Consider the following 57,413-nt stretch of genomic DNA (forward strand, 5'->3'; position numbering starts at 1 on the left):
TGGGCCTGACCAACTTCATCTGGCTGCCGATCGGCGGCGCGATTTCCGACCGCATCGGCCGTCGTCCGCTGCTGCTGGGTATCTCGTTGCTGTGCATCCTCACCGCCTACCCAGCGATGCACTGGCTGGCTCAGGCGGCGAGTTTCGAGCGCCTGTTGGTTGTATTGCTGTATTTCTCGTTTTTCTTCGGGATGTACAACGGCGCGATGGTTGCGGCGCTGACGGAAGTCATGCCGCAGAACGTGCGGGTGGTGGGGTTCTCGTTGGCGTTCAGCCTGGCAACGGCCATTTTCGGCGGCTTCACCCCGGCGATGTCGACCTGGCTGTTGCAGGCCACCGGCGACAAGGCATCGCCCGCGTTCTGGCTGATGTTCGCGGCGGTGTGCGGGCTGTCGGCGACGTTGGTGTTGTACCGTCGGCAGAAGGTGTGGGTGGCGAAACCTGTCTGACGTCGTGAGTCTCCTGTAGCAGCACGGCTTGCCTGCAGTAGCGTCCTCACAACCGCTGCCGCCGGCAAGCCGGACTGCTACAGGGTTCGTGTTGCCCCGCCCAATTGGAGTCGTTGCGTGGCGACAAAAACGGCGGAGTTACCGCGCCAGCAGCTTCGCGTAAGTATTCAAATCAATATTCCCGCCACTGATGATCACCCCCACGCGCTGCCCCTCCAACTGCGCGGCCATTTCCCGCGCAGCGGCGAAGCCCAGGCAGCCAGTCGGCTCGACCACCATCTTCATGCGCTCGGCGAAAAAACGCATCGCGTCCACCAACTGCGCATCGCTGGCCACCAGAATATCGTCAACGTCACGCTGAATGATGCCAAAGGTGTAGTTGCCCAGGTATTGCGTCTGCGCGCCATCAGCGATGGTTTTTGGGGTGTCGATCTTGACGATGCGCCCCGCACGCAACGACTGCTGACCGTCATTGCCTGCTTCCGGCTCGACGCCATACAGTTTGCAATTCGGCGCCAGTGCTCGGGTCGACAATGCCGATCCGCTGAGCAATCCACCGCCGCCCAGACAGACGAACAGCGCATCCAGCGGGCCGACCTCCTCGAACAGCTCTTTGGCCGCCGTGCCCTGCCCCGCGAGGATATCCGGGTGATCGTACGGCGGAATCAACGTCAGCCCATGCTCCTCGGCAAGTTTGCGGCCAATCGCCTCACGGTCTTCCTTGTAACGGTCATAAACCACCACCGTTGCACCGTATTCCTTCGTCGCTGCCACTTTGGCGGCCGGTGCATCGTGGGGCATGACGATGGTCGCGGGAATGCCCAGCAATTGCGCCGACAACGCAATGCCTTGCGCATGATTGCCCGAGGAAAACGCCACCACCCCGTGCTTGCGCTGGGTCGCGTCGAACCTGGACAACGCATTGAACGCGCCGCGAAACTTGAACGCCCCCATGCGCTGATAGTTTTCACACTTGAAGAACACCTGAGCGCCCAGTTCGCGATCCACCGTGCGCGAGGTCAGGACCGGCGTCTTGTGCGCATGGCCTTCGATACGCCGGGCCGCCGCGAGCACATCGTCATAGGTCGGGAGTACGAGCGTTTGCATGATCATCCTCAAAGGTTCGGTTAAACAAAGCCCTCATCAATCGAGGGCCAGACACAGGCAGCGTCGATCACTCAGGCCGCAACGCCATGGCTTCGACTTCCACCGCAAGCCCGTAATGCAACTGGGCGACACCCGCTACCGCCCGCGCCGGGCGATGATCCCCAAGCCACTGGGCATAGAGCCTGTCGAACAGCGGCCAATGCTGCATATCGGTCACGTAGACCCGCACCTGCACCAGCCGCGATTTGTCAGTCCCACCCTGCGCCAGACAGGCATCAAGGTTCGCAAACACTTGTAGCGCCTGAGTCTCGAATGGCGCATCGGTCAGCGGTCGACCTTCCCGACTCACAGGTAATTGCCCGGAAATCATCAGCAGGTTGCCCGCCGCGCAGACGTGGGTGTAATGCCCGACGGGCGTCGGCAAGTCCGGGCTGTTGCTGCATACCTTCGAATTCATCACCACAATCACCTCATCGCTCATTTGATGTAGCTGTACGCCGCCGCCCGCGATACGCCCAGATGTTGCGCCACCACTTCCATGGATTTGCGAATGTCCAGATAACCCGCCTCTTTTAGCTCCTGGAGCAATTGCCGACGTTCGGGAGCCTTGAGGGCGCGGGGTGTGCTGGCCAGTCGGGCCGCAAATTGATCGATGCGCTCGCGAATGCTGTCGGCGCTGCCGGTCTCCAGCGTCTCGCTGACCTTGGCTTCGACACGGGTGAATTGCGCCATCGCCGATTGCAGGCTTTGAAACAGGGTCAGGTCGATATTCAGGCACAGCGCGGCAACGTACTGGCCGTCCTCTCCCTTGATGCCAATGGACGTGCTTTTCGCCTGACGTCCATCAGGGAAACGGTTGGCGTAGTTGGCGATGATTTCCGGGTATTCCGGGTCGGCGATGCGAGCCAGCCCCAACTCAGTGGTCGGATCCCCCGGCTGACGCCCGGAAAGATTGTTGTGAATCGCTTGAATCGAATGCTCAGTGTCCTTGAGGTCATGAACCACCACCTCGCAGAACGGCGCGAAGGTTTCGGCCAGCCCTTCGGCGACCCGTTTGATCTGCTGCAACAAATGTTGATCGCCTTCGCGAGACGTTTTCATGGGCTGTGGTGACCTGTGATTCAGTGATTCAGTGATTCAGTGATTCAGTGATTCAGTGATTCAGTGATTCAGTGATTCAGTGATTCAGTTCAGGACACATTATCCAGATATTGTCATTTAGTCTACATCTGGACATTTTGACAGACGAGTGACGTAAGCCGGTGTATTCCGCACGCAGATCCATAGTCCGAGCGGCCATCACGTTGTTTTGTGAACGTCTACCTGGCGCCAAAGGCCCGATTTCACTGACTTTGTAGTCACGAACGGACCTTTGTGTATTGGAACTACAGAAAATGTAGTTCTTGAAAATATTCACTACAAAACGGTTGACGAAGTCTTTTCGCGATTGCATAGTGAGGCCGTCTCCCCGATCGGGAGAGCTGGCAAAAGTATTCCGGGACCGTTCGACATAGCCGTCGAACAACCTCTGGATGTGTGCTGCCCACAAGGCAGATTGATGAAGCTGAACCGGCATGATCGACCCATAGGCCGAGCGCTGGCGAAACGTCCTCATGACACTTGTGGCCGACCACGATACGTCGCCAGTGTCCGCTGACGTCCGCTGTTTCTCCCCTGCGTTTCGCCTCATCCCGTAGCAGCCCTCCATCATCACTACATCCAGTGCGCCCGGCTCTGATTCCGGCTCTGTTTACCGATGTATTCGTGCATCAAGGAGTCCAGTTGTCAGCGTGTGGAATGACTGCGGATCGACGGACGATTCGCCGCTATGTATACGAACCGTGTGTGAACTAACCAGATAGCTAACAAATGGGCAAAAAGGGGTATCCAATCATGAATCTGAACAATCAACCCACCATTGATCAATTGGCTCGACTGTTCGCGGCGCAGAAGGACTCCCTCGATAGCCACATTCTCTGGGTCTGCGAAAAGGGTGATGTCCACATGGACGGCCTGGGCGCCTGCACCGAGGAACAAGAGTTCGTTGATCAGCACCCGCACATGCGTGCGCGGCTGAAGATGTACCGCAAAGGCCAGGGCTACGTCGGCAAGAAAGCGGCGGCCGACAAGCAATTCCTGGGGCAAGTGCTCGACACCCTCAGCAGTGAGTGGGGCAACGCGCGACATCAGGATGGCGTTCGCGTGATTGACCGGCTCTGCTAAGCAAAAACACCACGGCCCGCCTGAAGATTCAGGCGGGCCGTGGTGTTTGACGGGATCTGGGTACGCATCAAGGGCAGCGCATACAGTGTCCTGCTAGTCCCGCCCCACCAGCGCCAGACGGCACGCCAGACCCAGAAACACCGTCCCCAGAATCTTCTGCATCCAACGCGCCGCACGCTCGCTGCTGCCAATGCGCTGCCCCAGTCGGCTGGCCATGAGGATCACCGCGCCGTTGGCGATGACGCCGACGACGTTGAGCACAGTGGCCAGCACCAGCATTTGAACCACGATGGACCCGGCATTCGGGTCGATGAACAGGGGAAACAGTGCGAGCACGAACAGCGCCATTTTCGGGTTAAGTACGTTGGTCAACAGGCCCTGCCGAAAGATTTGCAGCCGCGAGTAGCGTGGCAGTGATGCGTTGGCCGACAGTGCAGTGCCGGTGGAGCGGAAGGTTTTGAACGCCAGGTACAGCAAATACGCTGCGCCGATGAAACGCACCGCGTCGTAGGCGACCGGTACCGTGACGAACAATTGCGACAGCCCCAGCGCGGCGGCCAGAGCGTGGCAATAAGTGCCCAGTTGAATCCCTGCAAGGGACGCGAATCCCGCTGCCTTGCCTTGGCTGGCGCTGCGCGAGGCGATCAGCAGCATGTCCGGGCCTGGGGTGATGGCCAGTGCGAGGCAGGCACCGGAAAACAGCGCGAGGGTCGAGAGCGCGAGCATGGGACGTCCGTTCGAGGTCGGGCAGAAAGAGCGTCAGTTTAAGCGGCACGCCATGGATTGACGAGCCGCGTATCGCTTGTGAATCAGAACGCCAGCTTGTAGCCGATGGCGATCAGCATCATCGCCAGACACGGGCGTAGCACGGCATCAGGCACGCGCCCCGTCAATTGACTGCCCATGTAGATGCCGGGAAGTGAACCCATCAGCAGAAAACCCAACATCGCCCAACTCATGTTGCCCATGCTCGCATGGCCCAACCCTGCGATCAGGGTCAGCGGCACGGCATGGGCGATCTCGGTGCCTACCAGCCGGCGAGTGTCGAGGAACGGATACAGGATGAACAAGGCCACAGTGCCTAGCGCGCCTGCACCGATAGAGGTCAGGGCGACCATGACACCGAGCACCACGCCCGTGACCACGGTCAGCACATTCAGGCTGCGGTCGCGCAGGCGATAGTGATCACCGGCATGCCGTTGGGCGAACGCCAGCAGGCGCTTCTTGAAGAAAATGGCCAGAGCCGTCAGCAACAGGACAATACCCAGCCCCTGCTTGATCACGGCATTCATCGCATCAGGCGCCGTGTGCAGGGTGCTGAGGAACCAGAGGGTCAAGCCCGCCGCAGGCACGCTGCCCAGGGTCAGCCAGCCCGTAATGCCCCAATCGATGTTGTCGTTCTTCTTGTGCACCAGCACACCACCACTTTTGGTGATGGCGGCGTACAGCAGGTCGGTGCCGACGGCGGTCGCCGGGTTGATGCCGAACCACAACAGGATCGGGGTCATCAGCGACCCGCCACCCACACCGGTCATGCCGACGACGAAACCAACGGCCAGACCTGCCACGACGAAACCGATATTGCCAAAATCCATTGTTCTGCCTGATGCGCACGAAAAAACTGGCGCGCAGGATAGCGATATTTCGTCTAAAGCCCTCACTTTTTCTTATATAGGTCGTAGACCGAATGGATCTATGGTTATAACCAAAACCACATCACCAGGATGACTGGGCCGATCAAGGCTCGCCGTCCCAGTAATCCAGCGAGACGTCCGTGCGCTGCACCGCCGTGAAGGCCCGGGCGCCGTTGATCGTGACCATCGCCTGATACTTGCCCGAATCCGGGTACTCGCAGACCTCCGGCGTTTCACGGGTGCTGATTGACAGGTATTTGAGTGGCGCCTCGGAGGTGTTGATGATCTGGTGAGGGTATTCAGGGCCTGGGGGGATGAAGATCACGTCGCCAGTCTTGATCGGCAGAAGCTCACCGGCCACCCGCAGGCTGCCCTGCCCTTCGATGACCACGAACATTTCTTCCTGCGTATGGTGAAAATGGTAAGGGCACGAGCGCTTGCCCGGCGCGACGATGTCCACCGACGCGCCCAGTTTCCGCGCCGCGGTGCCTGTCCCCAACCTGGCCGCCTGGCTCTGGTACAGCGGGTCACGGCGCTCGTCCTGCAAAGGTATTTCTTTGAAGTTGCGGATCAGACGCTCAGCCAGCGTCGCTTCATTTTTGTTCATTTGTCACCCCGGTTTTAACCCATCGGACGCCACGCTTGTGGAAGCTTCCATGTTGGCTCCCACAAGGATCGTGCCATTTCCAAATGTCGTGCTCGACGCCAAACCTGCGAAAGCCAACTGGACGGCGAACCCTGACGCTCAGCGCCTGGCCACAATGAACAGGCGCGGAAATGGCAACAGCACCGAGCCATCGGCCAATGCGGGGTAAGCCTGTGAAATCGCCTTGAGATAGGCGTCAAGAAACGCGGCCTGCTCGCCGTCATCCAGCTTTTGCAGATACGGTCGCAACGCCGAGCCCTTGAACCACTCGACCACAGCCCCGTGACCGCCCGCCAGCGGGTGATGATAGGTCGTGCGCCAGACATCGACTTGCGTGCAATGAGGTTGCAGCAGTTCGAAGTAATAGGCCGCCGGATGACGATCCGGGTGTTTCACCGAGCCAATCTTGCTCGACCAGGGACCACTCGCGGCGATCTCTCTGGCCAGACGGTGTGCCGGCTCTTCCAGATTGTCGGGGGTCTGCACCGCCAGACTACCGCCGGGGTTGAGCAGACTGACCAGACGCGGGTACAGCTCGGCGTGATCCGGCACCCATTGCAGCGACGCGTTGGCGAGGATCACGTCGTAGGTTTTCGCAGGCTTCCATAAACCGATATCGGCGAGTTCAAACGAGATATTCGGCAAGCGCTGTCGAGCATCGCCCAGCATGTCTTCGGAGCTGTCCAGCCCTGTGATCACGGCGTCTGGAAAGCGCTCGATCAGCACCTCGGTGGAGTTACCCGGCCCGCAGCCCAGGTCAATGGCCGTGTTCACCTGCTCGGTGGGAATCGCGGCGACCAGATCACGGACCGGGCGCGTGCGTTGCTGTTCGAACATTGAATACTGCTTGGCAGACCAACTCATCAGGCATTCCTTTTGTCGTGAAAGGCATGCCGTGGAGCGTAAGGCCTGAACGAGCCGAGTACAAATGAAGGTCGTGCATGCTCAACGCGCCACGCGACGGGTCAAATGTCCGCCCGGAATGGAATACGACACGTACAGCCCCGAATCGACCTGCGCTTTCGAGGCCCGCGCGGCCCCCCGCACTTTTTCGGCAGCCGCGAGCAGCTGAGCCTCGGCGAGCTGACCGTTCTCAACCGCCTGAACGATGGACTGTGCCAGCGCGTCCAGCCCCGACTCGCTGGACACCAGCAGCAGATGAGCCCCCGCTCGCAACGCGTTGACCGCCGTCACCGCCAGGCTGTCGCCGCGTAGAATCGATACAGCATCCAGGTCATCGGACACAATCAAACCCTCGAAACCCAGACGCCCACGCAACAGACCGATGACCTTCTCCGAGGTACTGGCCGAACGTTCCGGATCCAGCGCCGGAAACACCGCAGGACCCGGCATGATGGCCTGAACCCCTGCCGCAATGACTTCACGAAACACCTTCAGGCCCTGCGCAAAGTCTTCAGCCGAATCGGGCACGCTGGCGAGCGCCTCTGTCGGATCATGCTCGGTCTGGTGGTGACCGGGAAAGTGCTTGGCAGTGGCGATCACGCCAGCCCTTTGCACGCCACGAATGAAGGCGCAGGCGATGCGCGAGACCTCAGCCGGGTCGGGCCCCAGGTTGCGCTGGTACAACCAGGGGTTGCTCCCCGTGACGACGTCGACGATGGGAGCAAGAAACAGATTCACCCCCATGACCCGGGCCGCACTGGCCATTTCGTAGCTGCGCGCCTCGATCTCCTCAGCACTCAGGTGTGTCAACGCCTGCGCCGAGGGCAACCCCGGAACCAGCCGATGCAGGCGCTGTATGCCGCCCAGTTCCTGATCCACCGCCACCAGAATCGGCGCGCCGGCACACACGGCAGCAGCATCGGCAATGCCGGTGAAGTGCGCGTGGGTTTCCGTGCGCCGACGTTCGAAACTCATGTTCCGCGCCAGGTATTCCTCGCGGGTCTCGCCCAACAGGATCGAAACCCCACCTCGATTGAGATAACGGCGCACCGTCTCATCCAGTTCCAACCCGGCAAAGGCTGGCAGCAGGACTGCATAAGCAGCCCGTTGCAGTTCGCTCGACATTTCTCACCCTGCGATCGATTGACTGGAGCAATGCTCGCTAATGAACGATTAGCGATCATAATTGCTCGATTTAGCTCACTCTATGCTTATAACGAGCAAAGTCAACGAAATAAATGGCTTTAACTGCGCGACAACCGAGCAATCTGCTTCAGTAACGAGCATTGGCAGTCAGCGTGTGCCATGACGCGCAAGCCTGAGGGCCGCATCCACCGGATGGCCTGCCTACATCTGGTGCCCTTCATGCCCGGCGTGCACGTCGTGCCCCGCATGAGGATCTTCACCCGCCATGTGAATGTGCGCGTGCGGTTGCTGCCGGTCGGTCTCGTCCTGCAAGTAACGCAGCACTTCGGCGATGTCGTTGTCGGCCATGCGCAGGTTGGGCATCGCGACCTTGTTGTAGGCCTCGTACAAACTCGCCGCCAGCGGGTCTTTCTCGGCCAGCATCACGTCCGGTTCCTTCAGCCAGCGCCCCAACCACAGGCCATCGCGCTGGCGCGTCACGCCCAGCAGATCAGGCCCGACGCCGCGCAAACCGGTCGCTTCTTCACCTTCATGCCCAAGGGTGTGACAAGCGCTGCAACGGGTGCGGAAAATCTGCTCGCCCAGGCTCGGCGCACGCACTTCAGGCGCGTTGGCGTAACTGTCCTGTTGAGCGCTGGCGACTTTCCAGTTCTGCAGGCTGTTGCCCAACTGGTCGGCCAGGATGTAGGGATTCTCGAACGGCGAGGCCTTCATCCAGCGACCGGTGCTCTGGTTGCCGACGATCAGGCTCAGGTTGTGATCCGTCGTGCGGCCGTTGTCGACGCCCTCGATGAACAGCCCCAGCTTGCGCCGTAACTGATCGATGTCGTCCTTTTTGCCGGTCAGGAACTGCCAGCCCGGCGCCACCTTGAACTTGGCCGCGTACTGTTTCAGGACCGCCGGGGTATCGGTGTCCGGGTCGATGCTGATGGAGTAGAAAAACACGTCACGACCGACCCGATCCCCCAATAGGCGCTGCACCTGCCGCAGCCGCGCAGTCTCCAATGGGCAGGAATCCGTGCAGGAGGTAAAGATGAAGTTGATCACTACCACCTTGCCTTTGATCAGGTCGTCGTAGAAATGCACCGGTTGTTCATCCTGATTGACCAGCGCCGTATTGGGGAAGAAATCCTCCCCCCACGGGGTGGCCGACGAGGCGTCGGCGGCCACCCCGGGGAGGCTGCCCCAGACCATGGCGATCATCGACGCGGCCCCTGCAATGACCGCCTTGCGAAGCATCTGGAACATGACAGCACCCTCCGCGATTCTTCAGATCGCTATTTGCCTTTGCCCGAACCCGACGAACCTGAACCACCCGACGAGCCGGACCCGCCAGAGGAACCCGAGCCGCCTGAAGAGCCAGACCCCGAACTCGATGTGGACGTGGCGGCGGTCAACTTGACCGTAGGGCCTGCGCCGTCACCGTCGTGGTAGGTAGGCAGTGCGGCGGAGCTGACGTAAGTGACACCGTCCCAGCTCGGCATCGGCGTTGGCATCAACTGGAATTGCCCCGGATGCTCGATGTCCCAGCGCAGCAGCATGGAGTTGTCTTCATGTTGCGTGTTGTGACAGTGTTCCATGTAGGTCCCGGCAAATTCGCGGAAGTGAATGGCCATTTCCACGTTGTCGCCGCTGTCGGTGCCGATGCGATAGACGTCCTTGCGCGCCCATTTTTCCCACTCAGGCGGTGCCTTGCCGCCACGACTGAGGATGATCCCTTCCTCGAAATGGACGTGCACCGGGTGGGTCCAGCCATTACCACCGTTCTGAATTTTCCAGACTTCCAGGGTGCCCGTGCCTTGATAGCCCGCAGGTTCAGGACCGTTGGCCAGGTGCATGCCCGCCGACAGCCTGCGAGGGTCCATGTTGAAGCCCAGGCCACCGTCGGTCTTGATCGTCCAGGGCACCGAGTCCGTACCGTCGGAACGACCGAAGATGAAGGTGCGGTGGCGTGCCTGATTCAGCAACGCGATGTCGCTGGCGTTGTCGCGGTGCAGGGTCAGCGGAATCATCACCTTGCCTTCTGCCTTGCCGGGTTTGGCCGGTTCATACAGCGACGGATCCATGGCCAAATCCTGGCCGGAGTAAGGCTTGACGTTGATCTGCATGAACAGGCCGACCACCGGGTCTCCCCTGTCCCACTGCGGCCCTTTGCTGCCCTGTTTGATCACTGCCTGATACTTGCCGGATAGCACATCGGCCAGCGGCACTTCGCCTTTCGGTCCTTTGCCGGTTTCGTGTTCCATCACGTTGACGAAATACAACTTGTCGCCGACCTTGATGCCGTTTTTCGCGAAGTTGACGATGATGTCGTAGCGTTCGGCGATGCCTTGGGTCGGCAGGATGCCGAAGTTGTTTTTCAGATCCCCGTCACCGTCCAGGTCCATGGTGCCGTCGAACGGTACGGCATGTTCCATGATGTTGCCGTCGTTACCGATCATGTGGAACGGCACGCGGGCATAGGACACGCCCGAGCCTTGCGGGCCGGGGAACTCGCCGCTGTTGCCCTTGATTTCACGCACGATGGCGATCTTCACGTAGCGCGACACCGAACCGTTGAGAATGCGGAACCGATAGCTGCGGGCACGGACGTCAAGGAATGGTTTGTAGCCCCAGTTGACGACCATTTCGTCGCCCAGGAAGCCGTCGGTGTTGAACGGGTTGAACCACAGTTGGCCGTTCTGATCCCAGGCCTTGTCGGCGACGGTCAGGTTGACGTCGTAGTCGCGGTTGCCCCAGGCCAGGTACGAGCCGCTGGGGAAGCGCAGGTTGACGCCATCGTCGATGGCCTCATTGCCGCGATCCAGCGCGCTGTAGTAGTTCATCATCGCCGCGTTGCCCTTGTAGACGTTTTGCGCGGTGAAATCCATCATGTGGTCGTGGAACCAGTGAGTGCTCATGGTTTCGCGCCAGTCGCCACGAATCTTGATAGTGCCGTGATCGCAGGTTTTGAGGCTTGGCGAGTCGTCGTTCACCCACAGGGTTTCACCCGGCGCGCAGGGGAATGCGGCGCGAGGATCCTTGGCGTTGGTGTTGATGGTGTCGTAACCGGCCAGTTGCATTGGCCAGCGATAGTCGTAGTACTGCCCCGGAAAGAAGAACGCGTTGGCATAACCGTCGCTTTCGGCGGGGTTATGACCGTTGTGTTCGTGGGTGGAAATGGTATGCAGACCAAAGCCCTTGTTGGCCGACGGGTCGATGGGCAGGCCGTTGTAGTGACGCATCAACACCGGCTGGCCGTAACGCACCATCAGCAATTTGGGCGGCAGCGTGCCGTCGAAGGTCCAGATCGAATTGTGGTCCTGCACCGGCATCAACGGGTGAATACGCACGCCGATGCCTGACGCGGTTCCGCCATGGTTGGTGCTGCCATCGGGGTAGTAATTCAGCCCGCCCGGCCCCCACTCCCCACCTTTGTAATCGTGCAATTGCAGGTGATCACGAAAGCCGCTGTTGCTGTGGGCGCCGGTCTGCACGGTCTTGTAGGCGATCTGTGGGTAGAACTCGTTCCAGCGCTGGTGCGACCAGCCTTTTCCCGGCGGACGCCCTTCAGCGGGCGCATCGATGTGGCGGTTAAGGAAGCCTTCGATCTGCGACTGCCAAGGGTTGCGGTCCAACGAGTTGGCGAACTGCGTAGGAAATGGCGTCAACCCTGGTTGAGCGAGGAAGGCGGCCAGCGCATCCGGTGAAGGACCGCTGCGGGCGACGTTGGTCGGATCCTGCGCCGGGCCAGGGCCGAGCGTGGGTGCCGGGAACGGAATCAGCGAAGGAGACTGGGTCGGGTCCAGTTTGGTCGGCCCGAACTCCTCGAACAACAGCACCGGCTGGGTGAACGGTTGAGCGCCGAACAGCGGGCTGGGTTTACCGTTGGTGGGAAAGTTGAAACTGGTTTGCGCCGACGGCGGCAAGACGTTTTCCACCCGGGTGCTCGCACGATCGCCTTGAACGCCGTTGGGCAGATCGAGCGCGCCTTCGTTGGCTTCAGGCAACGTCAGCAAGTTATTGAGCGCCGCGGCCGGGTCGGCAGGCGGATCGTTATAGGCCGACGGGTCAGTGGGCGGTGGTTGATCCTCGTTGTCGACCGGTGCGGCACTGACACACGCAAAGCCCAGACTCAGGGCAATCAATACGGCGGAGGATCCGCGCAAAAGCTGAAACCCGTGGATGGGGGGAAACTTTAAACGCGCAGGTTGTTTCATGGTGGTTCACCTTCAACTCATGCACAGGGGCATTTGTGTTTCATCCGACTGCCCTGGTGAAGCGTCGCGCGTCAGGGGTATTTGGGGCCGCACATCGCGCGAAACGCCTGCAGGTGATGGGTGAAGGGGCAAATCCCTTGCCAGAGTCAAAACACGGGAACCGTAGAAGCAAAACAGTGGCGCGCCACGCCAGATAACTCGCGGCTTTCAGTGAAAGATGCCGTAACAATTCAGCAAGAAAAGTTGGCACGCTAAGTGATAGGGCCGGGGATTGGCCCCCGCTGCCGGTGGGGAAATTTACAAGATATTGGGGATTGAACTGAAGGTGAGATCCCGTGAATGAAGCCGCTTTGCGCGGCTTCCTCCACCGGTTGAAAGGCTGTCAGACGCGGCTGTCGTCACCTGCCTCGGCGTGTACGCCACGACGCCCGCCATGGTCATCACCACGGTCATGATTACCGCGGTCCCGGCCATGATCATCGCCCGCACGAGCCTGATCGCCCGCGTGAACACCGTGATCATCACCCGGTTCGGCGTGTGCACCGCGACGCCCGCCATGGTCGTCTCCGCGATCATGATTGCCGCGATCCCGGCCATGATCGTCGCCCGCGCGAGCCTGATCGTTGCCGCGATCATCCCCTATCTGGGTGTGATCGGCCGCGTGGTTACCGTGATCATCGCCAACATCGTGATTGCCCCGGTCATTACCATGGTCATCGCCTCGGTCGTGATTGGCGCCGTCATGGTTGCCATGGTCATTGCCATGATCGTTGCCAGCATGGCCGCCACCGCCAGAACCTCCGGAGCCACCACCGCCCGAACCGCCACTGCCGCTACTGCCGCCACCGCCGCCGGAGCCACCGCCGCCATGGCCACCTCCACCGCCGCCGCTACCGCCACCGCCGCCTCCTCCACCACCCGAACCGCCACCGCCACCGCCACCATCTTTGGCGTACGCGCTGGAATGGGAAAACGTGTCAGGAATCAGCACGGTGGATGCCGACAGCACCCCACCGATGGCCAGGGCCAGAATCGCTTGTTTGAATTGCATCACTACCTCCACCTTCTTGTTCTGGTTATCGAACCGCAAACAGAGCCGGTGCAAAACGAAGGCCATTGCCCAGGGCAATCGAAGCTTCAGCACATCTCGAAAAAGCACACAAAACACGGCAGGCACACAGCCCGTATCCGCATGTACCGCGAGACCCAGCCACCGATGTAGCGTTGGCACACCCGGGGCCGGACGGGGTTCATCAGGTGAACACGTCAATGAGAATTAATATTCGTTTTTGCCTACCAACGGTCATCGAAGATATTTCACGGGATGCTCTTTTCATTTGCGCCCCGTCTCGTCAACATACGCACCAACTCATGAAGTGCTAACGCTTCATTAATGCAAATGATGGTAGCTCCCAACACTGCTCGTTATTTAACCCTTATAAAACAATCGCTTCTGAACGCCTGCTGAACACGTCTTCAATGATATTGAATTGATATGGCGTATGATCCTGCCGCCTTCTAAAGTGACCCCCATTCTTTTTTCAGGACGAAAGAGATGCGTCTTTTACTGCTGACCAGCGCACTCGCGCTGACCCTCGCTGGCTGTGGCTCGACCCCGAACAATCCTTCGGTGGATCTGGAATCGCCTAAAACGGCGAGTGACTATGTGCAATGCGTACTGCCCAAATGGCAGGCGCTCAAACCCTCGACCACGATGACCGAAAGCAAAGGGCACTATAAATTGCTGGTCACGGGCAAAGTGTCGCAAGACGACATTCTCGAAGTGTTCAAAGGCAACCCCAATACCCGAGTGTTCCTGTATCAGCGCGCTCCACTGGCCTCGGCCTTCGGCAAAAGTGCGCTGGAGAAAGCCGCTCGCGAATGTCTGTAAGCGCTTCGCTGCCCTGCCTCGCATGACCGGATTCAACGCCGGTCATCCCCTCTGAAAATATCCGCAACCCTCCTCCGTTTCTTCGGTCGATAACCTCAGGCCTGCGTGATCGCAGAAATATCGATACCGCGCTAAATTCATTGGCGACTCGAACGTCTTTTGGCTAACCCTGAATACGCCCGAAAAGCCTCACCAGAGCGGGAACACGCGCAATGCAACCGATCAAGAACCGGGCCGAACCCGGTGACGACACACTGGGCGGCGGTATGCCCAGTGCCAGCGTCGCCCTGCCTCAGACGGGCCACTGGCTCAAGCGGTTGCTGGCATTCACCGGCCCCGGCTACATGGTCGCCGTCGGCTACATGGATCCTGGCAACTGGGCGACCGACCTGGCCGGTGGTTCGCAGTTCGGCTACCTGCTGCTGTCAGTGATCCTGCTGTCGAACCTCATGGCCATCGTGTTGCAGGCGCTGTCTGCCCGACTGGGCATCGTCACCGGCTGGGACTTGGCCCGAGCCTGTCGCGAACGCTATAGCCGCCCCATCTGCATCGCACTGTGGCTGGCCTGCGAAATCGCGATCATCGCCTGCGACCTTGCCGAAGTGATCGGCACTGCCATCGCCTTGAACCTGTTGTTCGGTATCCCGCTGGTGTGGGGCGCGGTGATTTCAGCGGTGGACGTCTTTCTGATTTTCCTGCTGATGGGCAAGGGTTTCCGTGCGTTGGAAGCATTCGTCATCGCCTTGCTGCTGATCATCTTTGGCTGCTTCGCGATCCAGATGGTCCTGGCACGGCCGGACATGGCCGAGCTATTCGCTGGTTTCATTCCCAAGGCTGAAATCGTCACCAACCCGGCGGCGTTATACCTGGCCATCGGCATCATCGGCGCGACGGTCATGCCCCATAACCTCTATTTGCACTCGTCCATCGTCCAGACCCGCGCCTACCCTCGCACCGAAGAAGGCCGCCGCGTTGGCCTGCGCTGGTCTGTGACGGACAGCACCATTGCCCTGACGCTGGCGCTGTTCGTCAACGCTGCGATACTGATCACCGCCGCCACGGTATTCCACAAGGCCGGTCGGACCGACGTGGTGGAGATCGAACAGGCTTATCACTTGCTCTCTCCGATGCTGGGCGTGGGGGTTGCGTCGGCACTGTTTGCCGTGGCGTTGCTGGCGTCCGGCATCAATTCCACCGTCACGGCGACCCTGACCGGGCAAATCGTCATGGAGGGGTTTCTCCGGCTGAAACTGCCCGGCTGGGTGAGACGGCTACTGACTCGGGGGCTGGCGATCATTCCCGTGATCGTGATCACCAGCCTGTACGGCGCCGAGGGTACTGCGAAACTGCTGGTGCTCAGTCAAGTGATCCTGTCGATGCAACTGCCGTTCGCGATCGTGCCGTTGGTGAGCTTCGTGTCGGATCGCAAATTGATGGGCAACCTGGTGACCGGCCCCGTATTGACCGCGCTGGCATGGGTCATCGCCCTGTTGATCATCGGCTTGAATGGGGTGTTGCTGGCGGGGATGTTTGGGGATTGACGCCCTGCGGTTACGGAAAATTCCAGGTTGGCAGGTCAATCGCCTTCGCCACCAGAGGCGGCTTCCACAGGCGCGGTATCGAACACAAGGAATGGATCCGACGCGATCACAGTGGGAGCCGGCTTGCTGGCAAATTCGTCGGATCAGTCACATCGACGTTGAATGAGAACATACTCTCGACAGCAAGCTGGCGCCCACAATAGCTGCGGTACTCAGAAGAAATCGTCCGTTATGGACAATCTCTCACTCACCTCAACTCCCGGCGCCGTGATCGTGCCCCATGTCCATCGATGCTTTCATCGAGCGCGCCGGGGCCGTGACGTGCAGTGTCTCTCGCACGCCCTTGTCGTTCTCGACCGTCAGGGTCAGCGGCACCTGATCGCCGTCCTTGATCTGCCCTTTCAAGCCCATGAGCATGACGTGATAACCGTCCGGGTCCAGCGAGACGGTCTTGCCCGCAGGCAATGCCACCGAGTCGACCGGCCCCATGCGCATGACGTCGTTGGTCATGCTCATCTCATGAATCTGCACGTCGCTGGCCACAGGCGAACCGACACTCAGCAGCTTGCTGTCGGTGTCTGCCGTGATGCGCATGAACGCACCTGAAGACGGCTGGCCCGGCACCGTGGTGCGCACCCAGGCGTCGTCGACCCTGGTTTGAGCCATGGCAGATGCACTCACGCCCGCCAGTAGCGACACCGCCAGAAAACGGCGCAACGCCGAACGGGAAACGACAGATGAAAACAGACCGGTCATCAGCAGACCTCCATGACAGTGAGCAAATCTTCCGCGCATTGCTTGGCGGACAGCGACGGCGACAGCCCCAGACGCAGATTGCCGCGCGAGTCGAAGACAAAACTGGTGGCCGTATGGGACATGGTGTACGTGTTGCCAATCGGTTCTTTTTGATAGAACACGCCGAACTCCTTGGCCACCTGTTGCGTTTGCTCCAGCGTGCCGCGCAGGGCAACGAAGCTCGGATCGAACTGTTTGACGTAGGCGTCGAGGATCTGCGGCGTGTCACGCTCAGGGTCGACGGTGATGAAGATCACCTGAAGGGTCTTGCCATCCTCGCCCATGATTTTCTTGATCTGGGCCGCACGCGCCAATGCGGTTGGGCACACCGAAGGGCACTGGGTGAAACCGAAGAACACCATCGGCATCAGGCCACGGTAACTGGACAGGGTTTTCACCTCGCCGTCAGTGTCCGTGAGTTTGAAGGTACGGCCACGGATCTCGTTGCTCAAATCCTTGCCGTATTTGAAATTCAGCGCGGTGGTGGAACCGTCGCAACCGGTGAGCAGGCCGAGGCCCAGAATGCCCATGCCGCCCAGCAACTGGCGACGGGTCAGTAAATCATTCATGTGACGAACTCTCTGAAGCGGTCAGCGTTGACGCCGACCTTTGACCATCCCGGCACCCTACTCAAAAGGCGGCTGCGGGATGACGCTAAACAGTGTGCGAGTGTTACAAGGACAAATCAGGGCGCCTGGGGCGATAGCCCGGGAAAGGCCTGCCGGGGCGGTTTACGCAACCCGTCATCCGAACGCGTCAGCAACCTGCGCAGGCGACGTGCCAACCAGCCCAGCCCGATGAAAAACACCAACGCCAGCGCCAGCGTGCCCGCAAAGGCACAATCGGTCATCGACAGCTTCATCAACTGGGCGTGGTCGCTCATCTGCGCCATGTCCGGATGCCCGGCCAGGTCGTGATGCTCACTGCACGCCACGCCGGGCGCCATCTGGTTGAACGCCCGCAACATCTGTCCGTGGCTGAGGCTGCACACCAGCCCGCTGAACAAGATGAAGCCGTACAACATCCAGGCGATGAGCGATTGATGGGTTCGGACGAATTTCATGGGGCGCCATTCTACATCGTTGCGTCACGGCCCATGGACAGGGTCCGGATTGCCGGGTGCGACAAAACCGCGCAGGTCGACACTTCAGTGAAGACGCTGACGCTCTTGCACGAACAGGCGGGCCTGGCGGGTCAACTGGTCCAGGTGCCGGTCACGCTGTTTCTCGGCATCGGTCATCGCCCGCTTGCCATGCTGATTCAACAGATAAGCGTGAATCTGCCGCACTTCCACCGAGCTGTAGATCGGCGCGATATCCAGCACCGCCAGTAAGCCCTCGGTCTGATAATCGCGGGTATTCATCAGCACCTGCGGGCCTCGCGCACTCAACACTTGAAAGCCCATGGCCGCAAAATACGGCACTTTGCTGACGAAGCAGGCCAGCTCGGCGTGGGGGTAGCGTTCAAGCATGTTGCCCACCATGGCCCGAGCGATACCCTGACGACGCCGATCAGCCTTCACCGCCATGTACGCAACCGAACAGGCCTGGAGGTCTCCTTGCACCGGCAGGTACAGCAGAAAGCCGGAAACGATCGAGGGATCTTCGGCATCCAGCGCCACGATCAGTTCCACCGCGAAGCCCCGCGAACCGTCCATGGCCTGCACATACTGGTGCACCTCATGCCCGACGCCGTATTGATACAGCGGGTACAGCGGATTGCTCGGCGCGATGCCGACCCTACTGATGTCGGTCACATAATCGACCACCATCTGCATGATCTGGCTGTCGATGGATTCGGGCGGCGCGGAGTCGAGGCGGGTGATGGTGAACATGGCATTCCTGATTCGCTGAAGGCAGCCCGGCGTCGCACGCTCGGAGGCCAGGCCGGCGCATCATACCCTGTTCCGGCGATCCACTGAGCACGCCATCGACAAGGCGCGCAGATTCAACGATTCGGGTATCGTGGCGCCTTGTTCACCTCTCCCTTTTTCCAAGGACGTCAGCCGCCATGTTCGACTGGGACGATCTGCGCTTCTTTTCGACGTTCGTGCGCGAAGGCAGCCTTGCCGCCGCGGCCCGAAGCCTTGCAGTGGAACACGCCACCGTGGCGCGCCGCATTGCGTCGCTGGAAGCGGCCCTGGACCTAAAACTGGTGGACCGCCGGGGCCGGGTCTACGAGCTGACCACCGACGGTGTGCGAGTGGGCGAGTTTGCCGAGCACATGTCCAGCACCTCTTTTGCCCTGCAACGTTTTGCCGGGGGCGAACATGACCGCATCGAAGGCGAAGTGGTGATTTCCTCCCCGCCCGCGTTCCTCGCCACCCTGGTCGCGCCGCATATCGGTACCCTGCGCGAGCGCTACCCGGGGTTGCAGGTGCGGCTGGTCGGTTCCAAATCCATCGCCTCGTTGACGCGCAAGGAAACCGACCTTGCCCTGCTCTACGCCCGACCTGAAGAGGCGCAAGTGGTGGCCAGGCACCTCGCGGACCTGCCGCTGGCGCTGTACGCCAGCGAGGACTATCTGGCCAGCCATGAGCGCGAGGCCTACGTCTACATCGGCTACGACCAGAGCATGGAGCAGTCGCCCCATCAGCAATGGTTGAGACAGTATCTGGCAGGCCGCAAACTGACGATCACCAGCAATGACCTGCGCGTGCAAGCCTCTGCGGCGGCAGGTGATGGCGGGGTCGTGTTGCTGCCCGCGTTTCTCGCCCGCGAATATCGACTCAAGCGCCTTCAGGGCTGCGAGGTGGCGCTGACGTTGCCGGTCTGGCTGGCCTACCACGAGGACCTGCGCAGCGCCGCGAAAATCCGCGCCGTGCTGGACGTCCTCATCGAGTGCCTGACGTCGCCCGACGCACTGTGAATTTTTTCACATGCCGTATGCGTCGCCCGCCAATTCTCGCCCTCCTCTCGGCTCTCTATCCTCGGCAGCAATAGAGACATTGCCAAGAGGATTCGTCCATGAGCCAACCATCGCAAGCCAGCGGGACACTGCCCATTCTTCGGGCCGCCTGGATCGTCACCGCCGTTTTCATCCTGTCCAACGCCGCCACGCCGCTGTACGCCCATTGGCAGCAGGCGCTGGGTTTCGCTTCGGGCACCCTGACCGTAATTTTCGGTTTGTACATTCTGGGCCTTCTGCTGACGCTGGCCGTGGCCGGACAACTGGCTGACCACTACGGACGCAAGGCCTTGCTGGTGCCCGGCGTGGTCATTGCGATCATCGCCGCCGTGCTGTTCGAACACGCCAACAGCGTGGCAATGCTGATGCTGGCGCGCCTGCTGAGCGGCATATCCGTCGGCATCGTGGTGTCGGCGGGTATGGCCAACGTGGTCGAGCACGCCAGCGAATCGCGCAAGTCCTTCGCCTCACTGATCGCTTCGGTGTCGATGGTGCTGGGCGCAGGCACGGGGCCGGTGCTGGCCGGGGTCATCGCCCAATATGTCGCCGACCCGATCGACTGGGTCTTCAATGCCGAAATCGTACTGCTGGCCCTCGCGCTGGTGGTGGTATTGCGCCAGCCGAACCGTAAACTCGGCAATGGACGCTTTCGCCCGAAACTGCCTTCGGTGGCTCGCCAACATCTGGCGGTGGTCGCACGAGGCGTGTCGTTCTTCGGACCGGGCCTGACCTCCACCTGTTTCGTGCTGGCGTTGGGTCCGAAACTGCTGGCGACCCTGCTCCACGCCAACAGCCCATTGATTGCGGGCGCCATGGCCTTCGTGATGTTCCTGACGGCCGTGGGTGTGCAGTTTGCCGCGAAAAAACGCCCCATGACCCAGTTGTTCGTGCTCAGCGGAATCTCGACCATGCTGGCAATGGCCGGTCTGTGGCTCGCCTTGCACGTGGGTTCTGTGGTGTGGCTGGTGGTCGCAGCCCTGCTCGCAGGTGCCGGACAAGGCCTGGGACAACTGGGTGGTCTGACGCTGATCGCGCGGCACATTGCTCCGCAGCGTCGCGCCGAAGCCAACGCCATCTTCAACATGGGCGGCTATGTGCCCGCAGGCATCCTGCCGGTAGCGACCGGCTACCTGATCGACCTGTTCGGGGTTCACATCGCGATCAGCGTACTGGCCGGGGTGATTGCGCTGCTGGCACTGGCAGCGTTGACCGCGTTGCAGCGCAACGGGACGGGTCAGGCATGTGACGCCGGGCAACCCGCGTGACAAAACAAGGGCGGAGTCCTGAACAAAAAGCCCGCCCTTGAATTGCCCTGCCTGTCACTAGGTTCTGTGCGAAAAGTCTTGGTACTCGGTCATGCTGCGTTGAAAACAGCCTCGGAATGCTCATTTAGGCCCCTAAAGTCGCCCGCGACCCCGGCCGTTCCTCGGCTGTTTTATTCGCTGGCGCTCTCCCTGCGGGCCAGCCTGCGGCTGTTACTCGCGAAGCTCGTTTCGCCTTGCCTTACCTTCGTCCCAAAACATTTCGTACGGAACCTAGGCGGCAGCGTCTTTACTTCGGTGCAATCGCGGCATCCACCAACACCTGAGCCTCGGCCACCAGACGCTTGAGGTGATCCTCGCCCTTGAAGCTTTCGGCGTAGATCTTGTAGATGTCCTCAGTGCCCGATGGACGTGCAGCGAACCAGCCGTTTTCGGTCATGACCTTCAGACCACCGATGGCCTGATCGTTGCCCGGCGCCTTGCTCAGAATCTGCTCGATCTTCTCGCCAGCCAGTTCGGTCGACGTGACCTGCTCCGGCGACAGCTTGCTCAGCAACGCCTTCTGCTCGAAGTTGGCCTTGGCCTCGACACGGGTCGAAACCGGCTCACCCAGTGCGTCGGTCAGTGCCTTGTACATCTCACTCGGATCGCGGCCTTTACGCGCACGAATCTCCGCAGCCAGCAGTGACGGAATCAGGCCGTCCTTGTCGGTGGTCCAGACCGAGCCATCGCGACGCAGGAACGACGCTCCCGCACTCTCCTCGCCGCCAAAGCCCAGCGAGCCTTCGAACAGACCCTCGGCGAAGAACTTGAAGCCCACCGGCACTTCATACAGGCGGCGGCCCAGACGCTGAGTCACGCGGTCGATCATGCCGCTGCTCACCACCGTTTTGCCGACGGCCGCATCAGCCCGCCACTCAGGACGATTCTGGAACAGATAATCGATGGCCACCGCCAGGTAGTTGTTCGGCGCCAGCAGGCCACCTGTCGGGGTGACGATGCCATGGCGGTCGTGGTCAGGGTCACAGGCGAAGGCCACCTGGAAGCGGTCTTTGAGACCGATAAGCCCCTGCATGGCGAAATTCGACGACGGGTCCATGCGGATCTTGCCGTCCCAGTCGACGCTCATGAAACGGAACGTCGGGTCGACGTGCTTGTTCACCACGTCCAGATTCAGGCCGTAATGCTCACCAATCGCCGACCAGTAGCGCACGCCCGCGCCGCCCAACGGGTCGACACCCAGACGCAGGCTGGCGCCACGGATGGCGTCCATGTCGATGACGTTTTTCAGGTCCGCCACGTAAGTGTTGACGTAGTCATGGCGGTGAGTGGTTTCGGCGCGCAAGGCCTTTTCATGGCTGACGCGGCTGACGCCGACGATCTTCTCGGCGAGCAGTTCGTTGGCCTTGTTCTCGATCCACTTGGTGATATGAGAATCGGCCGGGCCACCGTTGGGCGGGTTGTATTTGAAGCCGCCGCTTTCCGGCGGGTTGTGCGAGGGGGTGATGACAATGCCGTCAGCCAGGCCAGAGGTGCGGCCCTTGTTGTAGCAAATGATCGCGTGGGACACCGCCGGGGTCGGCGTGTACTCGTCACCCTCAGAGATCATCACGTTGACACCGTTGGCCGCCAGCACTTCCAGCGCCGACGCCGCGGCCGGGGTTGACAGCGCGTGCGTGTCGGCGCCGAGGAACAGCGGGCCGTCGATGCCGTGAGCCTGACGGTAGAGGCAGATCGCCTGACTGATCGCCAGTACGTGCCACTCGTTGAAACTCAGGTCGAACGAGCTGCCACGGTGACCGGAGGTGCCAAAGGAAACTCGCTGGGTGGCAACCGAAGCATCAGGCTGCCCGGTGTAATACGCCGTGACCAGACGAGGAAGATCGACCAGCAATTCTGCAGGCGCCAGTTTGCCCGCGAATGGACTGATACTCATGCGAAACCTCCGTGGATGGAAAAACGTAAAAAAGACATTCGATGAAATAAAAAACGGCTGCGCGGCAGTTTACTGGCAGTTGGACCGTCCTGCTCGGGTATTGATCCGTAAACCCTTGAGACAATTATCGGCCAGGGCATGATCGAACGACGCCCCCCTCTATGGAGTTTCATGGCCCCATGCCGAAACGGGCGTCTCGACCCCGGCGGTAACGCGGTCAAAGCTGCCACCACGTTGGCAACAGCCGCTGAATCCGACTCTCGGCAAAACGATCGTCGATCAACATCACCACGCCGCGATCATCCTGCCCGCGTATCACTCGCCCGGCCGCCTGCACCACTTTCTGCATGCCCGGATAAAGATAGGTGTAATCGTAACCGGCGCCAAACAGCTGGCCCATGCGCTGCTTGAACTGCTCGTTGACCGGGTTGAGCTGCGGCAACCCCAGGGTCGCGACGAACGCCCCGATCAATCGAGCGCCCGGCAAATCGATGCCCTCCCCAAACGCACCGCCCAGCACCGCGAAACCGATACCGCGGCTGTCGGGCGTGAAACGGTCGATGAACTGCTGACGGTCAGACTCGGCCATGCCACGAGACTGCAGCCACAATGGGACGTCCGGGTAATCCGACTGCATCCTCTCGGCAACCTGTTGCAAGTAGTCGAAGCTGCTGAAGAAGGCCAGGTAATTCCCGGGTCTGGAATGAAACTGCTCAGCCATCAACGCCGCGATGGGTTGCAGCGACGCCTGTCGGTGGTTGAACCGAGTAGAGATTCGGCTGACGATGCGCACCTCCAGTTGCTCACGCTGAAACGGAGATTCGACGTCCACCCAGGCGGTGTTGTCTGGCAACCCCAGCAGATCACGATAGAAATGCCGAGGATTGAGCGTGGCCGAAAACAGGACCGTGCTGCGGGCCGCACTCAATCGGGGGCGCAGAAAACCGGCAGGCACCACATTACGCAAGGTCAGTCGTGACAGTGTTTTAGCGCTGCCCCACTCACGTTTGCCGATATCGAACAAAAACGAATCATCGAACAGCTCGGCAATGCGAACGAACTGAATCGCCTCGAAGTAGAAGCGTTGCAGCTCGCCGAGGGCCGCCTGCGGGTGATCATTGAAATAGTCACCGAACGCAGCGATGCACAGGTTCAGGCTGTTGAGGAATTTGCCCGGCGCGGCGGCGTAGGCCTGATACGGCGGAACCTGGGCCTTGTTGAGCACGTTCCACTCGCGGTTGAGCCGTTGAAGCGGTTTTTTCAAGGTATCGGGGGCACTCGCCCGGACCTGATTGAAGGTGTACTGATCCAGCCCCGCGCTGTACATCGATCGCGCTCGCTCGACCATGTTGTGCGCTTCGTCCACCAGCACGGCCACGCGCCACTGGTTGAGCTGACACAGGCCGAACAGCAACGCGCTCAAATCGAAGTAGTAGTTGTAGTCGGCGATCACCACGTCAGACCAGCGCGCCAGTTCCTGGCTCAGATAGTACGGGCAGACCTGATGCTGCAAGGCGATCTCACGCAACCCCGCCTGATCGAGCCAGCGCTGCGTCAATGCCGCGCTGCGGGCCGCGTGCAGTCGGTCGTAAAACCCTTTGGCCAATGGGCACGAATCGCCATTGCAGGCGTTGTTCGGGTATTCACAGGCCTTGTCCCGCGCCACCATCTCCAACACCCGCAGTCGCACCTCTGGCGCGCTGTCCCCGATCACCCGCAAGGCGTCCAGTGCCAGGTTGCGGCCGGGGGTCTTGGCGGTCAGAAAGAACACCTTGTCCAGCGCCTGGCCAGGTGTCGCCTTGAGCATCGGGAACACCGTTCCGATGGTCTTGCCGATCCCGGTGGGCGCCTGAGCCATCAGGCAACGCCCTGTGCTGACGGCCTTGTACACCGACTCGGCCAGGGTTCGCTGGCCGGATCGAAAATCAGCGTGCGGAAACGTCAGCCCGGTCAATGCCCGATTGCGCTCCTGCACATGGGCCATTTCCTGACGCGCCCACGCCAGAAAACGCTCGCACTGCGCTTCAAAAAAAGCGCGTAACCGCCCGGCACTGCAACGCTCGGTGATCAGGCTTTCCTGTTCGGAAACGATGTCGAAATAAACCAGCGCGACATCGATTTCCGTCAGTTCCAACTGCTGGCAAAGCAACCAGGCGTAGACCTTGGCCTGTGCCCAATGCAGTTGCCGGTGGTTGTCAGGCAATTTACCGAGATCGCCACGGTAGGTTTTCACCTCTTCCAGACGATTGAGCACCGAATCGTAACCATCTGCCCGCCCCCGTACGTTCAGTTCGTGATACTGCCCGGACAACGACACTTCGGCCTGATACCCCTGGCCTCGCCGTGCCGCCACCGTCCGGTGCCCTGCCATGCCTTCTTGCGCCGTGGGCGACGGTGTGAAACGCAGGTCGAGATCGCCGACCTTGGCCGTGAACTCGCACAGTGCGCGCACGGCAATGGAATATCCGGCGGGCGGAGTGGCCCGCGCAGGTGCATGGGAAGGGTCGCCGGATGAAACGGGAAGAATGGAGGTCACTGCTGAGACGTGCCAATGGGCTGAAATACTGGACAGGCATACAGATACCAGCCGTATGCCGTGTCTGGCAAATGGAATTGGATCGACGGTGCTCGACCCGGCTCAGCTCAGCCGTTCCTGCAACAGCGCATTGCGGATGATCACCAGCGTGGATTCGATGTCCTGACCCCAGTCTGCGGCCACACTCAGGCACAGACTCTGCTGGTGCAGCCCACGAACGCTGAACAGCTCTCCTGGCGCAATGACGATGCGCTGCTCCAGCAGCCGTTCGAACACCCGCCCCATGTCAACCCGGAACTGGCAATCCAGCCACAGCGTCGCTCCACCGTGAGGGTGCAGAAAACGGACGTCTTCACCGAGGAAACTGTCCACCATGTGCGTCAGATGGCTCATTCGCTCGTAAAGCGCTCCACGTAGCCGGTGCAGGTGACGATCCAGTTGCCCGGAACCGTACAGGCGCGCGATGGCCTTCTGGCGGATCGGCGGCAGACGGAAAGAGCGCAGCAACATCTGCTGATGCCACAGCGACCGCGAATGACGGCTCAGCAGATAGCCAAACGGTGCCTCCAGACCGATGGTCTTGTCGAATGCCCCCAGAATCAGCAGCCGCTCCGGGTCGATCAGATCACGCAAGGGCACCGACAGCCCGTCGGCGCATAGCCCGCCGTGACTGTCGTCCTCCAACACCCACAGCGCGTGCCTGTTCAGCACCTCGGCCAGTTGCTCGCGTTGTACCTGATCCCTGATACGCCCGTGCAGCGGCGTCAGGCGTGACGACAGAACCGCCAGTTTCACGTCATTGCGCTGCAGCACGGCTTCCAGCTCGGCCGTATCCATTTCGCCGTCGGCGGCAGCGCTCCATTCAATCACCCGGATACCGAACGATTGCAGCGTGCGCAACACACTCCAGCCACAGGGCGTCTCCACCAGCACGGCACAGTCACGCAATTGCAGGGTCTTGAGCACGGTTTTCAGCACCCCGGTCTTGTCCGGGCCGACAAACACGTTGTCCGGGTGCCAACAGCATGCCGTGGAGGTGGTGTAGTAGGCCGCCAGCGCCGTACGCAACTCGATATCGCCGAACGGCTGGAATCGGGGGTCAGGCTGACAGGGATAGTGACGCATGAGGTCGCGCTCGATACTCAACAGTGTGCTGTCCAGCGACTGCAGCAACGTCGGCTCGTCGGCACCGAACACGAACATGTCAGCACGTCGCGTGCTGGCCTGGTAACGCTCCAGCAATCCCTCGCCCTCGCAGTGAACGTCATTGCACGGCTGCGGCAGTGCGTAATACCCGGACTTGGGCACGGCGCAGATGCGGCCTTCTTTTTCCAGCAACGAGTAGGCGTTCTGCACCGTCGAAATGGACACTCGCAGACGCCGCGCCAACAGCCGTAACGACGGCAGTTTGACCGCCGGTCCCTGGGGCAACTCATTGGTCAGCCTCGACAGGTAGCGGTACACCATCTGGTAAGCGAAATCGGTCTTGTTGTTTTGCATCGGACACACCCCATCCATGCGCAAATCGCAGGGTCATTGAAAGGAATCACGGGTGACCGCCAAAGTCGCACACGCAATAGGCGTCACCTTGAACGGTAGAACGGTCAGCGACCGGAGATCACCTCGGACACCGGCTGACCGGTGTGCGGATCAACGGTCGTCACTCGCCCTTTGTCCGGGTCGCTGGCGCGCACGCGTGCAATGATTGAATGCTCGTCATTGAAATCCACCCGAGACCTGACGTAGAGATTCTGCAATCCTTTGAGACTCAGGCCGCTCACGTCCACCAACCACTGGATGACCTGATCCGGTGCAGGCTCTCCGGACAACGCTTTGTGCAGTTCCACCAACGCAATCAGCATGCCGGGGTGGCATCGACGTAAAAAGCCCTCAAGCCGCAAACCGCCGTCGACGAAAGGCGCGAACATCAGGCACACCAATTGGGCTTCGCTCAGTCCGAATGCTTCCTGCGCATACCCCGCCGCGAGCACTCGACGCGCCTCAAGCCGCTCAGGCCCGTCGTAAGCGGCCATGGCCTGGTTGATCAACCGCTTGGGCATGCGTTTGCGCCGCATCATCCCCACCGCCAGTTCGAGGTATTCGGCAATGCCATCGGCGTACTCACGGCCCTGCACGAACTCCGCCTTAAGCCCGCGCATGTGGGCCATCAGCAAGGGATTGGCACAATCGGACTCACTGAAGCTGAAGGCCAGGTCGTCGAAGCGAAAACCCAGGAAATCAGTCAACAGCGCCCATCGCTCTTCCAGACGGAAACCGATGAGATCGGCCACCGTCAGAAATGTCGGCGCCAGTCGTAGGTTCGCATACAGCGGCGGCCGTGATATGAACTCACTCGCTGTGGGTTCTTCGCCGTACAGCTCTTGGTAGTAACTGCGTCCTATGGTATCGATGGTGCTCAGCGCCGCGCTGAAACTGAGGGTGTGCCAATGCTCGATCAACAACCCATTGTTTTTGGCCAAGCGCATCACCCAGGTGGCGTACTGCTTTTGCTCTCTCAATGAATCGCCGCTGAGCACTGCATCGACACCGTCTCCCCACGACACCGCACGCCCGAGAAAATCGGCGACGCCCAGGTAGCAGCTGTTACAGAACGTGGTACGGGCGTCCCCTTCGGTCAGATGTCCACCCAGGAGCATGTCAGAACGATTCTGTTCCCGCCCGGCGGTGGAGAACGGCAGATCCGGATCGAACCCCAGAACAGACTCATGATCCACCACTAGCAGTTCCACTCTGGGGTCGTCGTGCAGGAACAGCGCCGAGTAACAGCGATGAATGTTCGCCATGACCGCCGATGTCATCCCGGCATGGCGCATGCTGGCAACGCGCAGATGGAACGTCGTCGGCGCCCGCGCCGCAATGCTCAGTTGGGCGGCCCGCAACAACGCCACCGTATACGCGCTGTCCTTACCGCCACTGAATGCTACGAGTACGCGATAGTCGCCAATACGGTCAATACCCCCTGCCGCAACAACCAGACGTTGTATCAACAACTGCAACGCTGTTCGCTCCGCGCGGTTCAAGTAACTTAGCAGCCGCTGTAATACTTGCTGATAGACATAGTTCATAGCCTGTTCGTGTAGAGAACCCATAACCACACACCTGAATAATATTCGATCCTGCGAAAACCTGAGCCCGACACACGAATGAGCATTCGCGCACACTCACAGTTATCGTTTGTTTGAACACCGCCGGGACGCCCGAGAGGCGTCAACAACTGTCGGGCATGCAAGCGGTTCGCCACGAAGTTGCTGAATGTCTCGCCGCGTGCGGCGTCAAGGGGCGCGAAGGGTGTGTTTCAAGCCGAAGATCGGGTATGAGACGGCGTGCGGCGCCGCAAGTTGAATAACCGGCGGAGACGAACGGCGAGCGCCGTATAAAAGTCGGCCACAATAAAGAAGGGGGCATGACTCGTTCCTTGAGTATGAAGTACCCCGCCATTATCAAGAGCCATGAGTGGAATTACAAGACACAGATATTCAACGCTTTGCCCGTCAGCAACGCCCTAAAATGAGCACATGATTAAACAACGCTGTTTATAGTTGCTCGACCCCTATTAGTTAATCGCTCTGGCGCGCCACTTCAATAACGGTCACCCGCGTTTAATCAACTTCGCGCCATAAACAAAAAAGCCTTCCAGAATCCTCGGGAAGGCTTTGTCGGGCGTTGCGTGGCCGATGAATGACGGGACGGACACCTGAACCGGTGAACGTTTCCTCTACGTCGACGCCTGGCCAGAGGCGCCGCACAGTCTACGAAGCGCGGTGAATTGCGCTCAAGCGGGTTCGACCTCAACCACCACGCGACCACCCACCGGGCAGCCATCCATCACGCGGTGCGCGTCCACGATCTGCTCGAACGGGAACACTTTGGTCAGTTGCGGCAACAACAGCTTGTCACGGGTCAGCTCGTTGATCTTGAGCAGTGCGCGTTCGACGGCTTCTTTGTCTTGCGGAATGCCCAGCTCCGGCTTGCCGGTAAAATTGCCCACACAGTGTACAAAGAACTGAATGTTTTTCTGGAACGCAGCACAGGCCGGGAACTGAACCTGATTGCCACCTTGCAGACCATAAAGAATCAGGCTGCCACGCGGTGCGAGCACGTCGCCGAGAATCGACATCTGTGGGCCGCCCAACCCATCGAGCACCACGTCCACACCGCGCTTGTCGGTGTATTTGTTGACCGCCATCAGCAGGTCCTGCTCTTCGGTAACCACCACCTTGTCGGCGCCCAGCGAAGTCAGGTACTTGCGAGACGTCCCCTCTTCGTCGTCGGTCTTGATGGCCGCGATGACCTTCAAGCCCAGTGCCTTGCCCAGTTGCAAAAACGCCGGACCTGCACAATGACCGGCATCGGTGACCAATGCCACCTGACCCTCTTTGACCCGCGCCAGCTCAACGTACGCAAAGTACGCCACCAGCATGGGGGTGTAGTGAACGGCCGCCTGATTGGGCGTCAGAATGTCCGGATATTTAGTGACCGAGGTGCGCGGCAACACGATCTGCTCGCCGTAGACCGGGTGCACGTTCGGGTTGGCAGACGGGAAGCTGGCAACCTTGTCGCCCACTTTCAGATCGCTCACGCCTTCGCCGACGGCGGTGATCACGCCGGCCATTTCAGAACCCAGACCCGCAGGAAGCTGCGCCTGGGAAGAAGCCAGATTTTGACGCCACAGCACGTCGTACCAGGTGACACCGATTGCCTGGACGCGCACTTGCACCTCGTCGGGTGCGGGCTGCGCTACTGGCAGCTCTTCTACTTTGAGCACCTCGGCCGGGCCGAACTGATGAAAACGGATCGTGCGGGACATTTCGAACCTCGCCTTATGAACCTTGATGCCATGAACTCTATCCGGGCGCTGCCGGTAACACTATCAGTGGCTATTAATAGTCGACATGCCTGTCATCGATTCTGTTGTTGAAAGGCGTTCATTAGATAACCATCGAATGCTCACGTATTCAAGGCGGTCATTGTTCTTTTCTCACCCGGACATTGCAACCCGACGGGCGATTTCCGGATGAACGTACAGGCTCCGGGCGCGACAGATGCCAACGCTGTTGCGGGTTTCGGCGCTCGGTCCTGCTCAGGATTGGGTCACTGCCCGACGCTCGAGGTTCAGCGCACATTATCAACGGTCGTGATGACCAACACGTTTGTATGCTTGCACATGCATTTAACGGTGTGGAGAATCGCCGTTTACCCTACTATGCGTTTCCGAGCTGAACACAGGCCGTCGCTCTGACGGTCAACGTATCGACCCATGTCTCCGAGACCCCCGTCATGAATCGCAACGACCTGCGTCGCGTCGACCTCAACCTGCTCATCGTGTTCGAGACCCTCATGCATGAACGCAGCGTCACGCGCGCGGCGGAAAAGCTGTTTCTCGGCCAGCCTGCCATCAGTGCGGCACTTTCCCGCCTGCGCGGGCTGTTCGACGACCCTCTGTTCGTGCGCACCGGGCGCAGCATGGAACCGACCGCTCGTGCGGTCGAAATCTTCGGCCTGCTCTCCCCTGCGCTGGATTCCATTTCCACTGCCGTGAGCCGCGCTGCCGACTTCGATCCTGCCACGAGCACGGCCGTGTTCCGCATCGGCCTGTCCGACGACGCCGAGTTCGCCCTGCTGCCGTCCCTGCTCAAACGCCTGCGCTCCGAAGCACCGGGCATCGTGCTGGTGGTGCGTCGGACCAACTACATCCTGATGCCATCGCTGCTGTCCTCGGGCGAGATTTCCATCGGCGTCAGCTACACCGACGATCTGCCCGCCAACGCCAAGCGCAAGGTCCTGCGTCGCAGCAAGCCCAAGCTGCTGCGCGCCGACTCAATGCCTGGCCCCATCACCCTCGATGACTTCTGCGCACGCCCCCATGCGCTGGTGTCGTTCGCAGGCGACCTGGGTGGTTTCATCGACGAATACCTCGAAAAGCTGGGACGCAAGCGTCACGTGGTCCTCGCCGTGCCGCAATTCAACGGGCTGGCGACACTGATCTCCGGTACCGACATCGTCGCCACAGTGCCGGACTACACTGCTGACGTGCTTACCGCCGCAGGTGGCGTTCGCGCCGAAGAACTGCCGCTGGACGCACGCACCTTCGAACTGCACATGGCTTGGCGCGGCTCGCAGGACAACGACCCGGGCGAGCGCTGGTTGCGGTCACGGATTCAGATGTTTTTCGGGGATCCAGACAGTCTGTAATGAGCGCCTTCTCGACTGAAGAAAAGGCCGCCATTGCGCCCTTTTTGACGCCTGCCCCGGCCCGATGCGGCTTGCGCCTCGTCAGGCCCCGTCCCAGAGCGTTTGTAACTGGAAATATCATTCCCACTGATATTTACCTTCGCCGTATTCGATTCGTGCAATAGAACCCCCGGGAACAGAATCCGCCAATCTCAATAAACATCGGCGGATTTTCCCATGGTTCAGTCACTTACTCCTCTGCGCTACCCCCTTGCCGCGCTGGCACTGGTGGTGCTCAGTGCGTGCGGTAAAGGCCCTGAAACGGCAGCGCAAGCCCCGGCGGCGGCCAAGGTCAATGTGGCTAAGGTGCTTGAGCAGCCCGTCAACGAATGGGACGAGGTCACGGCACGCCTGGAAGCGCCGGAAACCGTGCAGGTTCGCCCTCGCGTTTCCGGCCAGATCGACGCAGTGGCCTTCACCGATGGCGATCTGGTGAAAAAAGGCGATCTGCTGTTCCAGATCGACCCGCGCCCGTTCGAAGCCGAAGTGCATCGCCTCGAAGCCCAACTGCAACAGGCCAAAGCGGCATCGGTGCGCAGCAATAATGAAGCCCAGCGTGGCGAGCGCCTGCGCACCAACAACGCGATCTCCGCCGAACTGGCTGACTCGCGGACCACCACCGCGCAAGAGTCCAAGGCTGCTGTCGCTGCCATTCAGGCGCAGCTGGATCTGGCGAAACTGAACCTGAGCTTTACCCGCGTCACCGCACCGATCACCGGCCGCGTCAGCCGTGCGGAAATCACGGCTGGCAACATCGTCACCGCTGACCAGTCGATCCTCACCAGCCTGGTGTCCACCGACAAGGTCTACGCCTACTTCGACGCCGATGAACGTGTGTTCCTGAAATACAACCAACTGGCCCGCGACGGCAAACGCGGCTCGACCACCCCGGTGTACATGGGCTTGTCCAATGAAGTCGAAAACCCGCACCTGGGGCAGATGAACTTCGTCGACAACCAGGTCAACCCACGCACTGGCACCATCCGGGGCCGTGCGGTATTCGACAACAGCAAGGGCGAATACACCCCTGGCCTCTACGCCCGTTTGAAACTGGTCGGCAGCGGCACCTACAACGCCACGCTGATCAAAGACGAAGCGGTCGGCACCGACCTGGGCAAGAAATTCGTGCTGGTGGTCGACAAGGACAACAAGGCGACCTATCGCAACGTTGACCTGGGACCAAAACTGGAAGGCTTGCGCATCGTGCGTAGCGGCTTGCAGAAAGACGACCGTATCGTCGTCAGCGGCCTGCAACGCGTACGTCCAGGCTCTCCCATCGACCCGCAAGATACGCCGATGGCCAGCCCAGAGACCCTCACGGCCTTGCAGCAACAACGCCAAGCCCTTGAAGCCAGCAACCAACCTCAGGCCCAGAAAAAACTGGACGCCAAGGTGGCTGCTGCCGCTACGCCACGCGGTTAAGGAACACACCCAATGAATTTTTCCAAATTCTTCATTACGCGACCGATCTTCGCAGCGGTGCTGTCGCTGCTGATTCTGATCGGCGGCGCGATCTCGCTGTTCCAGCTACCGATCAGTGAATACCCGGAAGTGGTTCCGCCGACCGTCGTGGTGCGCGCCAACTTCCCCGGCGCCAACCCGAAAGTCATCGGCGAAACCGTAGCGGCTCCACTGGAGCAGGCCATCACCGGCGTCGAGAACATGCTGTACATGTCCTCGCAGGCCACCGCCGACGGCAAGCTGACCCTGACCATCACCTTCGCGCTGGGTACCAACCTGGACACCGCGCAAGTGCAGGTGCAGAACCGCGTCACGCGGACCGAACCGAAGCTGCCTGAAGAGGTGACGCGCATCGGTATTACCGTGGACAAGGCCTCTCCCGACCTGACCATGGTGGTCCACCTGACTTCGCCGGATCAGCGTTACGACATGCTGTACCTGTCCAACTACGCCGTGCTCAACATCAAGGATGAGCTGGCGCGTCTGAACGGTGTCGGTGACGTGCAACTGTTCGGTATGGGCGATTACTCGCTGCGTGTCTGGCTCGACCCGAACAAGACCGCGTCGCGCAACATCACGGCCACCGACGTGGTCAACGCCATTCGCGAGCAGAACCGCCAAGTGGCCGCCGGTCAACTGGGCGCCCCGCCCTCGCCGAGCGCCACCAGCTTCCAGATGTCGATCAACACTCAAGGTCGCCTGGTCACCGAGGAAGAGTTCGAGAACATCATTGTCCGCGCAGGCGACAACGGTGAAATCACTCGTGTCAAAGACATCGCTCGCGTTGAGCTCGGCTCTAGCCAGTACGCCCTGCGCTCGCTGCTCAACAACCAGCCCGCAGTAGCAATCCCGATCTTCCAGCGCCCTGGTTCCAACGCCATCGACATTTCCAACGAAGTGCGCGATGAAATGGAACTGCTGAAGAAGAACTTCCCGGAAGGCATGGACTACAGCATCGTCTATGACCCGACCATCTTTGTACGCGGCTCCATCGAGGCGGTGATTCACACCCTGTTCGAAGCGCTGATTCTGGTCGTGCTGGTGGTGATTCTGTTCCTGCAAACCTGGCGTGCGTCGATCATCCCGCTGGCCGCTGTGCCGGTGTCGCTGATCGGTACGTTTGCGGTGATGCACCTGTTTGGCTTCTCGCTCAACGCGCTGTCGCTGTTCGGCCTGGTACTGGCCATCGGTATCGTGGTGGACGACGCCATCGTGGTGGTGGAGAACGTCGAGCGGAACATCGAACTCGGCCATCCGCCGATGGAAGCCACGCAGATCGCCATGCGCGAAGTGACAGGTCCTATCATCGCGACGGCGCTGGTGCTGTGTGCGGTGTTCGTACCCGCAGCGTTCATCTCGGGCCTCACCGGGCAGTTCTATAAACAGTTCGCGTTGACGATCGCTATTTCAACGGTGATCTCGGCCTTCAACTCCCTGACCCTGTCGCCAGCGCTGGCGGCGGTATTGCTCAAGGGTCACGACACGCCAAAAGACGGGTTCTCGCGCTTCCTCGACAAACTGCTGGGTGGCTGGCTGTTCCGTCCGTTCAACCGTTTCTTCGTCAAGGCCAGTAACAAGTATGTCGGCACCGTGGGCCGCGTCATCCGCATCAGCGGCGTGGCACTGGTGGTGTATGCCGGTCTGATCGTACTGACCTGGCTGGGCTTCTCCACCACCCCGACCGGTTTCGTGCCGCAGCAGGACAAGCAATACCTGGTTGCGTTCGCGCAACTACCGGACGCCGCCAGCCTTGACCGCACTGAAGCGGTCATCAAGGAAATGTCCGACATCGCCTTGAAACAACCGGGTGTAGCCAACTCGGTGGCCTTCCCTGGCCTGTCGATCAACGGATTCACCAATAGCCCGAACTCCGGCATCGTGTTCACCCCGCTCAAACCGTTCGATGAGCGCAAGGACCCGAGCGAATCCGCCGGTGCCATCGCTGCTGCGCTGAACCAGAAGTTTGCCGGTATTCAGGACGCCTACATCGCGATCTTCCCACCGCCGCCGGTACAGGGCCTGGGCACCATTGGCGGTTTCCGCCTGCAAATCGAAGACCGTGGCAACCTGGGCTATGACGAGCTCTATAAAGAGACGATGAACATCATCGTCAAGAGCCACAACGTGCCACAACTGGCGGCTCTGTTCACCAGCTACACCGTGAACGTGCCGCAAGTGGACGCCGCCATTGACCGTGAAAAGGCCAAGACCCACGGCGTGGCCATCAGCGACATCTTCGACACCCTGCAGGTGTACCTGGGTTCGCTGTACGCCAACGACTTCAACCGTTTCGGTCGCACCTATCAGGTCAACGTTCAGGCTGAACAGCAGTTCCGTCAGGACGCCGAACAGATCGGTCAGTTGAAAGTGCGCAACAACCTGGGCGAGATGATTCCGCTGGCGACGCTGATCAAGGTCACCGACACCTCGGGTCCGGACCGCGTGATGCACTACAACGGTTTTATCACCGCTGAAATCAACGGTGCCGCAGGCCCAGGCTACAGCTCGGGTCAGGCACAGGCGGCGATGGAAAAACTGCTGAAAGAGGAACTGCCCAACGGCATGACCTACGAGTGGACCGACCTGACCTACCAACAGATCTTGTCGGGCAATACCGCACTGCTGGTCTTCCCGCTCTGCGTACTGCTGGCGTTCCTGGTGCTGGCCGCCCTGTATGAAAGCTGGAGCCTGCCGCTGGCGGTCATCCTGATCGTTCCGATGACCCTGCTGTCGGCCATTGCCGGTGTGATCATCGCGGGGAGCGACAACAACATCTTCACCCAGATCGGCCTGATCGTACTGGTGGGCCTGGCGTGTAAAAACGCGATCCTCATCGTCGAGTTCGCCAAGGACGAACAGGACAAGGGCAAGACCCCGCTGGAGGCCGTACTGGAAGCCTGCCGTCTGCGTCTGCGTCCGATCCTGATGACCTCGGTGGCGTTCATCATGGGCGTGGTGCCGCTGGTGCTGTCCAGCGGTGCCGGTGCCGAGATGCGTCATGCGATGGGTGTGGCGGTGTTCTCCGGGATGCTTGGCGTGACCTTCTTCGGTCTGCTGTTGACCCCTGTGTTCTATGTGCTGATTCGTAACTATGTGGGGCGTAAAGAGGCGCGCAAGGCAGCCAAAGCGGCTCGCGTTCAAAACATCGCTCCGGAGGCTCATTGATGAAGGCTGCAAAACTCTTTCTGCCGAGCCTGCTGGTCCTGGCGCTGGCGGCCTGTGCCGTCGGCCCGGACTACAAGAAGCCGGACACTGCGGCGGCCAACATTCCGGCCGCCGTTCAGGGCAACTATGACCGCAGCCGCACGGAAACCATCTGGTGGCAGCAGTTCGAAGACCCGACCCTGAACAAGCTGGTCGCCCAATCGCTGCAAGGCAACCGTGAGCTGCGCGTGGCGTTCGCCCGCCTGAAGGCCGCGCGCGCCATTCGTGACGACATCAGCAACGACGCGATGCCGGTGGTGACCAGTCGCGCCAGCAGCCAGGTCGGCCGCGCTCAGGTGCCGGGTGAAACCGAGCACCGCGTCAATCAGGAACGTTACGACCTGGGCCTGGACATGGCGTGGGAGATCGACCTGTTTGGCCGTATTCAGCGCGAACTGGAAGCCAGCGAAGCCGATCAGCAAGTGGCCGAAGCCAACCTCTACCAATTGCAGGTGACCATGATCGCCGAATTGGTGGATGCCTATGGTCAGTTGCGCGGCGCACAACTGCGCGAAGACATCGCCCGGGCCAACCTGAAAAACCAGCAGGAATCCCGTGGTGTAACCGTGCAATTGCGTGACGAAGGCGTGGGCAACGAAATCGACGTGGTACGTGCCGATGCGCGCCTGGCGGCGGTAGAAGCGACCATCCCGCAACTGCAAGCCGAGCAGGTCCGCGAGCGCAACCGCATCGCCACCCTGCTGGGCGAACGCCCGGACGCCATGACCGTGGATTTGAGCCCGGCCAAACTGCCTGCGATCTCCAAGGCGCTGCCGATTGGCGACCCGGCGAAATTGCTGGAAAACCGCCCGGACGTGCGCAGTGCCGAGCGTCAACTGGCCGCGCAAACCGCACGAATTGGCGTGCAGACTGCCGACCTGTTCCCTCGTGTCAGCCTCAGCGGCTTCTTGGGCTGGACCGCCAGCCGAGGTTCGCAGATCGGTTCAGGCGCGGCTCAAGCGTGGGGCCTTGGCCCGAGCATCACCTGGGCCGCGTTTGACTTGGGCAGTGTGAAGGCGCGGATTCGCGGCGCCAACGCCGACGCCGAAGGTGCACTGGCCAACTACGAGCAGCAGGTATTGCTGGCGCTGGAAGAAACCAACAACGCCTTCAGCGATTACGACAAGCGCCAACAACGCCTTGTGTCGCTGGTGCGCCAAAGTGAATCCAGCCGCAAGGCCGCGGACCTGGCGAATATCCAGTACCGCGAAGGCACCGCTGACTTCCTTGTGCTGCTGGACGCCGAGCGCGAGCGCCTGGCCGCCGAAGACAGCCAGGCCCAGGCCGAGATCGACCTGTATCGCGGCATCGTGGCCATCTACAAAGCGCTGGGCGGTGGCTGGCAACCCAACGCCTGACCCAGCGGTGTCCTGAGTGGGGTAGCGTTATCCCCTACCTTACTCAAGCCCCGAACTCACAAGGTTCGGGGCTTTTTATTTACGGCCAGCGTTTGACACTCGCCAATGACTCCTCGAAGCTGCTCCTTCGCAGAAACGGAATCCGGTATGCCCAACGCGCCTGTTCAGCCCTCACCCGCCCACTCCAAAGCACGTCGCCGCTGGCGGATCGTGATCGCGACGGCCGCAGGACTGCTGATCGTCGGACTGGCACTGCTGGTGCGTCACTGGAACGCCCCGCCCGCCCCGCCCGTGGTCAACCACAGTTACGCAGAAGCGCTGGAGCAGGCGCACAACGGCAAGCCCGGCGCTGCCCGCGTGCTCTATCAGCAATTGAGCCGCACGGATCTTTCAGACATTCGCCGCGCCGGGCTGCTTGCCGAGCTGGTCAACTACCCCAGCGCGCAGGCATTGAAAATCCTCGACGGCGACCTCAAACGCCCCGTGCCACTGGTCCAGCAAGCGGCAATCGATGCCGTGGTCGCTCTGGTGCCCGAAGCACAGCGCAGCGTATTGATCGGCCCGCTGCTGGACGATGCCGATCAAAGCGTTCGATATGGTGCGGTGCGCGCTCTGCTGGGACTGACGCCCGATGACGTCGGCCTGTATTACGGTGCACTGCAAGACACCGCAGCCGACTATGAAAACTCACTGGCTTCGCAGCCGCCCAGCGGACAGAGCCAGTTGCAACTGGCCAGACTGTTCGTCAATCGGGGCGACATTCATAAAGCCTTCGACGCGCTGGATCTGGCGCTGAAGCTGGAGCCCAATAACGTTCAGATCGAGCTGGCACTCATCGACTTGCTGGACCGGCAAGGCCAGACCGACCGCTCGCGCCAGCAACTGGCTCAATGGCTGGAAAAACACCCTCAGTCATCCCTGTTGCAACATGCTTTGGGGCAATGGCTGTTGCGCCATCAACAGCACGAATACGCGCTGCTGGCCTTGGCCAAGGCCGTGGAACTGGAACCTGAAAACACTGCGTACCGCTACGACCTGGCGGTCGCCTTGCACGATTTGCAGCAACTTGAACCGGCGCAACGCCAGTTGGAGGACATCCTGCAGCGACAACCGGCCAATCGCAGTGCGCGGATTCTGCTTGTTCGTTATTGGAAAGAATCGGGCCAACTGCAGAAAGTGCAAGTGCTGCTGGCCGAGCTTGAACAATTGAATCCAGATGATCCGGCCCTGCAACAGGGCCTGTAATCGTCTGCAGGCAAGAAAATCCGGGGAGTTTGGATATTTTCCGCTCACGACATAATTTAGGAAATTACTTACAAGGTCGTTCTCCTGTGTCGTAATCTTTTTTGAGGCCGATTATCTTTCCCGGCAAGTTTCATATAACAAATGTGCTCTACCTGTTTTCCAACTCGAAAAAAACGTGCATTATTTGCCCGTAGTGACTCACAACTCCCCCGCGACCGATGAGCCGTTGACAACACGTGTTAGTTTATCCACGGGTGACACCGCCAGGCGCCGGGTAGTGAATAAATGAGCACAGGACCTGAATCGCATTCCCGAACCACGTCCATGTTGCTTGCGTTGGGCTGACAACAGCCAAATACCGCCGGAGTATTATTTTGTCCAGACTTGCCGAGTTTCGCGCCGCAGAAAAAGCCCTTCAGGAACAGCTGGCCCAGCTGGAGAACCTGAAGAATGATGCCGGACTGAAGAAGGAGATCGAATTCGAGCAGAAGCTCCAGGCGCTCATGAGCACCTATGACAAGAGCCTGCGTGACATCATCGCCATCCTCGACCCCAACCCTTCGGCTGCGCTGGCCGCCCCTGCGGGTCCAAAGCGCCGTCGCGCACGAGTGGTCAAGGTTTACCACAATCCGCACACAGGTGAACTGATCGAAACCAAAGGTGGCAATCACCGTGGCCTGAAAGCCTGGAAAGAGCAATACGGGGTCGAAGCCGTCGAATCCTGGCTGCGCGGTTGATCCGGATTCGCCGTTCTTCCCGTGTGTTATAAAAAATGCCCCGATCTTCGGGGCTTTTTTATAAGCGTAATAAGCGCGCCGCGAAAGATCAAATACGCGTTTGATTACGCGACCGAGTTTCCTGCCCCGCGCCACAGGTGCCGAGAATGAACTTCGTTTTCGCCACGCTCTTTCTTCGGCGTGCACGCAATACCGTGGCAGCGCCTCAATATCTCTACAAAGCAATAATCCATTGGTGTTATTAGTCGCGCCGAGACTCAAACAGTCCCGCGCGCCCTCCTCGCCAAAATGAAGATAGACGACCGGTCAGTCAAATGGCCTCGGCGGCGATCAGAGGAAAGGCCCGTTCACGATTTTTTCACAGGGTGTTCTACAGGATGAAGACTGCTAATGGATGAGCACCCCATGCCCGCTTCGGCGGGCTTCTTTATGCCTGAAGATCCCTGATCACGGAGATACGTTAAGGCGCAGGCTGTCCCGAATCCTTAACACTTCATCCTTGTTTGCGGCGTACCCGTCCTTCGAGCCTGCGTAGGACAACGACCAGGCCAGTTCCTTGTTGGCCGCCGCCACCAAAGTCTGCGTCATCACGTGAGCGCCATTCTGGGTGATCGTGCAGGTGGTCTCCATCGCCGGAACGTCACTGAGGGTGCTCGCCTTCATCTGCGTGCACACGCTCTGAAAACCGCTGTGCACGAAATTCAACTGAATGGCCTTGCGCATCTCCAGCAGCACGCCCTGCACATTGACCTCATGCCCCGGCTGAAGGCGAGTCTGGGTCAACTCCACGACCATCGCCGGATCGCCACTGGCATCATGCTTGACTGCACGTTGGCGAATCTGGACCGACGTATCCGCCTGAGGCAGCGCCTCAACTTCCCAGTCGCTGGGCCAGATGATCATCGAATCGGCCGACCAGGCATTGCCTAGACACAGCGGGAGAAGAAGACCTGCAAGACGGTAAATGCGCAACCTGAACACCCTGACCGATGACCTGACGATAGAGCGCAAAGTGTGGGCCACAGCGCGCGCCCTCACAAGGCCTGCGACAAGTGAGCAGCACTTTCGGGTTTGGCTCGGGCGCTGTGTCCCGTATCATTGCGCAACATTTACAGGACCCACCCGGAGTCATCATGAGCCTGAACGAACTGAACACTTTCCCCGGCGTCACCGCCCAGCCTGACGCGGCCACCGCGCAATTCGTGTTCAACCACACCATGTTGCGGGTCAAGGACATCACCGCATCGCTGGATTTCTACACCCGCGTACTGGGCTTTAGCTTGGTCGAGAAGCGTGATTTCCCCGAAGCGGAATTCAGCCTGTATTTCCTTGCGCTGGTGGACAAGGCACAGATCCCGGCAGACGCCGAGGCGCGCACGGTCTGGATGAAAGGCATTCCCGGCATCCTGGAACTGACCCACAACCACGGCACCGAGAACGATCCTGCGTTCAGCTATCACAACGGCAACACCGACCCGCGCGGTTTCGGCCATATCTGCATTTCGGTGCCTGACGTGCATGTCGCCTGTGCGCGTTTCGAAGCGCTGGGTGTCGATTTCCAGAAACGCCTGACCGATGGCCGCATGAAAAGCCTGGCCTTCGTGAAGGATCCGGACGGTTACTGGGTTGAGATCATTCAGCCAACGCCGGTCTGATCACCACCAGGAACGACTGCTGATCACCTTGTGGGAGCGAATTCATTCGCGATTCGGTATTTTGGGCCGTACATGTGCATCGACTTGGCCGACGTCTCGCGAATGAATTCGCTCCCACAGGAAACACGTGATAGCCGCCGGGTTACGGCGACAACTCCGCGAACGCAATAGCCCCACTCATCCAACAAAAAAACCTCATGATCGCTCATGAGGTTTTTTTGTTTTTCAGCGACAGATCAAGCAGCAATCACGCCGGGGCGCTGGTGCGGATCAAGTGATCGAACGCACTGAGCGATGCTTTGGCGCCCTCACCCACGGCGATCACGATCTGCTTGTACGGCACAGTGGTCACATCGCCCGCAGCGAATACACCAGGGATCGAAGTCTCACCGCGGTTATCGACCACGATCTCGCCCCGTGGCGACAGCTCGACAGTGCCCTTGAGCCATTCAGTGTTTGGCAGCAGGCCGATCTGCACGAAGATACCTTCCAGCTCGACAGTGATTGCTTCGCCAGTGGTGCGGTTCTTGTAGCGCAGGCCATTGACCTTCTGACCATCACCGGTCACTTCAGTGGTCAACGCACTGGTCAGCACGGTCACGTTCGGCAGGCTGTGCAGCTTGCGTTGCAGCACGGCATCCGCACGCAGCGAACTGTCGAACTCCAGCAGGGTGACATGGGACACGATGCCGGCCAGGTCAATGGCCGCTTCAACGCCCGAGTTACCCCCGCCGATCACCGCAACGCGCTTGCCCTTGAACAGCGGGCCGTCGCAGTGCGGGCAATACGCCACACCCTTGTTGCGGTATTGCTGCTCGCCCGGCACGTTCATTTCGCGCCAGCGAGCACCGGTCGCCAGAATCACGGTCTTGCCCTTGAGCACGCCACCGCTGGCGAATTTGACCTGATGCAGCGCGCCATCCTTGCCAGGGATCAACTGATCGCCACGTTGCAGATTCATGATGTCGACTTCGTATTCCTTGACGTGCTCTTCAAGGGCAACGGCCAGTTTCGGGCCTTCGGTGTGTTGCACCGAGATGAAGTTCTCGATGGCCATGGTGTCCAGCACCTGACCGCCGAAGCGCTCAGCCGCGACGCCGGTGCGAATACCCTTGCGTGCTGCATAAATGGCCGCTGCAGAACCTGCCGGGCCGCCACCGACGACGAGGACATCAAAGGCTTCTTTGGCGTTCAGCTTCTCGGCTTGGCGATCACCTGCACTGGTGTCGATCTTCGCCAGGATTTCTTCCAGGCCCATGCGGCCCTGGCCAAACAGTTCGCCGTTCAGGTAGATGCTCGGCACCGACATGATCTGGCGGTCGGTGACTTCTTGCTGGAACAGACTGCCTTCGATAGCCACGTGCTGCACGTTGGGGTTGAGCACGGCCAGCAGGTTCAGCGCCTGAACCACGTCAGGGCAGTTCTGGCAGGTCAGCGAGAAGTAGGTTTCAAACTTGAACTCACCGGTCAGGCTACGGGCCTGCTCGATGGTTTCCTCGGTGGCTTTGGACGGGTAGCCGCCCACTTGCAGCAGCGCCAGCACCAGCGAGGTGAATTCGTGACCCATTGGCAGACCGGCAAAACGCAACTTGATGTCCTGACCCGGGCTGTTCAGGGCAAAGGATGGCGTGCGTGCATCGGTGCCATTGGTATTCAGGGTGATTTGATTGGAGCTGCTGACGATGTCGTTGAGCAGGGCCAGCATTTCCTGAGATTTCGCGCCGTCATCAAGGGACGCGACGATCTCGATCGGGCGAGTGATTCGCTCCAGGTACGATTTCAACTGAGCTTTAAGATTGGCGTCCAACATGATTCGGCTTCCTTTTCTTCACTTGCAGAGTCTAGAAAAAACAACGCCCAGGCGATGACCGCCCGGGCGTTTTGTGGGGGCGATGCGGTTTACGTGCTTATGGGCTCAGCGCCCCCGATCCGGTCATGAAGACTTAGATCTTGCCGACCAGGTCCAGGGACGGAGCCAGAGTGGCCTCGCCTTCTTTCCACTTGGCTGGGCAAACTTCACCTGGGTGAGCTGCGACGTACTGAGCGGCCTTGATTTTGCGCAGCAGCTCGGAAGCGTCACGGCCAACGCCGCCATCGTTCAGTTCAACAATTTTGATCTGGCCTTCAGGGTTGATCACGAAAGTACCGCGGTCCGCCAGACCGGCTTCTTCAATCAGCACGTCGAAGTTGCGGGAGATGGTCAGGGTTGGGTCGCCGATCATGGTGTACTGGATTTTGCCGATGGCTGGCGAGGTGTTGTGCCAGGCAGCGTGAGCAAAGTGGGTGTCGGTCGAAACGGAGTAGATTTCAACGCCCAGTTTCTGGAAGGCGTCGTAGTTGTCAGCCAGGTCTTCCAGTTCGGTTGGGCAGACGAAGGTGAAGTCGGCTGGGTAGAAGAACACCACAGACCATTTGCCTTTCAGGTCAGCATCCGAAACGTCAACGAAAGAGCCGTTTTTGAAAGCGGTAGCTTTGAACGGTTTTACTTGGCTGTTAATGATAGGCATCGGGTGGATCTCCTTAGGGTTGAATAGAACGTGTTTGATTCGATGGGGAGGAGCTTACGCACAATCCCCGGTAAGGTCTCATTGGCAAACCTGATGCCGGTGATTGGTTTTCGCTATAAAAGAACTCTTATATAGAAGAATTCGGTGACACCTTCGCGAACATCGCCTGCCCTCCCCGGCGTCAGGCAACACTGAAGCACCGTCAGCCTAACGAGTTCGTCCTGCTCAATTCAACCGCCCCGAGGCAGCCGGACGAGCAGACAGAAGCGAAAAAATGACGCACAATGCACACTTTTCATGGTACGTAACATCGCATACGTATTCGGTATCGAATAACAGGAATCCGCATGTCCCGCAGCGGCATCACCAAGACAGACGTGCAGACTGCACGCCTTTCACTCATCGCACGGGGCGAAAACCCCAGTATTGATGCAGTACGAATAGAACTGGGCAATACAGGTTCGAAAAGCACGATTCATCGTCTGATGCGCGAGCTGGATGCGACCGAAGGTGAGCGATCCGACACCCTGATCGACGAAGAGTTGAACAGCTTGGTGGCACGCCTTGCCCACCGACTCAAAGGCCAGGCGCAGGAGCACATCGACGCTGCCCAGGCCCGGCTCGACGCCGAAAAGAAAGAACTGCAAGACGCGCTTCAGGCGACACAACGCCAGCTTGCCGACCTGATCGAGCGCCATGCCGCGCAAACCACCAAACTGGGCACTCAGACGGCCACGCTGCTTGGTACTCAGCAAGACCTCCAAAAAGAACAGAAGGACAATGCGCGACTGAGCCAGGCGGCGCTGGATACGGCCTCACGACTGCACGACAAGGACCGGCAAATCGACGCCCTCAAAGCTCAGCATTTGCAGGCCCACACTCAATGCGCCCTGTTGGAGGAGCGTCTGCACAACGCCCAACACGAGAGTCAAAAGCTTCAGGAGCGCCTGACCGAGCGGGAACAGCAGAACCGCGTGCTGGAGTTGATTCTGATCAAGACCGAGGTCGCGCTGGAGCATGCGCGCTCCGGCCAGCCTGCCCCCGCACCCGATCAGGACTGAGCGGACGGCCTCTCGATCAGCCCTCGCACGCGCTGCGCCAGGTCGTCGATGCTGAAGGGCTTGGTCAGCATGTCCATGCCACTTTCCAGGAAGTCCCCTCGCACCTGCGCGTTGCGGGCATAACCGGTCATGAACAGCACTGGCAGACCAGGTCGATGCTGCCGCGCGATGTCTGCCAATTGCCGCCCATTCATGCCCGGAAGCCCGACATCGGTGACCAACAGATCCATACGTCCGGTGTCCTGGATGAACGGCAGCGCTGCTGCACCGTCCGATGCCACCTCCACCGAGTAACCCAATTCACGCAACACATCGACCACCAACATGCGCACTTCCGGCTCATCCTCCACCACTAGCACCCGCTCACCCTGACTGGCCCGAGGAGGTGCCGAATCCGAGGCCGTTGTCGTGTCCGGCTCGATCACTTCAAAATGGCAGGGCAGGTACAGGTCGATACGCGTCCCTCGCCCCTCGACGCTGTCGATCAGCACCTGCCCACCGGTCTGATTGATGAACCCGTAGACCATCGACAAGCCCAGGCCTGTGCCCTGCCCGATCGGCTTGGTGGTGAAAAACGGGTCGAAAGCCCGGGCGATCACCTCGCTGGACATGCCACTGCCGGTGTCCTGCACGCTGAGCCGCACGTAATCCCCCGGCACCAGCGAGTCGTGCAGCACGGCGATGTGCACCACTTCGGTCTGAATCAATAGCCGCCCGCCGTCAGGCATGGCGTCCCGCGCATTAATGACCAGGTTCAGTAACGCATTTTCCAGTTGATGCTCGTCGGTGTTGGTCAGCCGCAGCGCGGTGTTCAAGTCGACTTCCAGCTCGATACTTTCACCGATGGTGCGCCGCACCAGTTCATCCATCGAGGCCACCATCCGGTTGACGTCCACCGGCTGCGGGTTCAACGACTGGCGACGGGCAAACGCCAGCAAGCGATGGGTCAACGACGCCGCACGATTGGCCGAGCTCATGGCCGCATCGATGTATCGATCGATCTCCGAAACACGCCCGGCCGCGACACGCCGCTGAATCAGGTCCAGCGCACCCAGCACGCCCGTCAGCATATTGTTGAAGTCATGGGCGATCCCGCCGGTCAATTGGCCTATGGCGTCCATCTTCTGGGCGTGACGCAGCACCTCTTCCGCCTGCGCACGCTCGCTGATTTCGACCTGCAAACGCTCGTTGATCTCTGCCAGCTCGCGGGTCCGCTCGGCCACCCGCCGCTCCAGGCTCTCGTTGAGCTCCCGCAACGCGTCCTCGGCCTTCACTTGCGCCGTGATGTCCGTGCTGGTGCCCAGCCAGTAGGTGATATTGCCCTGTGGGTCGCGAATGGGCAGCGCACGGGACAGGAACCAGCGATAGAGGCCGTCCTTGCCTCGCAGCGGAAAGGTGTCTTCCCAGATCGAGCCGGTCGCAAAGCAGCGCTGCATGCGCGTATTGACGCGCTCCAGATGATCAGGATGGTGCAACGACCGCCATCCCAGCGCCAGCATGGCTTCCAGCGATGTGCCGGTGTAGCTGTACCATCGCGCGTTGTACCAGTGAATCTTGCCCGTCGGGTCGGCGATCCAGGCCAACTGGCTCATGTTGTCGGCCAGCGTCCGAAACTGCCGCTCACTGTCGTGAAGGGCTTCGCTGCGCAAAGGATCCTGAGCGCCGGGCTGCCGATCTTCAGGTGCAATGGGATTGAGGGGCATGTCTGCCGAAAAGCTCTTGCTGGTCAAAAAAGGGTCCTTCCCTTGAATACGATGGCAAACCGCCCCCTTCCGTGGGGGCGGTATCAATGGTCAGCGCGTCACGGTACGCATCGTGACGAACTCTTCCGCCGCGGTCGGGTGTACACCGATGGTGTCGTCGAATACGCGCTTGGTAGCGCCCGCCTTGATCGCGATGGCCATGCTCTGAATGATTTCCCCCGCGTCAGGCCCCACCATGTGACAGCCCAGCACACGGTCGGTCTTGCCGTCGACCACCAGCTTCATCAAGGTGCGCTCCTGATTGTCGGTCAGGGTCAGTTTCATTGGGCGGAAGCGACTTTCGAAGATTTGCACCTCGTAACCGCCCTTCTTCGCCTCTTCCTCCGTCAACCCCACCGTGCCGATATTGGGCAGGCTGAACACCGCCGTCGGAATATGGTTGTAATCCACCGGGCGATACTCTTCGGGCTTGAACAACCGCCGCGCCACAGCCATGCCCTCTGCCAGCGCGACAGGCGTCAGCTGTACACGCCCGATGACATCGCCGATGGCGATGATCGACGGTTCGCTGGTCTGGTAGTTACCATCGACCTTGATGAACCCCTTGTCGTCGAGGTCGACACTGACCGTTTCCATGCCCAGGTTGTCGAGCATGGGGCGACGCCCGGTCGCATAGAACACGCAATCAGTGTTGAACGCACTGCCGTCGTTGAGGGTCAGGTCGAGGGTGCCGTCGGCGCGCTTTTCGATCTTCTCGATCTGCGCGTTGAACTGCAGTTTCAGGCCGTGCTTGGTCAGTTCGTCACGCAAATGTTCGCGCACGGTGCCGTCGAACCCGCGAAGGAACAGCTCGCCGCGGTACATCAAGGTAACGTCGCTGCCCATGCCGTTGAAGATCGAGGCGAATTCGACCGCGATGTAGCCACCGCCCACCACCACGACCCGCTTGGGCAGTGTCTTGAGGAAAAACGCTTCGTTGGACGTGATCGCGTGCTCACGACCAGGGATGTCCGGAATCTGTGGCCACCCACCGGTGGCGATCATGATGTGCTCGGCGGTATGCACCTGGCCGTTGATTTCCACTTCATGAGGGCCGCGCAATTTCGCATGCCCTTCCATCAGGGTCACACCGCTGTTGTTCAGCAGGTTGCGGTAGATGCCGTTCAGGCGACTGATTTCCTGATTCTTGTTGGCGATCAGGCGTGACCAGTCGAATTCCGTCTCTCCCACCGTCCAGCCGAACGACCGGGCATTTTCGAAATCCTCGGAGAAATGCGCACCGTAGACCAGCAGCTTCTTGGGCACACAGCCAACGTTGACACAGGTGCCTCCCAGATAGCGGCTTTCGGCGACGGCAACACGGGCGCCAAAGCCCGCTGAAAATCGAGCGGCGCGCACACCACCGGATCCGGCACCAATGACGAAAAGGTCGTAGTCGTAGGTCATGTCTGTCTCCTTGGCAGGAGGGCTAGCATAACCGCTTCAGCGCGCCGGGCAAGGGCTTGCCCCCAGAAACGACAAGCCACCCGAGGGTGGCTTTGTGCTGCGATGCAGTTACTTGGCTTTGTGCGGTGCAGACACCGGATCCAGCGATGTACCTGTTTTGTAAAAATGCTCGAAACAAAAATTGGTCGCCTCGACGTAACCTTCGGCGCTACCGCAGTCAAACCGCTGCCCCTTGAACTTGTAGGCCAACACGTCACCCTTGGCCGCTTGTTTCATGAGGGCGTCAGTGATCTGAATCTCGCCGCCCTTGCCTGGCTCGGTCTCTTCGATCAACTTGAAGATGTCTGGCGTCAGGATGTAACGACCGATGATCGCAAGGTTAGAGGGCGCATTCTCAGGCTTCGGCTTCTCGACCATGTGAGAAACACGGATCAGCCCTGGCTTGATTTCTTCACCGGCAATGACACCGTACTTGTTGGTTTCATTCGGGTCGACTTCTTGAATCGCCACGATCGAGCATTTGTACTTTTTGTACAACTCAACCATCTGCGCCAGAACGCCATCACCCTCGAGGTTCACACACAGGTCGTCCGCCAATACAACCGCGAACGGCTCGTCGCCGATCAGAGGGCGACCGCTGAGAATGGCATGCCCCAGACCTTTCATTTCGGTCTGACGGGTATAGGAAAAGCTGCACTCATCGATCAGTTGACGAATGCCGACCAGGTATTTCTCCTTGTCGGTACCCTTGATCTGATGCTCCAGCTCGTAGCTGATGTCGAAATGGTCTTCCAGTGCACGTTTGCCACGACCCGTCACGATGGAGATTTCGTTCAGACCCGCAGTCAGCGCTTCTTCCACGCCGTACTGGATCAGCGGCTTGTTGACAACTGCCAGCATCTCTTTGGGCATGGCTTTGGTCGCTGGCAAGAAGCGAGTGCCGTAACCGGCTGCAGGGAACAAGCATTTCTTGATCATATAAGTCCTTGATGGGGCTTGGGGTGTTGCGGCGCAGTCTAATCAGGAGGCGATCACCTTACAATGCCCCCCGCCACTGGCCGTTCGCTGAGTGGGTAGAGGAATAGTTACACAGATAGTTCCGCACGATTTCCGACATTGCGACCACTGAACATTCCCACGTGGCCCTCCGGACACGCGCAAATGGTTGTAAGACTGGTATCCGCTAGCTGCCAGAAGCATCACTCGTGAGGGGTCATCCCATTCCCCAAAACGTCCGCGCAATGACAGAACCAAGCGTAGTCGCGTTCATTCGTTTGCGGGCCTTTGCGTGGAAAAATAATACGCACACCCCGTATCATGCTGACTTGAATCAATAATCGAGACAGGTCGATGGCGGAAGTCAAAGTTGTAAACGGGTATCAGATCAAGAAATTGCAGGATGGCCAGTGGTGGCTGGTGGGCCATGACAGCGAAGCGGTCGCAGGTCCCTTCCCGAGTGAAAGCCTGGCCTGTGAAGTGGCAGCCGTGTTCGAAGACACACCGGCGCCCCGTGGACGCAGCGACAAAAAATCCTGACGGATCTCTGTTCAAGCGCCGGGCCACCGGAGCTTGAACGCTTCACCGCATGAAAAATGTTTCAATGATGCCGGAACGATGGCACAGCCGCTCAGTCTGAGAAGGGCTGATTAATCAACCCGGCCCCTCACCGCGAAGCATCCGAAAATGACCAAGATTTTGTCCATCATCGCCGTACTGGGCCTGACTGGCTGCGCCACCGCACAAAACACTTATCTGAAAAACGGCCAACAGGCGCTGAGCATCGACTGCTCGGGCGAAGCCATGTCCTGGGCGGCCTGTTACGAGAAAGCCGATGCCTCCTGCGCCGGCACCGGCTACAACATCGTCAGCACCAACGGCACCCCGCAACCCAAGGAGTCGGACAAAACCCTGGGCGTGGACGTGGGCAATTACAAGACGCGCAGCGTGCTGGTTGTGTGCAAATAGTCGTTGACTCACTCACCGGAAATGCACGCGGTCACCGCGTGCTGAATGTCCTTGGGCCGCAAAGGATTGTTACCGCCACTCTCGAACAGCCGGATTGAACTGCCGCCTGAGCGCTTCTCGATGACGACGACCGCGGTAGGCGTGCCGCTGGAAAATTTCTGAGGAACGATGACCCGCAACCCCTCTCGATGAGGTTCGACCTGCGGAGGCTTGCGGCTGTCAGCGATTCTGGCGACGAAACATTCGGCATATTCCTGCGGATTCTTACCCGACATCACGTTCATGGTCGCTGGCGTATGCTCGATGTCCGCCACGCTGGCGCAACCACTCATCGCCAATGCCAAAACAACAACAGCCCGTTTCATACAATCCCTCCAGTAAAGGTGCTACGACAGGCTTCGCCGGGATTAGATCCCCGGGCGCCACCTTTTTTCAGCGCCGTCGTTGTAATAAAAGCCCGGGCGGCGATCAATGCCGGGGCGCGTCATGATATCGTTTCGGATTTTCAAGCATGCCCGTTTCCCGGAGACACCCATGAAATTCGTACACCAGCGCGAGCACCTCAATGAAGATGATATGGTCGTCATCGAGTGCTCCCAGCTCTGCAACATCCGTCTGATGAGCGACGCGAATTTCCGCAGCTTCAAAAATGGCGGGCGTCACACCTATCACGGTGGCGCCTTCGATCGCTTTCCAGCCAAGATCACAGTGCCCAGCAGCGGTTTCTGGAACATCACCATCGACACGGCCGGTCGCAAGATGGACAGCCATGGCGGCCGCAAGACCACCTTCACCCATTCGATCAAGATCGTTCGCCGCACCGCGTCGCGCCTGAGCTGATCCCCATTCAACAGCGGCAGGCGTCAAGGTTTCGTATTGTGCGCCCTGCCCCGATCGTTTTTAAGGAAATGTTCATGACTCCGTCGACCCCGACCGTCAAATACGCCATCAGCTACAAGCTCAACGGCGAGCGCCGCTTCGAATTCGCGCTCTTGCAATCCCCTTCCGCTGAAGAAGCCCTCGCCGCGCTGCAGAAAATGCACAGTGGCAGCGACGATGTCATCAGCGATGTGAAAGTCAGCAAGGCGCTCTGAGCCGGTTTTCCAGCGCGATGATGCGACGTATAGGCACAACACCCACGACGCTCGACCTGTTCGCCAACGAGGCAGCGCAACCCTCGGCGGCTGAGCGGATAGGCCCTCAATCGTTCGTCTATCGCGGCTTTGCCTTGTCCTGGGTGGATCGTTTGCTGCCTGCGCTGGAATCGGTCCTGACCCGCGCCCCTTTCCGTCACATGGCCACGCCGGGAGGCCACACCATGTCAGTGGCACTGAGCAGTTGCGGGCGCTTTGGCTGGACCACCGACCGCAACGGCTATCACTATTCTCCCACCGATCCACACACGAGCCTGCCTTGGCCCGAAATGCCCGCAGTCTTCCTCGAATTGGCGCACAGCGCGGCAGAAGCGGCAGGCTTCAAGAATTTCATCCCCGATGCCTGTTTGATCAACCGCTACATTCCAGGCGCAAAACTGGCGCTGCATCAGGACAGGGACGAGCGGGATTATCAATGGCCGGTCGTATCGGTGTCGCTGGGCATTGCCGCAATGTTTCTCTTTGGCGGCCATGCGCGTAGCGATGCCACGCAGCGCGTGCCGCTGTTTCATGGCGATGTCGTGGTCTGGGGCGGTGAGGATCGCTTGCGCTATCACGGTGTGATGCCGATCAGGCAGGCCGAGCATCCGCAGCTGGGTGAGCAGCGGATCAACTTCACCTTTCGCAAGGCGGGTTGAACGCACTCGGTCCCGGCCCCACTCCAGCGGTGACGCTCCCACAAGTCAGGCTCTGTACGAAAAGTTTTTGTGAACCTCAATCTTGTGCGCTCTGCGCCGCCCGAGCTTTCACCGGGCACACCACCCGGTGCAGGTTCAGCGCGGTGTTGATGATGCCGATGTGGCTGAAGGCTTGCGGGAAATTGCCCAGCATGCGGCCGGCGCGAGGGTCGTATTGTTCGGCGAGCAAACCGACGTCGTTGCACAAGCCGCACAACCGGTCGAACAGGTCACTGGCCTCCTGCTCCCGACCTTGCAGCACGTACACATCCGCCAGCCAGAACGAGCACACCAGAAACGTCCCTTCGCTGCCCGACACGCCATCGACGCTGCGCTCGCTGTCGTAGCGCAATAACAAGCCGTCCTGCATCAGCGTTTTTTCAATCTGCGCCACCGTGCCGGTGACCCGTGGATCATCCACTGGCAGAAACCCGGTCAGAGCAATCTGCAACAGACTCGCATCCAACGCCTTGCCGCCATAGGTCTGGACGAAGCTTCCCAACTCCGCGTCGTACCCATGAGCACAGACGTCGGCATGAATGTCGTCGGCTATTTGCCGGTAGTGCCGCCCTCGCTCGCGCTCTTGCGGGTTGTCACTGCGCACAAGCACCCCGGCGTTGCGATCAAACGAGACCCAGGCCATGACCTTGGAATGGGTGAAGTGCCGAGGTTCAGAGCGGATCTCCCAGATTCCGGCATCCGGCAAATGCCAGACACTTTCCAGAAACGGCATGATGACTTTCTGAATTTCCGTGCTGCGGGGCAAACGCGGCAGGCCACTTTTCAGGGCCTGGGTCATGGCGTCGGCCACTTCTCCGTAAACGTCCAGTTGCATCTGAGTGGCAGCCGCGTTGCCAATTCGCACCGGGCTGGAATGCTCATAACCGCTCAGCCAAGGCAGTTGATACTCAGGCAAGCGCCGCTCGCCCCCCAGACCGTACATGATCTGCACTTGCTCAGGATTCCCGGCCACAGAGCGCAACAGCCAGTTACGCCACGCCGTCGCTTCTTCGTAGTAACCCAGGTTCATGAACGCCAGCAACGTCATGGTCGCGTCGCGCAGCCAGCAGAAGCGGTAATCCCAGTTGCGCTCCCCACATAGCTGTTCCGGCAGCGACGTCGTGACGGCGGCAACAATGCCACCGGTGGGCGCGTAGGTCATGGCCTTGAGGGTGATCAGGGAACGCTTGACCTGATCGCTCCAAGGGCCAACGTCCGGGCAGCGATCAGAGAACTCGCGCCAGAAGACCTCCGTCTGCTGAAGCGCCTGCTCGATGTCGAACGCCTCGTGCACCGGCTCATGGGACGCTTGCCAGCCCAACGCAAATCCCAATCGCTGACCCGCCTCGACGGTGAAACGGCTTTCGGTGTGATGGTCCATCGGGTGCAATTCGGTGGGCGTGCGCAGCACCAGCATGTCAGGCCCGGCCACAGCGGTCAGGGTGTGAGGCTCACGTTTTTCCACCCACGGCACGGTGCTGCCGTAGTCGAAGCGGATCGCCAGGTCCATGGAAAACGCCACGCGCCCTTCCAGACCTACGATGATTCGGACCACACTGTTTTCGACGTCCATGGGCATGAAATCCAGCAGCATCGCGCGACCAGAATCCGTGGTGACGAGGGTTTCCAGAATCAGCGTACCGTCACGGTATTGGCGTCTAGACTCGTACTGCGCGTCTGTGGGTGCGATCTTCCAGCGACCGTTGTCGCTGTCGCCCAACAAGGCGGCGAAACAGGCAGGGGCGTCAAAGCGCGGAAAACACAACCAGTCCAGCGACCCATCGCGGGCCACCAGCGCTGCAGTGCGGCAATTGCCGAGCAGCGCGTAATCCTCAATCAATACAGCCATGGGGTGATGTGACCTCCTGGTGTATACAAAGGCATTGCCCGCTCAGCGCGGCAAAATGTAACGGCCGATGGCCGTGGCCAGCCCATCCTCCAGATTGCTGCCGGTGACGTAATGGGCCTTGGTTTTGACCGCGGTCTCCGCCTGCCCCATTGCAATCGACAACCCCGCGCGCAGAAACATCGCCACATCGTTGCCCGCATCGCCAATGGCAGCGGTTTGCGCCAGAGGAACACCCAGCGCCTCGGCGATCGTCGCCAGCGCAGAACCCTTGTTGGCATCCAGCGCCGTCACGTCGAGGTAGTAGGACTGAGAGCGAGCCGCCCGTGCGGTGTCGGCGATCAGCGGGTTGAGTCGGCTCTCCAGACGCTTGAGCAGCTCGAAGTTCTTGCTGGCGGCGACGATCTTGTCGATGCGTTCGATGTACTCATCGAAATGCGTGACCTGCACGAAGTCATAACCCAGGGTATGGCGTTCATGCTCGACATAATCCCCTTGGGGGTCGAGCAGCAGCCACTGATCGTCGGCGAACACCCACACCGAGACCTCTTCTGCGGCGAACAGCTCTAGGCTGGTGCGCGCCGCAGCAGCGTCGATGCGATGCGCCCTGAGCAGGCTGCCATCAGGATTGACGATATTGGCACCATTGAATCCTACGGTCGGCAAGTCGATGCCCAGGGCTTCGATCTGCTGGCGCATGGCGCGCGGCGGTCGACTGCTGGCAACCGAGAAGTGAATCCCGGCCTCCCGCAGCCTGCGCACCGCCTCGATGTTGGCCTGGCTCAGGCTGTGATCGGGGCGCAACAAGGTGCCATCGATGTCGGACAGCATGAAACGGATGAGGGGTTGCGACGCTTCACTCATCCCAGGCGTTGCCAGTGATAGCCATCCCGCGCCAGCAACTCATCAGCCGCCACCGGACCGTCTTCGCCCGCCTTGTAGAATTCGACATGCGGATCCTTGGCCCAGGCGTCGATGAACGGCTGAACGGCACGCCAGCCGTTCTCGATGTTGTCGGCTCGCTGGAACAGGGTCTGATCCCCGGTCAGACAGTCGTAGATCAGGGTTTCGTACCCGGTCGACGGCTGCATCTCGAAGAAATCCTTGTAGGCAAAGCCCAGCTCGATGGTTTGCATGTCGAGGGTCGGCCCCGGCTTCTTCGCCTGCAGGTCGAACCACATACCTTCATCGGGCTGAATCTGGATCTTCAGGAAATTGGGCTCCACCCGATCCACATCGGTGTCGCGAAATTGCGCGTATGGCGCAGGCTTGAAACAGATGGCAATCTCGGTGTCACGCACGCTCATGCGCTTGCCGGTACGCAGGTAGAACGGCACGCCGACCCACCGCCAGTTGTCCACCATCACCTTTAGCGCCACGTAGGTTTCCGTGTTGCTGTCCGGTGCCACCCGGTCCTCTTCACGGTATCCGGCAACGCTCTTGCCGCTGATGGTGCTCTCGGTGTATTGACCGCGCACCGAGTTGGCCAACGCCTCCATTTCCGACCAGGGCCGGATGGCACCAATGACCTTGGCCTTCTCGCCCCGGACCGCGTCCGCGCCGAACGCAGCGGGTGGCTCCATCGCCACCATCGCCAGCAACTGGAACAAATGATTGGGCACCATGTCCCGCAACGCGCCCGTGGTTTCGTAGAAACTGCCTCGCGTCTCGACCCCCACCGTTTCAGCGGCGGTGATCTGCACATGATCGATGTAGTGATTGTTCCAGAACGACTCGAACAACCCGTTGGAGAAACGGCTGACCAGAATGTTCTGCACCGTTTCCTTACCCAGGTAATGGTCGATCCGGTAGATCTGTTTCTCGCTCATCACCTTCAGCAAGCAGTTGTTCAGCGCCACGGCACTGGGCAGATCGTGGCCGAACGGCTTTTCGATCACCACGCGCCGAAAGTAGTCATCACTTTCCACCATCAGGCCTGACGAGCCGAGCCGTTTGGTCACTTCACTGAAGAAGCGGGGCGCGGTCGCCAGGTAGAACACGGCGTTTTGCGTGCCGGTACTCTGGATTTTCTCGTCGATGGCCGTATAAGTGCCGTCGTCGAGAAAATCCCCGGTGATGTAGGTGATTCGCTTGGCCAGGCTGCCCCATAACGCCGGGTCCAGAGGCTCCTCTCCACCCTGGGCGACCTTGTTGGCCGCCTCTTTGCGAATGAAATCTTCCAGCTTCTGCGCGAACTCGGCGTCGCTGACCGTGTTGTGGTCAACGCCGACGATGTGCAGGTCCTCACCCACCAGCCCGTCACGGAACAGGTTGTAGAGTGCTGGCATCAGCAACCGCTTGACCAGGTCACCGTGGGCGCCGAACAGGAACAGCGTGGTCGCCGGGGCGACCGGGGCTTTCTGCTTGCTGCGGGATAAACCCATGGGGGAGGCTTCCTTATTTATTTAGGTTCTTTGTGGCCACCAAATCCGAAACGCATGGCCGAGAGCATTTTGTCGCCGTAGGTACTTTGTTGACGGGAGCGGAAACGCGCGAACAGCGAGCTGGACAGTACCGGAACCGGCACAGCCTGTTCGATGGCCGCTTCGATGGTCCAGCGACCTTCGCCGCTGTCGGCAACGGAGCCGGAGTACGCGTTGAGTTGTGGGTCGGTAGCCAGCGCGTCAGCAGTGAGGTCCAGCAGCCAGGACGACACCACGCTGCCGCGACGCCAGACTTCGGCGATATCGCCCATGTTCAGGTCGAAACGCTGGTCGGCAGGCAGGCTTTCCGAGTTCTTGGTCTTGAGGATGTCGAAGCCCTCGGCGAAGGCCTGCATCATGCCGTACTCGATACCGTTGTGAATCATCTTGACGAAGTGACCGGCACCCGGCGGGCCTGCATGGATGTAGCCTTGTTCGGCGCGCGGGTCAGCATCCTTCGCGCGATCTTTGGTGCGCGGGATGTTGCCGATGCCGGGGGCCAGGGTCTTGAACAGCGGGTCGAGACGATCGACGACTTCGGTTTCACCGCCGATCATCATGCAGTAGCCACGCTCCAGGCCCCAGACGCCGCCGGAAGTGCCGACGTCGACGTAGTGCAGGTTCCTGGCCTTCAGTTCGACCGAACGACGAATGTCGTCTTTGTAGTAAGTGTTGCCGCCGTCAATGATCACATCGTCCGGCTCCAGCATTCCGGCGAGTTCGTTGATGGTGTCTTCCGTAGGAGCGCCGGCGGGCAACATGACCCAGACGGCACGAGGTTTCTCCAGTGCAGCGACCAGTGACTTGAGGTCATTGGCTGGCGTCGAACCTTCGTTGGCGAGCACGGTGCGAGACTGCTCATCGCGGTCGTAGACCACTGTGGTGTGGCCATCGAGCATCAGTCGGCGCGCGATGTTACCGCCCATGCGGCCAAGTCCAACAATCCCGAGTTGCATGTAGAGGTGCTCCTTAAATCGAAAACAGGGGTGCCTCATTTTATAGCCCAGTGCCGCTTATTGGGTTAGTCCGGAGAGGCAAACGAAGGTTTCCCGGTGAAAATAGTTTCATCTTGGTGCGTTAACCAGCTCTAAATCGCCGTTCGTCGCTGGAGGCGCACCTTAGCGACAATTCAAAAATAAAAAGTTCCCTTTTGCGTCAAAAGAAATCAGAATCCGCGCCGACAAAGGTAGGAAGCATAGGCAAGTCGTGTAGCGATGCCGCATTGCTTGAACCTTAAGACGTTGAATCCCGCCATTTGCGAGGTGAAGCAATGGGCACAGTACTACCGGCAAACGCTCCACAGACCTTGTACGTTACCGTTCGTCGCGACGAGCTGCGCCAGCTCAAGGAAGAACGTGACCAGCTGCACAAGAAGGTCGCTCAACTGACGCTGATGTTGCAACACGCTCAACTCGCAAGCCAGGGCACTGCGCTGCCGGCCTGATTGATCCCCCGCCGTGTCTAATGAGAGGCAAGCCTGATTCGCTGGCTTGCCCTTCTGCAACATCTCCCTCCCCAGCCTCGAATTTTCTGACCTGTTGATC

Annotated in this window: 50 protein-coding genes and 1 pseudogene (1 of these 51 only partly in view); 21 read left to right on the forward strand and 30 right to left on the reverse strand. The window is 59.9% G+C overall.

Annotated features, from left to right (window positions below; all coding sequences use genetic code 11):
• Positions 1-449, forward strand: the 3' portion of a protein-coding gene (locus tag ACI2KB_RS05980; RefSeq protein WP_404632778.1) for an MFS transporter. The gene continues 847 nt to the left of window position 1, outside the view; only the last 449 of its 1,296 coding nucleotides appear in the window; its start codon lies beyond the left edge, outside the window; its stop codon occupies positions 447-449.
• A gap of 138 nt (positions 450-587) precedes the next feature.
• On the opposite strand, the gene ACI2KB_RS05985 is transcribed toward ACI2KB_RS05980, so the two are convergent.
• From ACI2KB_RS05985 to ACI2KB_RS05995, 3 genes are all read right to left on the reverse strand, one after another.
• Complete coding sequence (locus tag ACI2KB_RS05985) at positions 588-1,556, reverse strand: threo-3-hydroxy-L-aspartate ammonia-lyase (RefSeq protein WP_404632386.1); 969 nt, start codon at positions 1,554-1,556, stop codon at positions 588-590.
• Between the two features lie 67 nt (positions 1,557-1,623).
• Positions 1,624-2,013: a RidA family protein gene (locus ACI2KB_RS05990; protein ID WP_404632389.1), complete on the reverse strand. Its 390-nt coding sequence runs from the start codon at positions 2,011-2,013 to the stop codon at positions 1,624-1,626.
• A 20-nt stretch (positions 2,014-2,033) separates the two neighbouring features.
• The gene (locus tag ACI2KB_RS05995) at positions 2,034-2,657 is read right to left on the reverse strand and encodes a transcriptional regulator (protein ID WP_404632391.1); all 624 of its coding nucleotides are present in this window, start codon (positions 2,655-2,657) and stop codon (positions 2,034-2,036) included.
• A 792-nt stretch (positions 2,658-3,449) separates the two neighbouring features.
• On the opposite strand from ACI2KB_RS05995, the gene ACI2KB_RS06000 reads away from it, so the two are divergent.
• A complete protein-coding gene (locus ACI2KB_RS06000; RefSeq protein WP_404632393.1) occupies positions 3,450-3,779 on the forward strand; it encodes a hypothetical protein in 330 nt (109 codons plus the stop codon).
• Positions 3,780-3,872: 93 nt separating this feature from the next.
• Here ACI2KB_RS06000 and ACI2KB_RS06005 read toward each other — a convergent pair whose 3' ends face one another.
• The 7 genes from ACI2KB_RS06005 to ACI2KB_RS06035 form a co-directional block, all read right to left on the reverse strand.
• Entirely contained in the window at positions 3,873-4,505 is a 633-nt protein-coding gene (locus ACI2KB_RS06005; protein WP_404632395.1) for a LysE family translocator, read from the reverse strand.
• Positions 4,506-4,588: 83 nt separating this feature from the next.
• A complete protein-coding gene (locus tag ACI2KB_RS06010; protein WP_404632397.1) occupies positions 4,589-5,374 on the reverse strand; it encodes a sulfite exporter TauE/SafE family protein in 786 nt (261 codons plus the stop codon).
• A gap of 142 nt (positions 5,375-5,516) precedes the next feature.
• Positions 5,517-6,020, reverse strand: a complete 504-nt coding sequence (locus tag ACI2KB_RS06015; protein WP_404632399.1) for a cupin domain-containing protein — start codon at positions 6,018-6,020, stop codon at positions 5,517-5,519.
• A gap of 138 nt (positions 6,021-6,158) precedes the next feature.
• On the reverse strand, positions 6,159-6,923 hold the full coding sequence (gene tam / locus ACI2KB_RS06020; RefSeq protein ID WP_404632401.1) for a trans-aconitate 2-methyltransferase: 765 nt from the start codon (positions 6,921-6,923) through the stop codon (positions 6,159-6,161).
• 81 nt (positions 6,924-7,004) lie between these two features.
• Positions 7,005-8,087 (reverse strand): glycoside hydrolase family 3 N-terminal domain-containing protein, encoded by a 1,083-nt coding sequence (locus ACI2KB_RS06025; RefSeq protein WP_404632403.1) that lies wholly within the window; start codon positions 8,085-8,087, stop codon positions 7,005-7,007.
• Between the two features lie 222 nt (positions 8,088-8,309).
• Positions 8,310-9,311, reverse strand: a complete 1,002-nt coding sequence (locus ACI2KB_RS06030) for an SCO family protein (protein ID WP_404632780.1) — start codon at positions 9,309-9,311, stop codon at positions 8,310-8,312.
• A gap of 74 nt (positions 9,312-9,385) precedes the next feature.
• Complete coding sequence (locus ACI2KB_RS06035) at positions 9,386-12,307, reverse strand: multicopper oxidase domain-containing protein (protein WP_404632405.1); 2,922 nt, start codon at positions 12,305-12,307, stop codon at positions 9,386-9,388.
• 433 nt (positions 12,308-12,740) lie between these two features.
• Between ACI2KB_RS06035 and ACI2KB_RS06040 the strand changes: the two genes are divergently transcribed.
• The 3 genes from ACI2KB_RS06040 to ACI2KB_RS06050 all read left to right on the forward strand — a co-directional run bounded on the left by ACI2KB_RS06040 (position 12,741) and on the right by ACI2KB_RS06050 (position 15,739).
• A complete protein-coding gene (locus ACI2KB_RS06040; RefSeq protein WP_404632407.1) occupies positions 12,741-13,529 on the forward strand; it encodes a hypothetical protein in 789 nt (262 codons plus the stop codon).
• Positions 13,530-13,862: 333 nt separating this feature from the next.
• Positions 13,863-14,198, forward strand: coding sequence for a hypothetical protein (locus ACI2KB_RS06045; protein ID WP_404632409.1), 336 nt, complete (start codon positions 13,863-13,865; stop codon positions 14,196-14,198).
• A gap of 212 nt (positions 14,199-14,410) precedes the next feature.
• The gene (locus tag ACI2KB_RS06050; RefSeq protein ID WP_404632411.1) at positions 14,411-15,739 is read left to right on the forward strand and encodes an Nramp family divalent metal transporter; all 1,329 of its coding nucleotides are present in this window, start codon (positions 14,411-14,413) and stop codon (positions 15,737-15,739) included.
• 252 nt (positions 15,740-15,991) lie between these two features.
• Here ACI2KB_RS06050 and ACI2KB_RS06055 read toward each other — a convergent pair whose 3' ends face one another.
• The 4 genes from ACI2KB_RS06055 to ACI2KB_RS06070 form a co-directional block, all read right to left on the reverse strand.
• Entirely contained in the window at positions 15,992-16,405 is a 414-nt protein-coding gene (locus tag ACI2KB_RS06055; protein ID WP_404632782.1) for a copper chaperone PCu(A)C, read from the reverse strand.
• Between the two features lie 89 nt (positions 16,406-16,494).
• The gene (locus ACI2KB_RS06060) at positions 16,495-17,103 is read right to left on the reverse strand and encodes an SCO family protein (RefSeq protein WP_404632413.1); all 609 of its coding nucleotides are present in this window, start codon (positions 17,101-17,103) and stop codon (positions 16,495-16,497) included.
• Positions 17,104-17,219: 116 nt separating this feature from the next.
• Positions 17,220-17,597, reverse strand: a complete 378-nt coding sequence (locus ACI2KB_RS06065; protein ID WP_404632415.1) for a DUF2946 family protein — start codon at positions 17,595-17,597, stop codon at positions 17,220-17,222.
• 84 nt (positions 17,598-17,681) lie between these two features.
• Positions 17,682-18,368 (reverse strand): GNAT family N-acetyltransferase, encoded by a 687-nt coding sequence (locus ACI2KB_RS06070; protein WP_404632417.1) that lies wholly within the window; start codon positions 18,366-18,368, stop codon positions 17,682-17,684.
• 176 nt (positions 18,369-18,544) lie between these two features.
• Here ACI2KB_RS06070 and ACI2KB_RS06075 point away from each other — a divergent pair, with 176 nt between their 5' ends.
• Both ACI2KB_RS06075 and ACI2KB_RS06080 read left to right on the forward strand, forming a co-directional pair.
• Positions 18,545-19,402, forward strand: coding sequence for a LysR family transcriptional regulator (locus tag ACI2KB_RS06075; protein ID WP_404632419.1), 858 nt, complete (start codon positions 18,545-18,547; stop codon positions 19,400-19,402).
• A 98-nt stretch (positions 19,403-19,500) separates the two neighbouring features.
• Positions 19,501-20,706 carry an MFS transporter gene (locus ACI2KB_RS06080; RefSeq protein WP_404632421.1) on the forward strand — a complete coding sequence of 402 codons (1,206 nt, stop codon included), beginning with the start codon at positions 19,501-19,503 and terminating at the stop codon, positions 20,704-20,706.
• A gap of 286 nt (positions 20,707-20,992) precedes the next feature.
• Here the strand turns inward: ACI2KB_RS06080 and pgm are convergent, their stop codons facing one another.
• The 5 genes from pgm to ACI2KB_RS06105 all read right to left on the reverse strand — a co-directional run bounded on the left by pgm (position 20,993) and on the right by ACI2KB_RS06105 (position 30,003).
• Positions 20,993-22,639, reverse strand: a complete 1,647-nt coding sequence (gene pgm / locus ACI2KB_RS06085; protein WP_404632423.1) for a phosphoglucomutase (alpha-D-glucose-1,6-bisphosphate-dependent) — start codon at positions 22,637-22,639, stop codon at positions 20,993-20,995.
• 217 nt (positions 22,640-22,856) lie between these two features.
• Positions 22,857-25,175, reverse strand: a complete 2,319-nt coding sequence (locus tag ACI2KB_RS06090) for an ATP-dependent DNA helicase (RefSeq protein WP_404632425.1) — start codon at positions 25,173-25,175, stop codon at positions 22,857-22,859.
• 102 nt (positions 25,176-25,277) lie between these two features.
• Positions 25,278-26,675 (reverse strand): aminotransferase class I/II-fold pyridoxal phosphate-dependent enzyme, encoded by a 1,398-nt coding sequence (locus ACI2KB_RS06095; RefSeq protein ID WP_404632427.1) that lies wholly within the window; start codon positions 26,673-26,675, stop codon positions 25,278-25,280.
• Positions 26,676-26,779: 104 nt separating this feature from the next.
• Entirely contained in the window at positions 26,780-28,285 is a 1,506-nt protein-coding gene (locus ACI2KB_RS06100) for a hypothetical protein (RefSeq protein WP_404632429.1), read from the reverse strand.
• A 683-nt stretch (positions 28,286-28,968) separates the two neighbouring features.
• Positions 28,969-30,003 (reverse strand): zinc-dependent alcohol dehydrogenase family protein, encoded by a 1,035-nt coding sequence (locus ACI2KB_RS06105; RefSeq protein WP_404632431.1) that lies wholly within the window; start codon positions 30,001-30,003, stop codon positions 28,969-28,971.
• Positions 30,004-30,473: 470 nt separating this feature from the next.
• On the opposite strand from ACI2KB_RS06105, the gene ACI2KB_RS06110 reads away from it, so the two are divergent.
• From ACI2KB_RS06110 to ACI2KB_RS06135, 6 genes are all read left to right on the forward strand, one after another.
• Positions 30,474-31,388 carry a LysR family transcriptional regulator gene (locus ACI2KB_RS06110; protein WP_404632433.1) on the forward strand — a complete coding sequence of 305 codons (915 nt, stop codon included), beginning with the start codon at positions 30,474-30,476 and terminating at the stop codon, positions 31,386-31,388.
• A gap of 216 nt (positions 31,389-31,604) precedes the next feature.
• Entirely contained in the window at positions 31,605-32,849 is a 1,245-nt protein-coding gene (gene mexE / locus ACI2KB_RS06115; protein WP_404632435.1) for a multidrug efflux RND transporter periplasmic adaptor subunit MexE, read from the forward strand.
• Positions 32,850-32,861: 12 nt separating this feature from the next.
• The gene (locus ACI2KB_RS06120) at positions 32,862-36,053 is read left to right on the forward strand and encodes an efflux RND transporter permease subunit (protein WP_404632437.1); all 3,192 of its coding nucleotides are present in this window, start codon (positions 32,862-32,864) and stop codon (positions 36,051-36,053) included.
• On the forward strand, positions 36,053-37,450 hold the full coding sequence (locus ACI2KB_RS06125) for an efflux transporter outer membrane subunit (RefSeq protein WP_404632439.1): 1,398 nt from the start codon (positions 36,053-36,055) through the stop codon (positions 37,448-37,450). The genes ACI2KB_RS06120 and ACI2KB_RS06125 overlap by 1 nt, the downstream gene beginning before the upstream one ends.
• 147 nt (positions 37,451-37,597) lie before the next feature.
• Complete coding sequence (locus tag ACI2KB_RS06130) at positions 37,598-38,695, forward strand: tetratricopeptide repeat protein (RefSeq protein WP_404632441.1); 1,098 nt, start codon at positions 37,598-37,600, stop codon at positions 38,693-38,695.
• A 374-nt stretch (positions 38,696-39,069) separates the two neighbouring features.
• The gene (locus ACI2KB_RS06135) at positions 39,070-39,432 is read left to right on the forward strand and encodes a histone-like nucleoid-structuring protein, MvaT/MvaU family (protein WP_404632443.1); all 363 of its coding nucleotides are present in this window, start codon (positions 39,070-39,072) and stop codon (positions 39,430-39,432) included.
• 447 nt (positions 39,433-39,879) lie between these two features.
• On the opposite strand, the gene ACI2KB_RS06140 is transcribed toward ACI2KB_RS06135, so the two are convergent.
• Positions 39,880-40,443 carry a DUF4946 domain-containing protein gene (locus ACI2KB_RS06140; RefSeq protein WP_404632784.1) on the reverse strand — a complete coding sequence of 188 codons (564 nt, stop codon included), beginning with the start codon at positions 40,441-40,443 and terminating at the stop codon, positions 39,880-39,882.
• Positions 40,444-40,565: 122 nt separating this feature from the next.
• Here ACI2KB_RS06140 and gloA point away from each other — a divergent pair, with 122 nt between their 5' ends.
• A complete protein-coding gene (gloA, locus tag ACI2KB_RS06145; RefSeq protein ID WP_404632445.1) occupies positions 40,566-41,087 on the forward strand; it encodes a lactoylglutathione lyase in 522 nt (173 codons plus the stop codon).
• Positions 41,088-41,334: 247 nt separating this feature from the next.
• Here the strand turns inward: gloA and ahpF are convergent, their stop codons facing one another.
• Both ahpF and ahpC read right to left on the reverse strand, forming a co-directional pair.
• Positions 41,335-42,897: an alkyl hydroperoxide reductase subunit F gene (ahpF, locus tag ACI2KB_RS06150; protein ID WP_404632447.1), complete on the reverse strand. Its 1,563-nt coding sequence runs from the start codon at positions 42,895-42,897 to the stop codon at positions 41,335-41,337.
• 133 nt (positions 42,898-43,030) lie between these two features.
• Positions 43,031-43,594 carry an alkyl hydroperoxide reductase subunit C gene (gene ahpC, locus ACI2KB_RS06155; RefSeq protein ID WP_062381274.1) on the reverse strand — a complete coding sequence of 188 codons (564 nt, stop codon included), beginning with the start codon at positions 43,592-43,594 and terminating at the stop codon, positions 43,031-43,033.
• A 347-nt stretch (positions 43,595-43,941) separates the two neighbouring features.
• On the opposite strand from ahpC, the gene ACI2KB_RS06160 reads away from it, so the two are divergent.
• On the forward strand, positions 43,942-44,655 hold the full coding sequence (locus ACI2KB_RS06160) for a DNA-binding protein (RefSeq protein ID WP_404632449.1): 714 nt from the start codon (positions 43,942-43,944) through the stop codon (positions 44,653-44,655).
• Here ACI2KB_RS06160 and ACI2KB_RS06165 read toward each other — a convergent pair.
• The 3 genes and pseudogenes from ACI2KB_RS06165 to galU form a co-directional block, all read right to left on the reverse strand.
• Positions 44,646-46,331, reverse strand: a pseudogene (locus ACI2KB_RS06165) (response regulator); the annotation flags it as partial. The gene ACI2KB_RS06160 and the pseudogene ACI2KB_RS06165 overlap by 10 nt on opposite strands.
• Positions 46,332-46,448: 117 nt before the next feature.
• Positions 46,449-47,804, reverse strand: a complete 1,356-nt coding sequence (gene gorA / locus ACI2KB_RS06170) for a glutathione-disulfide reductase (protein ID WP_404632451.1) — start codon at positions 47,802-47,804, stop codon at positions 46,449-46,451.
• 108 nt (positions 47,805-47,912) lie between these two features.
• Positions 47,913-48,782, reverse strand: coding sequence for a UTP--glucose-1-phosphate uridylyltransferase GalU (galU, locus tag ACI2KB_RS06175; protein ID WP_404632453.1), 870 nt, complete (start codon positions 48,780-48,782; stop codon positions 47,913-47,915).
• 372 nt (positions 48,783-49,154) lie between these two features.
• Between galU and ACI2KB_RS06180 the strand changes: the two genes are divergently transcribed.
• Complete coding sequence (locus ACI2KB_RS06180) at positions 49,155-49,340, forward strand: hypothetical protein (protein WP_404632455.1); 186 nt, start codon at positions 49,155-49,157, stop codon at positions 49,338-49,340.
• Between the two features lie 147 nt (positions 49,341-49,487).
• Positions 49,488-49,769 (forward strand): hypothetical protein, encoded by a 282-nt coding sequence (locus ACI2KB_RS06185; RefSeq protein ID WP_404632457.1) that lies wholly within the window; start codon positions 49,488-49,490, stop codon positions 49,767-49,769.
• A gap of 8 nt (positions 49,770-49,777) precedes the next feature.
• Here the strand turns inward: ACI2KB_RS06185 and ACI2KB_RS06190 are convergent, their stop codons facing one another.
• Positions 49,778-50,134 carry a hypothetical protein gene (locus tag ACI2KB_RS06190; RefSeq protein ID WP_404632459.1) on the reverse strand — a complete coding sequence of 119 codons (357 nt, stop codon included), beginning with the start codon at positions 50,132-50,134 and terminating at the stop codon, positions 49,778-49,780.
• A gap of 169 nt (positions 50,135-50,303) precedes the next feature.
• Here ACI2KB_RS06190 and ACI2KB_RS06195 point away from each other — a divergent pair, with 169 nt between their 5' ends.
• The 3 genes from ACI2KB_RS06195 to alkB all read left to right on the forward strand — a co-directional run bounded on the left by ACI2KB_RS06195 (position 50,304) and on the right by alkB (position 51,561).
• A complete protein-coding gene (locus ACI2KB_RS06195) occupies positions 50,304-50,609 on the forward strand; it encodes a DUF1883 domain-containing protein (protein ID WP_404632461.1) in 306 nt (101 codons plus the stop codon).
• Positions 50,610-50,683: 74 nt separating this feature from the next.
• Entirely contained in the window at positions 50,684-50,863 is a 180-nt protein-coding gene (locus tag ACI2KB_RS06200; protein WP_404632463.1) for a hypothetical protein, read from the forward strand.
• Between the two features lie 20 nt (positions 50,864-50,883).
• Positions 50,884-51,561, forward strand: coding sequence for a DNA oxidative demethylase AlkB (alkB, locus tag ACI2KB_RS06205; protein WP_404632786.1), 678 nt, complete (start codon positions 50,884-50,886; stop codon positions 51,559-51,561).
• Positions 51,562-51,637: 76 nt separating this feature from the next.
• Here the strand turns inward: alkB and ACI2KB_RS06210 are convergent, their stop codons facing one another.
• Genes ACI2KB_RS06210 through gnd form a run of 4 tightly spaced genes read right to left on the reverse strand, consistent with a single transcriptional unit; the run spans position 51,638 to position 56,825 of the window.
• Positions 51,638-53,449 carry a glycoside hydrolase family 15 protein gene (locus ACI2KB_RS06210; RefSeq protein ID WP_404632465.1) on the reverse strand — a complete coding sequence of 604 codons (1,812 nt, stop codon included), beginning with the start codon at positions 53,447-53,449 and terminating at the stop codon, positions 51,638-51,640.
• Between the two features lie 42 nt (positions 53,450-53,491).
• Positions 53,492-54,310: an HAD family hydrolase gene (locus ACI2KB_RS06215; RefSeq protein WP_404632467.1), complete on the reverse strand. Its 819-nt coding sequence runs from the start codon at positions 54,308-54,310 to the stop codon at positions 53,492-53,494.
• Entirely contained in the window at positions 54,307-55,830 is a 1,524-nt protein-coding gene (zwf, locus tag ACI2KB_RS06220; RefSeq protein WP_404632469.1) for a glucose-6-phosphate dehydrogenase, read from the reverse strand. The genes ACI2KB_RS06215 and zwf overlap by 4 nt, the downstream gene beginning before the upstream one ends.
• 17 nt (positions 55,831-55,847) lie before the next feature.
• Positions 55,848-56,825, reverse strand: coding sequence for a phosphogluconate dehydrogenase (NAD(+)-dependent, decarboxylating) (gnd, locus tag ACI2KB_RS06225; protein WP_404632471.1), 978 nt, complete (start codon positions 56,823-56,825; stop codon positions 55,848-55,850).
• Between the two features lie 314 nt (positions 56,826-57,139).
• Here gnd and ACI2KB_RS06230 point away from each other — a divergent pair, with 314 nt between their 5' ends.
• A complete protein-coding gene (locus ACI2KB_RS06230; RefSeq protein ID WP_404632473.1) occupies positions 57,140-57,313 on the forward strand; it encodes a DUF6026 family protein in 174 nt (57 codons plus the stop codon).
• The last annotated feature ends 100 nt before the right edge of the window (positions 57,314-57,413 follow it).

It is taken from the genome of Pseudomonas sp. NPDC088444 (assembly GCF_044900175.1).
Classification (GTDB): domain Bacteria; phylum Pseudomonadota; class Gammaproteobacteria; order Pseudomonadales; family Pseudomonadaceae; genus Aquipseudomonas.

Coding starts and splice junctions, on each gene's coding strand:
- ACI2KB_RS05985 (WP_404632386.1), bottom strand. CDS start 1,556: ATGCAAACGCTCGTACTCCCGACCTATGACGATGTGCTCGCGGCGGCC.
- ACI2KB_RS05990 (WP_404632389.1), bottom strand. CDS start 2,013: ATGAATTCGAAGGTATGCAGCAACAGCCCGGACTTGCCGACGCCCGTC.
- ACI2KB_RS05995 (WP_404632391.1), bottom strand. CDS start 2,657: ATGAAAACGTCTCGCGAAGGCGATCAACATTTGTTGCAGCAGATCAAA.
- ACI2KB_RS06000 (WP_404632393.1), top strand. CDS start 3,450: ATGAATCTGAACAATCAACCCACCATTGATCAATTGGCTCGACTGTTC.
- ACI2KB_RS06005 (WP_404632395.1), bottom strand. CDS start 4,505: ATGCTCGCGCTCTCGACCCTCGCGCTGTTTTCCGGTGCCTGCCTCGCA.
- ACI2KB_RS06010 (WP_404632397.1), bottom strand. CDS start 5,374: ATGGATTTTGGCAATATCGGTTTCGTCGTGGCAGGTCTGGCCGTTGGT.
- ACI2KB_RS06015 (WP_404632399.1), bottom strand. CDS start 6,020: ATGAACAAAAATGAAGCGACGCTGGCTGAGCGTCTGATCCGCAACTTC.
- tam (WP_404632401.1), bottom strand. CDS start 6,923: ATGAGTTGGTCTGCCAAGCAGTATTCAATGTTCGAACAGCAACGCACG.
- ACI2KB_RS06025 (WP_404632403.1), bottom strand. CDS start 8,087: ATGTCGAGCGAACTGCAACGGGCTGCTTATGCAGTCCTGCTGCCAGCC.
- ACI2KB_RS06030 (WP_404632780.1), bottom strand. CDS start 9,311: ATGATCGCCATGGTCTGGGGCAGCCTCCCCGGGGTGGCCGCCGACGCC.
- ACI2KB_RS06035 (WP_404632405.1), bottom strand. CDS start 12,307: ATGAAACAACCTGCGCGTTTAAAGTTTCCCCCCATCCACGGGTTTCAG.
- ACI2KB_RS06040 (WP_404632407.1), top strand. CDS start 12,741: ATGGTCATCACCACGGTCATGATTACCGCGGTCCCGGCCATGATCATC.
- ACI2KB_RS06045 (WP_404632409.1), top strand. CDS start 13,863: ATGCGTCTTTTACTGCTGACCAGCGCACTCGCGCTGACCCTCGCTGGC.
- ACI2KB_RS06050 (WP_404632411.1), top strand. CDS start 14,411: ATGCAACCGATCAAGAACCGGGCCGAACCCGGTGACGACACACTGGGC.
- ACI2KB_RS06055 (WP_404632782.1), bottom strand. CDS start 16,405: ATGGCTCAAACCAGGGTCGACGACGCCTGGGTGCGCACCACGGTGCCG.
- ACI2KB_RS06060 (WP_404632413.1), bottom strand. CDS start 17,103: ATGAATGATTTACTGACCCGTCGCCAGTTGCTGGGCGGCATGGGCATT.
- ACI2KB_RS06065 (WP_404632415.1), bottom strand. CDS start 17,597: ATGAAATTCGTCCGAACCCATCAATCGCTCATCGCCTGGATGTTGTAC.
- ACI2KB_RS06070 (WP_404632417.1), bottom strand. CDS start 18,368: ATGTTCACCATCACCCGCCTCGACTCCGCGCCGCCCGAATCCATCGAC.
- ACI2KB_RS06075 (WP_404632419.1), top strand. CDS start 18,545: ATGTTCGACTGGGACGATCTGCGCTTCTTTTCGACGTTCGTGCGCGAA.
- ACI2KB_RS06080 (WP_404632421.1), top strand. CDS start 19,501: ATGAGCCAACCATCGCAAGCCAGCGGGACACTGCCCATTCTTCGGGCC.
- pgm (WP_404632423.1), bottom strand. CDS start 22,639: ATGAGTATCAGTCCATTCGCGGGCAAACTGGCGCCTGCAGAATTGCTG.
- ACI2KB_RS06095 (WP_404632427.1), bottom strand. CDS start 26,675: ATGCAAAACAACAAGACCGATTTCGCTTACCAGATGGTGTACCGCTAC.
- ACI2KB_RS06100 (WP_404632429.1), bottom strand. CDS start 28,285: ATGGGTTCTCTACACGAACAGGCTATGAACTATGTCTATCAGCAAGTA.
- ACI2KB_RS06105 (WP_404632431.1), bottom strand. CDS start 30,003: ATGTCCCGCACGATCCGTTTTCATCAGTTCGGCCCGGCCGAGGTGCTC.
- ACI2KB_RS06110 (WP_404632433.1), top strand. CDS start 30,474: ATGAATCGCAACGACCTGCGTCGCGTCGACCTCAACCTGCTCATCGTG.
- mexE (WP_404632435.1), top strand. CDS start 31,605: ATGGTTCAGTCACTTACTCCTCTGCGCTACCCCCTTGCCGCGCTGGCA.
- ACI2KB_RS06120 (WP_404632437.1), top strand. CDS start 32,862: ATGAATTTTTCCAAATTCTTCATTACGCGACCGATCTTCGCAGCGGTG.
- ACI2KB_RS06125 (WP_404632439.1), top strand. CDS start 36,053: ATGAAGGCTGCAAAACTCTTTCTGCCGAGCCTGCTGGTCCTGGCGCTG.
- ACI2KB_RS06130 (WP_404632441.1), top strand. CDS start 37,598: ATGCCCAACGCGCCTGTTCAGCCCTCACCCGCCCACTCCAAAGCACGT.
- gloA (WP_404632445.1), top strand. CDS start 40,566: ATGAGCCTGAACGAACTGAACACTTTCCCCGGCGTCACCGCCCAGCCT.
- ahpF (WP_404632447.1), bottom strand. CDS start 42,897: ATGTTGGACGCCAATCTTAAAGCTCAGTTGAAATCGTACCTGGAGCGA.
- ahpC (WP_062381274.1), bottom strand. CDS start 43,594: ATGCCTATCATTAACAGCCAAGTAAAACCGTTCAAAGCTACCGCTTTC.
- ACI2KB_RS06160 (WP_404632449.1), top strand. CDS start 43,942: ATGTCCCGCAGCGGCATCACCAAGACAGACGTGCAGACTGCACGCCTT.
- gorA (WP_404632451.1), bottom strand. CDS start 47,804: ATGACCTACGACTACGACCTTTTCGTCATTGGTGCCGGATCCGGTGGT.
- galU (WP_404632453.1), bottom strand. CDS start 48,782: ATGATCAAGAAATGCTTGTTCCCTGCAGCCGGTTACGGCACTCGCTTC.
- ACI2KB_RS06180 (WP_404632455.1), top strand. CDS start 49,155: ATGGCGGAAGTCAAAGTTGTAAACGGGTATCAGATCAAGAAATTGCAG.
- ACI2KB_RS06185 (WP_404632457.1), top strand. CDS start 49,488: ATGACCAAGATTTTGTCCATCATCGCCGTACTGGGCCTGACTGGCTGC.
- ACI2KB_RS06190 (WP_404632459.1), bottom strand. CDS start 50,134: ATGAAACGGGCTGTTGTTGTTTTGGCATTGGCGATGAGTGGTTGCGCC.
- ACI2KB_RS06195 (WP_404632461.1), top strand. CDS start 50,304: ATGAAATTCGTACACCAGCGCGAGCACCTCAATGAAGATGATATGGTC.
- ACI2KB_RS06200 (WP_404632463.1), top strand. CDS start 50,684: ATGACTCCGTCGACCCCGACCGTCAAATACGCCATCAGCTACAAGCTC.
- alkB (WP_404632786.1), top strand. CDS start 50,884: ATGCGACGTATAGGCACAACACCCACGACGCTCGACCTGTTCGCCAAC.
- ACI2KB_RS06210 (WP_404632465.1), bottom strand. CDS start 53,449: ATGGCTGTATTGATTGAGGATTACGCGCTGCTCGGCAATTGCCGCACT.
- ACI2KB_RS06215 (WP_404632467.1), bottom strand. CDS start 54,310: ATGAGTGAAGCGTCGCAACCCCTCATCCGTTTCATGCTGTCCGACATC.
- zwf (WP_404632469.1), bottom strand. CDS start 55,830: ATGGGTTTATCCCGCAGCAAGCAGAAAGCCCCGGTCGCCCCGGCGACC.
- gnd (WP_404632471.1), bottom strand. CDS start 56,825: ATGCAACTCGGGATTGTTGGACTTGGCCGCATGGGCGGTAACATCGCG.
- ACI2KB_RS06230 (WP_404632473.1), top strand. CDS start 57,140: ATGGGCACAGTACTACCGGCAAACGCTCCACAGACCTTGTACGTTACC.